Source organism: Pantoea sp. ARC270 (assembly GCF_003236725.1).
GTDB lineage: Bacteria > Pseudomonadota > Gammaproteobacteria > Enterobacterales > Enterobacteriaceae > Pantoea > Pantoea anthophila.
Genome location: NZ_PUGA01000017.1, coordinates 1 through 56,365 on the forward strand (window position 1 = coordinate 1; position 56,365 = coordinate 56,365).

Consider the following 56,365-nt stretch of genomic DNA (forward strand, 5'->3'; position numbering starts at 1 on the left):
GTGCAGTACAGTCCCACTCTGGAATGGGATCTTTCCATCACGCTGACCGGAAACATTTCCCGCTTTGCTTATTCGCTGCCAGAATAAGAAAGAACACATCCACATGGGAGATAACACGATGAAAGTCGGTTTTTTGGCAATGATGATGGCGGGCCTGCTGGTCAGCGGGCTGGCAAATGCGGCGGAGAAGACCCCGCAGCAGGAGAAAATGACGATCTGTAACCAGCATGCCAAATCACAGGATCTCAAGGGAGATGCGCGCAAATCCTTTATGAGTGAATGCCTGAAAAAAGAGAGCAAGCTGTCACAGATGTCTCCGCAGCAGATGAAAATGAAAAGCTGCAATGGCGAAGCTGGCGATAAAAAGCTGGCGGGTGATGCACGTAAAACCTTTATGAGCCAGTGCCTGAAAAAAAGCTGATGTTTCTCCCGGCCACGCAGGTGGCCGTTTCCCTTCCGGCCTGCGTTTAAATTCCCTGCTGTAACAGCCCGTTACGCTTCTGACAAACATTCCGCGTCAGGCTTTTAATTTCCTTTGCCACACTTACTGTTTGTGGGGATTTGCGCTGCGCAGGGTCTGACGGCGCGGCGCCCAACCGGAACAGTCAAAGGAGCCACGTTGTGAACTATCAATTTACCGTCGATCTGAAAGACCTGCCGCAGCGTCAGCCGGTTAAAAAAACGCTGGGTGAGGTGGAAGTGTTACTGATCCGCGAGGGGGAGAGCGTTCGTGCTTACCAGGCGAAATGCCCGCATGCTGGCGCGCCGCTGGAGCAGGGCGCGATCTGTGGCGACCGGCTGGTCTGCCCGTGGCACAAAGCCGCATTTAATCTGGCCGACGGCAAAATGTGTGAACCGCTGGCGCTGGCCGATCTCAAACAGTATCCGCTGCGGATTGAAGAGGGGCGTGTGCTGGTCAATCCTGAGGCGATGTCGCCCGCCGCGCCCATTGGCAGCGGTGCAGACGCACCGGTTTTCGTGGTGCTGGGTGGCGGCGCGGCGGGAAGTGCTGCGCTGTGGCGGTTACGACATGAGGGCTATAAAGGGCGTCTGGTGCTGGTGGAGCGGGAAGCGGACGCACCCTACGACCGCACTGCACTGACCAAATTTGTGCCATCAGGCAAGATGGATATCAGCGAGGTACCGCAGCTGCTGAAAGCGGATGTGATGGATCACGTCGAGCGCATTCAGGCCAGTGTGAGCCGCCTTGACGCTCAGCAGCAACGGCTGATCTTTGAAGATGGTGAAAGCCTCGCCTTCGACAAACTCCTGATCGCCAGTGGCGCGGCACCTGTACGTCCCGATATACCCGGCAGTGATCTGGAGGGGGTGCATCTGCTGCGCAGCAAAGCCCAGACCGACCAGCTGCTTCAGGCGGTAGATGCCAGCCATAAAATTGTGATCATCGGCAACAGCTTTATCGGCACCGAACTGGCGTCGGCGCTGCGTAACCGTGACATTGATGTGACGGTGATTGCCCGCCAGACGCTGCCCTTTGCGAAACAGTTTGGCGACCAGATTGGCCGCTATTTCTATCAGCTGCATCAGAAAAATGGCGTGAAATGGGAGCAGGGCGAAATTGAATCCCTGCAGGGCGATCAGCAGGTGAGCAGTGTGCAGCTTAAAGGGGGGCGGCAGTTGCCCGCTACCGTCGTCCTGTTTGCCACCGGCGTGAAACCGGCCACCGACTTTATCCACGATCTGCCGCTGGCAGAAGATGGCAGCCTGCAGGCCGATGCAGAGCTGAAGGTCGCTGAGAACATCTGGGTTGCGGGTGACATCGCGACGTATCCGTCGGCGCAGGGGCCGCTGCGCATCGAGCACTATCGTGTTGCGCATCAGCAGGGACAGACCGTCGCCAGAAATATGCTGGACCAGCACGTCGCCTTTGAACGTGTGCCCTTTTTCTGGACGACCCAGTATGGCTCCCGTTATGAGTATCTGGGCCACGCCAGAGAGTGGGATAATTTCCAGCTGCTCGGCTCGCTGGAGGAGAAAAAGTTTATCGCGTGTTATGGACAGCAGGGTGAACTGACGGCGATCTGCTCGTGCGGGATGTATACGCTGACCGCTGAGCTGGTAGAACGGATGCAGCAACCCATGACGTTTGCCGACGCCGTGGCGTACTGCAAGGCAGCGATGGAGTAAAACGAACGCAGGGCGGGCCGACGGGCCGCCCTGCTCGTCGTGGCTTGCTAGCTGCGGCTCAGTTTCTCTGACTTCGCCATGCACTGCTGCATCGCTTCAATCACCGCCGAACGCATCCCTTTCTCTTCCAGCACCTTCACCGCTTCAATGGTGGTGCCGCCGGGAGAGCAGACCATATCTTTGAGCTCCGCCGGATGTTTGCCGGTAGTCAGCACCATCTGCGCCGCCCCTTTCACCGTCTGCGCGGCAAACTGATAGGCCTGCGCGCGCGGCATGCCGCCAGAGACGGCCGCATCCGCCATCGCCTCGATAAACATGAACACGTAGGCCGGGGCGGACCCGCTGACGCCCACGACCGAGTGAATCAGATACTCATCCACCACCGCCGCCTTGCCGAAGCTCTCAAAAATCGCGACCACTTCGTCGGTTTCTGCGGACTCCACCAGCGCATTAGGCGTGACCGAGGTCATGCCTTCACTCACCAGCGAGGGGGTATTAGGCATCGCCCGGACAATTTTGCGGTCATAACCCAGCACCGAAGAGAGTGAATCAAGCGTCACACCCGCCGCGATCGACACCACCAGCGCCTCTTTCTTCAGGCTGCCAGCCAGCTCTTTTAACACTTTCAGGATGACATTGGGTTTGACTGCGCCAAACAGAATGTCCACCTCGCGCGCCAGCGCGTCAGCACTCTCTGCGGCGTTAATGCCATACTGCTCTGCCAGCGCCTGGTTGGTGTCTGCTTTGCGGTCATAAACGAAAATATCAGACGGGGCGATTTTGCCACTGTTGACCAGTCCGCCGATAATGGCTTTCGCCATATTTCCCCCGCCGATAAACCCGATTTTCTTAGCCAGCATCGCCATCTCCTTAGGACATTATGCGTTTTCTTCCGGCTAGCTTACTTCAGTCAGCCCGAATAACAAGTCAGCCGCATGCAGCCTGGAAAGCGTGCCGCAAATTAAATTTGCCATTTAAAGGGAACCCGGCAAGATCGCAGACTTCTCTGACTGTAAGGAGTGATGATGTCTATCTGGGTCGATGCCGATGCCTGTCCGAATGTGATCAAAGAGGTGCTGTACCGCGCGGCCGATCGCACCGCCACCACGGTCACCTTTGTGGCAAACCAGTTTCTGCGTGTGCCGCCTTCGCCCTATCTGCGCACCCTGCAGGTGCCTGCCGGGTTTGATGTTGCGGACAATGAAATTGTTAAACGTGTTGAGCCAGGGGATCTGGTGATTACCGCCGATATTCCGCTGGCGGCCGAGGTGATTGAGAAGGGGGCGGCGGCGCTGAATCCGCGTGGCGAGCGCTACTCACCGGCGACAATACGGGAACGGCTGACGATGCGCGACTTTATGGATACCCTGCGGTCAAGCGGTGTGCAGACCGGCGGCCCCGCGGCAATGAGTCCGCGTGACCGCCAGCAGTTTGCAAATGAACTGGATAGCTGGCTCAGACAGCAGAAACGCTGACGTTAAACGAAGCTGTCGTCGTCGTAGTCATCGCCGCCAAAATCGTTGAGGTCGCCGTTGTCGGCAAAATTGTTATCCCAGCCGCTGTTCTGATCCAGGAAGGCGTTGTCATTACCCTCATTGAAGGTATTGAGGTTGTCATCGCCACCGTTAAAGGTGTTGAGATTATCGTTCACCTCCGGCAGCGGTGGCTCATTGATGATGTTCACAATCTCTTCCGGCTGTGAGTGGTGGAACATGCTGGTCAGCATATCGGCCATCACCACACCACCGGCGACACCCACCGCCGTCTGCAGTGCGCCGCCGAGGAAGCCAGTGCCGCGTGACGCCGGGGCTGGCGCATATTGCGGCTGAGCCGGTTGCTGAGGCGCACTGTTCCAGGGTGACGGTTGCTGCTGTTGCTGAGCAGGCTGCTGCTGACGTGAACCGCCGCCAAACAGTCCTGAGAGGAATCCGCCACTGCTCTGCGCGGGCTGCTGTTGCTGCTGCTGTGCCAGCTGACTTTCCAGCGCCGATACCCGCTCATTGAGTTTTTTCAGCGCCGCTTCCTGAATCAGGATCGCCTGCGCCATGTAGTAAGGTGCGCCAGGCTGCGCCTGCAGGTGCTGGTTAATCAGTTGTTCGGCAGCGGCATCACGTGCCGCGGTCTGGCTTTCGGCCTGTTTCAGGCGGGTGAACAGCCCTTCGATCAGTTGTTGTTCTTCGCGTTGCATGATGACTCTCCTGTGGCGATGGTGATCAGTATATGTGGGCGGTTGAGAGAAAAGTAAATCTGTGGCGGTAAGCAAATATTGCCAGACCCGTTTTGCCCCGCTTTTTCGCCATTTCTGCCGGGCAGCGGAGACCCTGATGCACAAATCGTGCATGCATTTCCCCTTGAAAAGATAAGACTTATCGCCATTCAGGGCAGTAAAGTGCGTAAAACCTGCCTGACAGGTGGAGGCCATAATAATTTCCAGTTATGATGCGTCGCATTAATCAGCTAACCATGCAGCCGCATCGCGCGGTCAGGCGGAGGAACGGCCCTGATGTCACTACCCATCTTTTTGATTGGCGCTCGCGGTTGCGGCAAAACCACAGTCGGCGTGGCGTTGTCGCAGGCGCTGGGCTACGCCTTCACCGACACCGATCACCATCTGCAACTCAGCACGCAGCGCAGCGTGGCCGAGATTGTGGCGGCAGAAGGGTGGGAGGGGTTCCGCGCCCGTGAAACCGAATCACTGCGGGCCGTGACGGCGCCGCGCACCGTGATAGCCACCGGCGGTGGCATGATTCTGGCCGAGGAGAACTGCCGCTTTATGCGGGAGCAGGGACAGGTGATCTGGCTTAGCGCCTCTCCGGAGGTGCTGGCAGAGCGGCTGCAAAGCGAACCAGAGGCGGCCCAGCGTCCGACCTTAACCGGCCGTCCGATTGCCGATGAGATGAGCGATGTCCTGCGCGAACGCGCGCATCTCTATCAGGCCGCCGCCCATCATCAGGTGAATGCCATGCAGTCCCCCGAGCGTGTGGTCGAGGAGATCCTGCTCTCCCTCTCCCTGGCGCGCGCCAGCTAACCCTCAGATTTTTCCCGCTTTGATCCCGCTTCAGTGGGTGTTGTCTATACTTACCTCATGACAGGCAGCGGCCTGTCCTGTGGAATGTTATTGAGAGAAGAGGGACACAGTATGCCGACCAGACCACCGTATCCACGTGAAGCGAAAGTTGTGCCTGTAGAAAAGGGTCCTGAGGGTAAAAAAGTCACGTCCTATGAGTTACGTGCTGACCACCCTAAACCAAATTCCTTAATCAGCGAGCACGAAACGGAAGAAGAAGCGCATGATGCCAAAGCGCGCTACGAAGACGTCGAAAAAGAGTAATTCGTTGCTGCTGGCAGGGACGCCAGCCTGTTCCATCCTGTCATAGCCGGCAACATCCTTTTCTGTCGCCCCTGCGCGATAAAGTTTCCCCTTTCCCCGACCGCATCCGGTCAATTAATACGCAAAATTTACGCAGATTTACTGCGACTGGCTTTTTGTCCGGGCGTCTGTTCTGCGCACTCCCGGCGTCGCCCTATAAAGCCTCGCTAATCAATTTTATCGCCGTATTTTCTCTGCTGCCGATCCTGCCGGTGTCAAAATTGTCGCTTGACCGATTCAGCGTCACGTTTTATTTTCGTCGGAACTGCAGAGGAACTTTGTTCCATATAGTGGAACCCGTGACATGACCACACTCGAAAATGCCGCCGCCGTACTCCGGTTATTTCAGCACAAGGGCGTGACGCAGGGGCATGTCGGTCTCTCCTTTAGTGAGGTGGTTGAGGCGCTGGGCCTGCCCAAAAGCACAGTATCGCGTCTGCTCGCCACGATGGAAAGTCAGGGGATGCTGGAGCGCGATGCCGACACGCGCGGTTATCATATTGGCCGCGTATTGTTAGCCGCCGCCGGGCACTATCTGTCCGCACCGCTGGTGGACAGCGTCTCAGCCGCGATGGTCAGGCTGGCCGCAAAAACGGGCTGCATGGGCTACGTGTCAAAGCTGGATGGCCGGGAAATATTAGTGATGCGCATGTTTCATGGCCGTCACTTTACCCAGATGGTCACCCCACCCGGCAGCCGGATGCCGGCTGACGCCACCTCAACCGGCAGGGTACTGCTGGCGCAGTTAAGCGATGACGAGGTGCTGGCGCGCTTTCGTGATCACTGGCAGGCTGGACCGGCAAACTCGCCGCAAAGCCCGGAGGCGCTTCTTGCCAGTCTGGCGGAAATCCGGCAGCAGGGCTGGTCACTGGCCCGGAATGAGTCTCTGCCTGGCATCAGTTCACTGTCAGTCATCGTGCACAACAAACATCATGGCGAAACGGCCGCGCTCTGCCTGTCGTTTCTGTCGCAGGAGTCGGAACCGGGATACCCGCCTGCGCTCCTTGACGCATTACGCGCAACGGCCACAGAGATGGCCGAAAAGTTTGGCGCGTAACGTCATCACGATTTTATCGGCGTAATACTTTCGCCACACCAGGGAAAACCAGGGCCTTCGGGCCTTTTTCTTTCAATCTGATCGCCATGCTTTACGCAGCAGCCTGGCTGCCTGTGTGCGTCCCTTTCGCGTGTTTGTGCACGGGTGACGTTCCTGGCTGGAGGGCAGCGCCTGCGCGCATCAGAACCGTAAAAAAGACAAGCGGCGTCAACCCGTCAGCAGGCGGGCAGACATTCTTCTATTTCTTCTGGACAAGGACTGGCGGGGACATATGGAACGGGTAAATCCGATCAGGCACGCTGGCGTGGCACTGGTTTTAATTTTGCTTTCTATCGCGGGTGCCATTATTGGTATCCAGCTGATCACCACCCTTGGCGTAACGCCTAACACGTCGATTATTGGTGCGCTGTTTGCCATGCTGCTGGCGCGTATTCCGCTGCAGGCTTTCCGCCGCTATCGTTCGATTGAAATCCAGAATCTGGCGCAGACCGCTATCTCCTCAGCCACCTTCGGGGCAGCCAACAGCCTGCTGATGCCGATTGCGGTGCCCTGGGCGCTGGGAGAGCCACAGCTGGTCCTGCCACTCTTCTGTGGCGTCAGTGCCGCAATGCTGCTTGATGCCTGGCTGCTCTATCGTCTGTTTGATACCCGCGTCTTTCCGGCCAGCAATGCCTGGCCTCCGGGCGTGGCGGCGGCTGAAGCGATCAAAGCAGGGGATAAAGGGGGACGCCAGGCCTGGCTGCTGGTGGCGGGTATTGTCGGTGGCGTTGTCGGCGCGATGCTGAAGATCCCGATGTCCGCCTTTGGCACCGCGTTTATCGGCAATATCTGGGCGCTGTCGATGCTCGGCATCGGTTTTCTGCTGCGGGCCTACGCGCAGCCGGTGGCCGGTATTGATATCAATGCACTCTACATTCCGCATGGCGTGATGGTCGGTGCCGGCCTGGTGGCGCTGATTCAGGTCATGATGGTGATCCGCAGTCGCAAAAATGATGCGCAGGGGGTGAGCCGCAACGGCAATGAGGTACAGCGGGCACTGGGCTTCGGCAGCGTGGGCTACATCGTGATTTCGGCGCTGCTGGCGCTGGCGGGCGGCCTGTGGAGTGAGATGGGCATCGCGATGCTGCTGCTGTTTGTCCTCTACGCCGCCTTTGCTGCCTTTGCCCATGAACTGATTGTCGGGATTGCCGCGATGCACTCCGGCTGGTTCCCGGCCTTTGCCGTGGCGCTGATTACGCTGATTATCGGCATCCTGCTCGGCTTTCCGCCGCTGGCGCTCTGTCTGCTGTGCGGCTTTACCGCCGCCACCGGGCCGGCGTTCGCCGATATGGGCTATGACCTGAAGGCGGGCTTTATCCTGCGCGGCAACGGTGCCGACCTGCAACAGGAGCTGTGGGGACGGCGCATTCAGTTGATCGCCGCCATGATCGCCTTTGTGGTGTCGATTCCGCTGGTCTGGTACGCCCACACCCTGTTCTTTACCGATAACCTGCTGCCGCCGGTGGCGCGGGTCTATGCCAAAACTATTCAGGCGGGCGCGGAGCCGGGTATTGCCGGAAACCTGCTGCTGTGGGCAATTCCTGGCGCGATGATTCAGCTGATCGGCGGACCGAAACGGCAGCTGGGCGTGCTGCTGGCCACCGGTCTGTTAATCAATAACGCGATGGCGGGCTGGGCTGTGATGGTCGGGATTGCCCTGCGCATCGTCATTATTCGCGTCTGGGGCGAGCGGGGCCGGTCGCCTATGGAAGTCATGGCGGCAGGGTTTATTGCCGGTGATGCCCTCTACAGCTTCTTCCATTCGCTGTTTGCCAGCAGCAGCAAGAAATAAAAGGATTAACGATGAGTTTGCAGCAGACCCTGACGGTTTTTGAATTACTGGACAGCGCCCACATCGACGGGCAGCAGGTGGTGGATCTGTTTGCGCCCTGGCCGGAGATCACGGCCCGTTTCAACCGGGTGACGGGTCCCAAAGGCCGGACCGACTTTGTGCGCATCGATATCCCGGGCGTGCAGGGCAAAGCCGCGGGAGGCCGTGCGCCAACGCTGGGCATTATTGGCCGGCTTGGCGGCATCGGTGCCCGCCCTGGCCGGATCGGGATGGTCTCCGATGCCGATGGCGCCGTCGCGGCGATCGCCTGTGCGCTGAAGCTGGCGCAGATGCAGGGTAAAGGCGACAGGCTGACGGGGGATGTGATCATCACCACCCATATCTGTCCCGATGCGCCCACACGGCCGCATCTGCCGGTCGATTTCATGGATTCACCGATTGATGATGTCACGATGAATGACAATGAGGTGGTGGCGGGGGTGGATGCGATTCTGTCGATCGACACCACCAAAGGCAATCGCATCATCAACCACAAAGGTTTTGCCCTGTCGCCGACGGTAAAAGAGGGCTACATCCTGCGGGTGTCGGAGGATCTGCTGCGCATCATGGAGATGACCAGCGGTCGTCCGGCGGTGACCTTCCCGATCACGACTCAGGATATTACGCCGTACGGTAACGGGATTTATCATCTCAACAGTATTCTGCAGCCTTCCACCGCCACCGATGTCCCGGTTGTGGGCGTGGCGATCACGGCAGAGTCGGTGGTGCCGGGCTGCGGAACCGGGGCCAGTCATGAAGTGGACATTGCGGCCGCCGCGAAGTTTGCCATTGAGGTCGCCAAGGAGTTTGGTCGTGAAACCTGTCACTTCTACGACGCCGACGAATATGCGCGGCTGATCGCGCTCTATGGCAGCCTGGCGCATCTGCGTCACCGGAACCACTAAGATGACGGCCTCCCTGGTGACGCTGACCATCGGTCAGTCGCCGCGCAGCGACATACTGCCGCTGCTGCGTCAGCATCTGCCGGATGCGCAGACCGATCACGCCGGACTGCTGGATGGGCTGAGCCGCACCGAGATCCAGGCGCAGTTTGCGCCGGAGGCAGGCGATGCGGTGCTGGTGTCACGGCTGCAAAACGGCGAACAGGTGCGGCTGGCGGCGTCGAAGGTCGAGCAGGGATTGCAGCGCAAAATCAGTGCGCTGGAACGGGCGGGCTATCAGACCATCCTGCTGCTCTGCACCGGTGAATTCAGCCAGCTTCGCACCCGACAGGCGCTTCTGCTGGAGCCGGACCGTATTATCCCGCCGCTGATCGGCGCCATGGTGCAGCAGCAGCAGATCGGGATCGTGGTGCCGGTTACGGAGCAGATTGTCGAGCAGGCGGGTAAGTGGCAGCATCTGCCCATCCCCCCCTGTTATGCGGTTGCCAGCCCCTATGAGGGCGATCAGGCGACCTTCACCAGTGCAGCGCGCACGCTGCAAGCGCAGGGGGCGGCGCTGGTGGTGATGGACTGTATGGGGTATCACCAGCAGCATCGGGCTGCGTTACAGCAGCAGCTGGGCGTGCCGGTTCTCCTCTCTAATGAGCTGGTGGCCCGGCTGGCGGCCGCGCTGCTTCCCTGACGAAGGCGATCACAAACGCCTGTGATTTCGCGTGACAGATCAGCGGGTTCCCTTCTACACTGCCAGACACACAACATGTGCTCTGGAGACTATTATGCTCAACGTAAGTGAGTATTTTGACGGAAAAGTTAAATCTATCGGTTTTGACAGTGCGAGCACCGGCCGTGCCAGCGTGGGCGTGATGGCTGAAGGTGAATACACATTCGGTACCGGTCAGCCGGAAGAGATGACCGTGGTCAGCGGCTCGCTGAAGGTGTTACTGCCGGGTGAGACGGAGTGGAAATGGTTTGAAGCGGGTTCGGTGTTTAACGTGCCGGGTCACAGCGAATTTCATCTGCAGGTGGGCGAGCCGAGCTCCTATCTCTGCCGTTACCTGAAAGATTAAAAAAGGGCCGCTTAGCGGCCCTTTTTTTATGGTCAGGCAACCCCTGTCAGCATGGGGCTGCCTGCCGATGATTAACGCTGGGCTTCGCCGCCGAGCGCTTCCACCAGGTTGCTGGTCAGCGCGGCCAGTTCGCTGGTCATCAGAATAAAGTCAGCATCAAAACGCTGGGCAAAATCTTCGCGGTCGATATCGTCGTTCTGGTCGCGCAGCGTGTCGCTGAACTTCAGACGTTTCACTGAACCATCATCGGCCAGCACAAACTGAATACGCTCCTGCCAGTCGAGCGCCAGTTTGGTCACCAGCTTGCCCGCTTCAATGTGGTTCGCGATCTCATCGCACACCAGATCCTGCTTTTTACAACGGATGACGCCGCCATCTTCCAGCAGCGCTTTCAGCTCCGCTTCATCCATCAGTGCAAAACCGGCCGGCAGATCGCCTGAGCGCACCCATTCGGTCAGCGTCAGCTCAATCGGGCTTTCCAGCGTCAGGGGCACTACCGGCAGTGAACCCAGACTTTTACGCAGCAGCGCCAGCGTATCTTCCGCTTTCTTAGCGCTGGCACAGTCCACCATAATCAGATTGTTAACCGTGTCGATCCAGAGGTAAGTCTGGCTGAAACGGCTGAAGGCGCGCGGCAGCAGGCTGTGCAGCACTTCATCCTTCAGCGAATCTTTTTCAGTCTTCTTCAGCTTGCGGCTCTGCTCAGATTCCAGCTTGTCGATTTTGGCTTCCAGCGCCTGTTTCACCACCGGTGCGGGCAGAATTTTCTCTTCTTTACGGGCGCAAATCACGATCTGGCCGTTGTTCTCGTGGGTCAGCGCATCACTGCGGTTGCCCATCGGCGAGACCCAGCCGGTTTTGCTTAAATCCTGACTGCCACACGGCGAAAACGTGAAGGCGTCGAGCTGTTTTTCCATCTCATCTGCGGACAGCGGAATGTCACGATTCAGACGATAAACCATCATATTTTTAAACCACAACATCGGGATTCCTTACCGTGGCGCGATCGGGCGCACAAGTCTGCTAGAGTCAGCGCGCATGATAGCGAAACATCGGAGTGGTTTCATTGCCTTTCCGGCTGGCGGCTTCTACTGTATCTCTCATCTGAACGAATAATGAGGAATAAACCGTGCGCATAGGTATCGATCTGGGTGGCACCAAGACAGAAGTGATTGCATTGTCAGATGAAGGGCAGGCGCTGTTCCGCCACCGGGTAAATACCCCTCGTGATGACTATCCGGCGACGGTACAGGCGATTGTCGATCTGGTGACCCTGGCTGAAGAGAAAACCGGCCAGAGCGGCACGGTCGGGATCGGTATTCCTGGCTCACTGTCGCCTTACAGCAGGCGGGTGAAGAATGCTAACTCCACCTGGCTCAACGGCCAGCCGCTGGATAAAGATCTGGCACAGGCGCTGAACCGCGAAGTGCGTATCGCCAACGACGCCAACTGTCTGGCGGTGTCGGAAGCGATCGACGGCGCCGGGGCCGGACAGGCGCTGGTGTTTGCGGTGATCATCGGCACCGGCTCGGGAGCGGGCGTGGCGATCAACGGTGAATCACGCATTGGCGGCAACGGCAATGCCGGTGAGTGGGGGCACAATCCACTGCCCTGGATGGATGAGGATGAGCTGCGCTACCGCCAGGAAGTGCCCTGCTACTGCGGCCAGCAGGGCTGCATTGAGACGTTTGTCTCTGGCACCGGCTTTGGTATCGACTATCAGCGGCTGAGCGGCGTGCATCGCAAAGGGGCGGAGATCGTCTCGCTGCTGGCGCAGCAGGATCCGATCGCCGAACTGGCGATGAGCCGTTATGAGCAGCGGCTGGCAAAATCGCTGGCGCAGGTGGTGAATCTGATCGATCCCGATGTGATCGTGCTGGGCGGCGGGATGAGCAACGTGGATCGCCTCTATCAGACCGTGCCGCTGCTGATGAAGAAGTGGGTGTTTGGCGGCGAGTGTGAAACGCCGGTGCTGAAAGCGCAGCATGGCGACTCCAGCGGCGTGCGCGGTGCGGCGTGGCTCTGGCCGCTGCAGAGCTGATGCGGCATGCCGGTGAGAGCTGGCTCTGTCATGCGCTTGCCGGACCGCGGCGGCTCAGCCCCTGAAGTACCAGGCGCTGAGCCGTTGATCCGTCAGCGTTGTTGTGCCAGTTTACTCGCCCACCAGCATACTGTCCTGCGGGGCGCGTCCGCGCTGCGCTTTGGTCGCAAGGAAATAGAGATAGCCCACCACCATAATGGCGACAAACAGCGCGCCAATCACCGGGTTGAACCACAGCATGGCCAGCAGGCAGATGACTGACAGCAGCAGGGCGATGCCCGGCACAATCGGATAGCCCGGCGCACGGAAACTGCGTGCCATCTCTGGCGCGCTGCGGCGCAGCCGGAAGAGGCTGAGCATGCTCATGATGTACATCACGATGGCACCAAACACCGCCATGGTGATCATCGCCGCCGTGAGTGTCATCCCCTGCAGATTGACCACGCCATCGCTGTAGATGGCCGCAATGCCCAGCACGCCGCCGGTAATGATGGCGCGATGCGGGGTCTGAAAACGCGAAAGTTTTGCCAGGGCAGGAGGCAGATAACCCGCGCGGGCCAGCGCAAAGAACTGCCGTGAGTAGCCGAGAATAATGCCGTGGAAGCTGGCAATCAGGCCAAACAGGCCGATCCAGACCAGCATGTGCATCCAGTTTGAGTGCTCCCCGACGATCATTTTCATCGCCTGCGGCAGCGGATCGTTAATGTCAGCCAGTTTGCGCCAGTCGCCCGCACCGCCCGCCATCAGCATCACGCCAATCGCCAGCACCACCAGCGTCAGAATGCCGCTGATGTAGGCGCGGGGAATGGTCCGCGTGGGATCTTTTGCCTCTTCCGCCGCCATTGCCGCGCCTTCAATGGCAAGGAAAAACCAGATGGCAAAAGGGATCGCGGCGAAAATGCCGGAGAAGGCAGGCAGTCCGAAGCTGTCGCTGCCCGCCCAGCCGTGTGCGGCGAAGTTCGCCAGACTGAAACCGGGAGAGACCACGCCCATAAACACCAGCAGTTCGATCACCGCCAGCACCGTCACCACCAGTTCGAACATCGCGGCCAGTTTTACGCCGAGGATATTCAGCGTCATAAACAGCAGGTAGGCGCCGACGGCGGCGGTTTTCGGGTTAAGGTCGGGATATTGCACGTTGAGATAGGCCCCAATCGCCATGGCAATCGCCGGTGGCGCAAAGACAAACTCAATCAGCGTCGCCAGACCGGCAATCAGCCCGCCGGTTTCGCCAAAGGCTCGGCGACTGTAGGCAAACGGCCCGCCCGCATGGGGGATCGCGGTGGTCAGTTCGGTGAAGCTGAAGATAAAACAGGTGTAGAGCGTGGCGATCAGCGCGGTGGTGACCAGGAATCCCAGCGTGCCCGCCACCGCCCAGCCATAACTCCAGCCAAAATATTCGCCTGAGATCACCAGGCCAACCGCAATCCCCCACAGATGCAGGGTGCCCAGCGTGGGCTTGAGTCTGTTTGTCATAACTGCCATCCCCGTCGTTGTTGGTCTTATGCGGCGTTACACCGCCATTACGCTACAGTAGAAGGATGATGCCGCTGCCTTGCGCGCCACGACTTGACGCCAGCGCAGTGACTTCTGTTCTCCAGAGTCAACTCACACGCAACAACCGGGCCAGTTGCACGCTGCGGTCAACTTTGTCTCCTCTGAAGTCAAGCAGCACACACGCTGGCCACGCATGCTGAAATGACGCAAGTGACCAGGAGCCGGACTGATGAGCGCGAAACAATATGACAACCTGACTGATTCCCAACTCACCCTGATGGCGCAGCAGGCGCTGGCCTGTTATCCCGATCCGCTGCAGGGGCAGCTCAGCCTGCTGTGCCGATCGGAGAACGCCACGTTTCTGCTCAGGGCGGCCGGGCAGCGTTATGCGCTGCGGCTGCATCGTGGCGATTACCATCAGAAAGCGGATATCGTCAGTGAACTGCAGTGGCTCGATGCGCTGCGTGAAACCGGCATCATGGTGCCGGAAGCGGTGCCGGATAAAGAGGGTGAACAGGTGCTGACGCTGCGGCTGCCGGATGGCAGCGAGCGTTATGTGGTGCTGTTTCACTGGATCGAGGGCGAGATGCCGACCACCGACGTCGATCCCCGCGCCTTTCAGCAGCTGGGGCAGATCACCGCCCGGCTGCACCAGCAGAGTAAGCAGTGGCAAAAGCCAGCGGGCTTTCAGCGCATTATCTGGGACCACCACACCATGACCAGCGCGGAGAGTCACTGGGGACGCTGGCAGGATGCGCCAAACCTCAACCCTGCCGATCACGGCGTGGTCGAACAGGCGATTGCGCAGGTGGGCGCGGCGATGGCGCAGTTCGGGAAGGGATCGGATCGTTACGGCCTGATCCACGCCGATCTTCGCCTGACCAACCTGCTGCTGCACAAAGGGGAAACGCGGGTGATCGACTTTGATGACTGCGGGCTGGGCTGGTATCTGCACGATCTGGCGGCGGCGATCAGTTTTGTTGAGCACCATCCGCGCGCCCCGGAGTGGATCGATCACTGGATCCGCGGTTATGAGCAGGTGGCGCACATCAGCGATGCGGAGATGGCTATGCTGCCTGCGCTGCTGGTTCAGCGTCGTATTCAGCTCACCGCGTGGGTCGGTTCGCATGCCGAAACGGAAATGGCGCGCAGTCTGGGACCCGAGTGGGCGAGCCATTCAGTGCGTCTCTGCCGCCGTTATCTGGAGGGGGAGCGACTGCCGGTGGGGGTCTGATGCACCAGCGACGGGCGTCGCTGCGCCGCCACAGTGCCCGACAGCCGGGTGGCGCAGCGGAAGAGGCGGCCGGGATGAGGGATGCGGTTGCGCCCGTGCCGCGTGCGGCTGGCTCCGGGAAACTGGTATGGAAATTGCTGTCAGTAACAGGGGTGATCCACCTTTCTACTCACAGAGGCGACCATGAATCCGACACTGATCAAGCCCGATGCGTTTGCTGCCTGCTCGGCAGCCGCAGAAGCTGGCAATCACGGCGTACTGGCTGCGGCAGCGACTGGCCTGAGCGACTTTATTCATACTCAGGGCGGCGATGCGGACCGCATCTTTGGTATCAGCGGCATCGATCCGGAGCGCCTTGCCAGCCCGACGCTGAGCCTCGGGCTGGTTAACTACTGTCGGGTACTGGAAGAGGCGGCCCGACACTCCGGTTCTGATAACTTCGGTTTGCACTACGGCAGGCAGTTTAAACCGCAGTCATTAGGCCTGATTGGCTACATCGGTCTCTGTTCCACCACGCTGGAACAGGCGCTGCACAATGTGGTCAACGCGTTTCCCTGGCATCAGCACGACACGCTGACGCGTCTGGTGGATAAGGGAGAGTGCTGGCGGCTCGACTATCAGGTGCGCCACGGGGCGATTCTGTCGCGCCGTCAGGATGCGGAGCTGACGCTGGGCATGTTTATGAATCTGATCCGCCACGTGGCGGGCAAACACTGGGCGCCGCGCGAAGTGCACTTTGAACATCCGCGCCCCGGCCAGTGGCACGATCACTGCAAAGTCTTTGATGCGCCGGTCTGGTTCGATCAGCCCTTCAATTCACTGGTGATCCCGAAGCGCGATCTGCTGCGCGCCATGCCGGAGAGCGATCCGATCCTGCTGACGGTGATGCAGGATGCGATCCGGCGGCTTAATCGTGGCACGTCGCAGCAGAGCATGATTGAGCAGGCGCGTTCGCAGGTCAATCTGTCGCTGATGCAGGGGGAGCCGGTGCTGGAAGAGGTGGCGGATAAGCTGGGGCTGTCGAGCTGGTCACTGCAGCGGCGGTTGCGCGAAGAGGGCAGCAGCTTTACCGCGCTGGTGGATCAGGTGCGCTGCGAAATGGCGACACACTACCTGCAACAGAAGCAGCTGCCGATTTCAGAAATGGCGCTGCTGCTGGGCTACTCGGAAGTCAGTGCTTTTTCGCGCGCGTTCCGTCGCTGGTTTGGTATCAGTCCGCGTCAGTGGCGTCAGGAGGGGCTGGCCAGCTAACCACGCGGCGCAAAGCCGAACCACGCGGGTTGTCCGGGCTCCGGCGGTGGCGGAAGGCCGCGGGTCTGCGCCACCAGCTGCCATGCGCGCAGGCAGAGCGCTTCATCACCCTGGGTCTGGGTCACCGCATAACGTCCACTCCGTTGCCACTCCATCCGTACCAGACATTGCTGGCCCGCATAACGGGCTGCATCCCGGAAGTCCCGGTTCAGCACCGGCTGCATTTGATGCGTCCAGTGACAGGATTTGCTGTCAGGATCTTTCTCCGGCTGACAGAGGTTTGCCACGCTATCCCGTTGCTTTATCACAGCTTGCTGGCAGGCGCTGAGCGAGATGGCAACAATCACACCCGGCAATATCCGCCTCATTATATTAATCAAATTCATTTAACTGGCCCATCTCCCCTTAAAGATCTTCCGGTCTGCTGCCGACAGTCTACAGACCGGCCTGCTGAATGCTATGGCATTCCTCCGACTGTCAGCAGAACCAGAATTTACCGCCCCGGTGCGGACGATCTCTCTTTCACGTTTTGGATGAGAAAGGCAGAACACAGGCCTTTGCGGCACTCTCCCGGTTGACGGCGGGCAGTGCCTTCCATGCCAGCAAACCCGCCTCGATTCTGGTGCTGCCTGCGGATAACGGCTCGCCGGATGTCAGCGCCGCGCATCGCTTAACCTCCCGGCTGACGCGCCCGTTATCCCTGGGGCAGCTCCAGCTGGCTGTAACCCAATCCGTTCATCTTGCGCACTTTAATCTGCACCGGGATGCGCTCCTTCATCGCCTCAACGTGGCTGATCACCCCGATGGTTTTGCCGCTGGCGTTGAGCGCATCCAGGGCATCCAGCGCGGTGTCGAGCGTCTGGGCATCCAGCGTGCCGAATCCTTCATCCAGAAACAGCGATTCGATGCGCGTTTTGTGGCTCACCAGATCGGATAACGCCAGGGCCAGCGCCAGACTGACTAGGAAGCTCTCCCCGCCCGACAGGGTGCGGGTATCGCGCGCGGCATCAGCCTGCCAGGTGTCAACCACATCCAGCTCCAGCTGATCCTGCGCCCGCCGCTGCAGCAGATAGCGGCCGTGTAGCCGGTCGAGCTGACGGTTAGCGAGCGCGACCAGATGATCCAGCGTTAGTCCCTGGGCGAAACGCCGGAATTTATCGCCGCTGGCGGAGCCGATCAGGTCGTTGAGCAGGCTCCACTGCGCCAGCGCCACCCCATCCTGTTCTATCTGTGTCATCAGACTCTGCTGCCGGGCACGCAGGCTGGCGTCGCTGTGCAGCTGCTGCTGAATCTGACCCTGCTGGCTGGCGTTGTCGCGCAGCGCCAGCCGTAACTGCTCCAGCTGCTGCGCCAGCGCCTCGGCAGATTCCGGCATCGCGTCGGGCTTTGCCTGCTGATGGGTGCTGAGCCGCTGACGCAGATCCGCCCGTCGCGCCTGCTGCTGCTGGTACTGCTGATCGAGCTGTTGCAGCTGCTGGCGCAGTTGCAGCGCACTCTGCTCATCCAGCAGCGCCGCGCGCAGGCTGGCTTCATCGGCAAATCCGGCGCGCTCCAGTGCCTGCTGCAGTGTGCTTTCCGCCTCTGCCAGTTTGCTGCTGAGGGTCTGACGCTGATTTTCCAGCCCCGCCAGCTCACCCTGCAGGCGACTGACCTCGGCCTGCGCCTGTTGCAGGGCGGTGAGCTGCTGTGCCAGCTGTTCATCGGCGTGCTGAACGCGGGCCTGCAGCTGCTGACGGGCGAGGGTGACCTCGCGATCGCCAAACAGCGCCAGACGCTGCTGACGCATTTCGCTGAGCTGCGCCTGGCTCTGCTGCTGCTGCTGCAGACGAGTCGTGAGCTGCTGCTGTTCCTGTTCAGCCTGCTGCTGCAGGGCAGTGAGCTGGGTTTCCCCTTTCAACAGCTGTGGCTGCAGGTTAGCGAGCAACTGCTCACTCTCCTGCCAGCGCTGCCAGCGCCGCTGTTGCTCCGCCAGCCACGCAGCGCGATCGGCGGCAGCGGGCAGGGCAAGATGGTGTGCGCTGAACTGCTGCTCCAGACGGCTCTGCAACTGCTCCCAGGCCTGCTGTTCCTGCTGCTGACGCTGTTGCAGCACATCCAGCGCCTGTAGCAGGCTGGTCAGGGACTGCTGCGCCAGCTGTTCGGCCTGCTGCTGCTGCTGCCAGGCCTGTAGCTGCTGAAGATGGTGATCTTTCGCAGCCTGAAGGGCCTGTTCAGCGGCTTCCTGAGCCTGTCGCTGCTGCTCAAGCTGACTTTCACGGTCGCTTTGCTGCTGCTGCCACGTGGCTAAGGCCTCGCGATCGGCAAGCGGGAAAGTAAGTGCCAGCTCACCGCTCAGAACCTGCCATTGCTGCTCAAGCTGCTCAAGCTGTTGCTGCATCCCGGCGATTTCCTCGCGCAGCGTCTGCTGCTGTACCGCAGACTGCTTCAGCTGTTCGTTTTTTGCCGTGCCCGCTTCGCGCAGTGCCTCGGTTTGTTGTTGCAGCGCAGCCCGGCGCTGCTGATTAGCACTGACTTCCAGTGTGCTGTAGGCCCCGACGGCGGGATGGGTGCAGGAGCCGCACAGCGGGCAGGGCTGATCGGCGGTGAGTCGGGCGCGGTAGTCGCTGAGATCGACAATCTGCTGCTCCAGCGCGCAGATTTTTTCCACATCATCCAGCTGCTGTTTTTCGCGTTTCCACGTCTCACGCAGCGTCTGCAATTCCGCTTCACTCTGCTGATGCGCTTTTTCCAGCGCGTGTAGCCTTTGCTGGCGCTGGTCCAGCTGCTGGTGCAGCGGCTGCCACTGCGTTGAGAGCAGCAGCAGTTGCTGACGCGCCGGACGGCTGCTCTGCAACTGGCTTAACGCCTGACGCAGTGCAGCAGGCGGATGCTGCTCCTGAAGCGAAGTTAGTGCTTGCTCCGCCTGCGACAGCGCCTGGCGGGCCTGTTGCTCCGCCTGCTGGCGCGACAGTGCCTGTCGGGCCAGCTGCTGCTGTTCCGCCTGCTGGGTGGCGATCTGCTGCTGCTGCTGATTGCGCTGTTGTGTCAGTCCCGCCAGCGTCGCTTCACGCTGTGCCAGCAGGGCAAAGTTCTCCTGCCACAGCGGCAGCGAAGCCCCCCAGTGCGCCAGATCGGTCAACTGCTCACGTAACTGATGCTGTTCTGCCATCGCCTGCTTCAGGCGGGTCACCTGACGGGTCTGCTCCGCCAGGGTTGCCTGGGTCTGCTCAAGATGCTGTTGCTGACGGGCGTTTTCCTGCTGCTGCTCCTCATTGTGCTGCTGCAGGGCGCTGATGCGCTGATCCAGCGGCAACACCTGTTCCATCAGCAGGGTCTCCTGCTGCTGCTGTTCCTGCTGTGCCTGCTGGCGGGCAAGCTGGGTGGCCGCATAGCGCTGCTGATGCTGCTGATGCTGGCTCTGCGCCTGCTGCTGCTGATCCGTCAGCTGCTGACAGCGATGCGAGACCTGCTGCTGCTCGGTACGCAGGGCGTCGCGCTGCTGCAGCGCGCCTCGCAGTTTTTCAGCCGGTTCGCTGCGTGCCAGCCGCTGGCGATCGGGCTCAGCGGCCTGTAAGGCCGCGCTGGCCTGCTGCACCGCCGCCTCCGCCTGCTCACTCTCCCGCTGCAGCTGCTGTACCTGTTGCTGCCACTGCTGTTGCTGCTGCGCCTGCTGATAGTGGCTGCTGAGCTGCTGTTCCGCCTGGGTCAGCCCGGTCAGCTGCTGTTGCAGCGCCTCGCGCGCTTCACTCTCCAGCAGGGTCATCGCGCCTGCCTGGCTGCGCAGCAGGTCCAGCTGGGTTTTCGCCTCTTTGTGGCGCTCATAAATGGCGGCTGAGATCAGGCCGTAGATTTCGGTGCCGGTCAGCTCTTCGAGAAGTTCGGCGCGTTCACTGGCTCTGGCATTGAGAAACGCGGCGAACTGGCCCTGAGAGAGCATCATCGAGCGGGTAAAGCGTTCAAAATCGAGCCCGGAGAGGGTTTCCGTCAGCTTCAGCTTGTCACCCACCTTATCGGCCACGATGGTGTTGTCGGCGCAGCGTGCCAGCTCAACGCGCGGGGCCTGCAGCTTGCCGTCGGCGGCACCGCGCGCGCGGTTCTGACTCCAGAAGGCGCGCCAGGCTTCACCCTTAATCTCAAACTCCACCTCAGCCAGACACTCCGCGCAGTCGCGGGTCATCAGCGGGTTCTGGCTCTGGGAGATCGCGCCCAGGCGCGGCGTCTGGTGGTAGAGCGCCAGGCAGATGGCATCCAGCAGGGTGGTTTTCCCGGCACCGGTGGCACCGGTAATGGCGAACAGGCCGTTGCTGGCAAAAGGTTCGGCGCGGAAATCGATAAACCATTCACCGCGCAGGGCATTCAGATTTTTAAAACGTAGCGTAAGGATCTTCATTGGGTCTCTTCCATGGCGGCCAGCGTCTGACGAAACAGGGTGGTCATCTGATCGATCTGCTCCGCCTCTAAGCCCTCATCCAGCGCCAGCCGGCGGGCGAAGACCTCTTCCACCTTCAGCTCGCTCAGGGTTTCATTGTCAAGCCGCGCCAGGCTCTGCTGCCGCTGTTCACGGCTGCGGCGCAACAGCAGCACCTCGACGGGCAGCATGGCGGTCAGCGTTTCCACCTGCCGTTGCAGATCGCTGAGGTACTCCTGGGTCGTGACTTCGATATCGAGCCAGATCGGTTTCTCCGGCTGCTGCCCGCTGAAGGCGTTTAACTGTTCAGCAATCTGCGCCAGCGATCCTTTCAGCGCCTGCATCGGCTGAGTCTGCGGCACCACCAGCGGGGTAACCGCCTGCAGGCCGCTGGCCGTCAGCTCCAGCAGGAAGACGCTTTTTTCACTGCTCAGCTCATCAAAACTCAGCGGGATTGGTGAGCCGCTGTAGCGGATATGCTCGCTGCCGGCGACGCGCTGCGCGCGATGAATATGGCCCAGCGCAATGTAGTCGGCGGCGGGAAAGGCACTGGCCGGGAAGGCGTCCAGCGTGCCGATATAGATGTCACGCACCGAATCGCTCTGGCTGACGCCGACGGTGGTGAGGTGACCGGTGGCGATCACCGGTAGCGCATGGCCCAGTGCCTGTGCTGCGGCGAAACGCTGCTGATAGTGGTGAGCGATCGCCTCCAGCAGCGAGGTCTGTTTGTCGCGTCCCGACTGACCCGCCCGGCTGCGCAGGATGTCGCGCGGACGCAGGTAGGGAATCGCACAGAGCAGCGCCCCCGGTTCACCCTGACGGGTGTTGAGCAGCAGCACATCATCGTCCTGCGGGGTGGCGATCACCCGGGTATTGAGACAGGCGAGCAGCTCGCGCGACTCATTCAGCGTCGCCACGGAGTCGTGGTTGCCCGCCAGCACAATCAGCTGACAGCCGCTGGGCTGCAGCGCCACCACAAAACGGTTGAACATTTCGCGCGCGTAGCTGGGCGGCGTGCCGGTATCAAACAGATCGCCCGCAATTATCAGCGCATCCACCTGATGCTGTTCAATCTGGATCAACAGCCAGTCGAGAAACGCCTGATGTTCGGCCGCCCGGCTTTTGTTGTAGAAGAACTGCCCCAGATGCCAGTCCGCAGTGTGAATAATGCGCATGATGAGTCCCTGCCGTTGTGATTCGCCCGGCGATTATACTGGCTCTGCGGCCAAAGCAAAAAAGAGTCGCTGCACTGTCATAATTGATTACCTATGTGGTTACAGGCAGGTTATGTTTTTCATAAAAGTGTCACAAATCTGACGCATAATGGCGCCGCGAATCTCAGTGACAGCCGTCATAATCAGCAGGAGAAATAATGGCTAAGCGCATTTTGGTTGTGGAGGATGAAGCCCCCATCCGTGAAATGTTGTGTTTTGTTCTGGAGCAGAACGACTATCAGCCAATCGAGGCGGAAGATTATGACAGCGCCGTGGCCAGGCTGATCGAACCCTGGCCCGATCTGATTCTGCTGGACTGGATGTTACCGGGCGGCAGCGGTATTCAGTTTATCAAACACCTGAAGCGTGAGGCGATGACGCGCGACATTCCGGTCATGATGCTCACCGCCCGTGGCGAAGAGGAAGATCGGGTGCGCGGGCTGGAAGTGGGCGCGGATGACTACATTACCAAGCCTTTTTCCCCCAAAGAGCTGATGGCGCGCATTAAAGCGGTGATGCGCCGTATTTCACCAATGGCGGTGGAAGAGGTGATCGAGATGCAGGGGCTGAGTCTGGACCCCTCGTCGCATCGCGTGATGTCCGAAACCACGCCGCTGGAGATGGGCCCGACCGAATATAAGCTGCTGCACTTCTTTATGACGCACCCGGAGCGCGTTTACAGCCGCGAACAGCTGCTGAACCACGTCTGGGGCACCAATGTGTATGTGGAAGATCGCACCGTTGATGTTCACATCCGCCGTTTACGTAAAGCGCTGGAGATCTCCGGCCACGATCGCATGGTACAAACCGTTCGCGGAACAGGGTATCGTTTCTCTGCCCGCTACTGAACGGAGCCTTTACCGTGCTGGAACGCCTCTCCTGGAAGAGATTACTGACAGAACTGCTGCTGGCCTGTCTGCCCGCGCTGCTGCCGGGCCTGCTGTTTGGCGGGCTGGCCTGGTGGCTGCTGCTGAGCGTGCTGCTGGTGCTGCTGTGGCATTTTCATAATCTGATGCGGCTGTCACACTGGCTGTGGCTCGACCGCACCATGACGCCCCCTGCCGGGCGTGCCAGCTGGGAGCCGCTCTTCTATGGGCTTTACCAGATGCAGCTGCGCAACCGGCGGCGGCGGCGCGAACTGGGCAATCTGATCAAGCGTTTCCGCAGCGGTGCCGAATCGCTGCCGGATGCGGTGATCCTCACCACCGAAGAGGGCACCATTTTCTGGTGCAACGGACTGGCGCAGCAGCACCTTGGCCTGCGCTGGCCGGAAGATAATGGCCAGAACATCCTCAACCTGCTGCGTTACCCCGAATTCTCCCGCTATCTTCGCCAGCGCGATTTTGATAAACCGTTGACGCTGGTGCTGAACAATAAACTGCACATGGAATTTCGCGTCATGCCCTACAGTGAAGGGCAGTGGCTGCTGGTGGCGCGCGATGTGACGCAGATGCATCAGCTGGAAGGGGCGCGCCGCAACTTCTTTGCCAATGTCAGCCATGAGCTGCGCACCCCGCTTACGGTGCTGCAGGGCTATCTGGAGATGATGAACGACTCGGTGATGAGCGAACCTTCGCGCAGCAAAGCGCTGCACACCATGTCGGAGCAGACGCGCCGCATGGACAGCCTGGTTAAGCAGCTGCTGACGCTGTCGCGCATCGAAGCGGCCCCGGCGATCGACCTGAAAGAGAAGGTCGATGTGCCGGTGATGCTGAAACTGCTGCAGCATGAAGCCGCGACGCTGAGCGGCGGCCGCCACGACATCCATTTCCACACCGATCCCCATCTGAAAGTGTTCGGCAACGATGAACAGCTGCGCAGCGCCATCTCCAATCTGGTTTACAACGCGGTGAACCACACGCCAGAGGGCACGCGGATCGATATCAGCTGGCTGCGCGGCAAACAGGGCGCGATTTTCCGGGTCTGTGACAACGGGCCGGGGATCGCGCCGGAACACATCCCGCGGCTGACCGAGCGCTTCTACCGGGTTGACAAGGCGCGCTCACGCGCCACCGGTGGCAGCGGGCTGGGGCTGGCGATTGTGAAACATGCCCTGAGCCACCACAACGCGCGGCTCGATATCACCAGCGTGCCGCATAAGGAGACCTGCTTTACCTTTACGCTGCCAGCAAGGTTGATTGTCAGCAGCGTGATGCAGGAGAATGCCGTTCATTAACCGCTGCCGGAACTCTGCCATGCGCCTGCTTCTTCTCTTCCTCATTACGCTGCTGCCGGGTCTGGCGCTGGCTCAGCCCGGCACGCTCGCCGGCAATCTCAGCAGTGTCGGGTCTGATACGCTGGGCTATCTGATGACCCTCTGGAGCGAGGATTTCAGCCGTCAGGCTCCGGGCGTCAACGTGCAGGTGCAGGCCTCCGGCTCCTCTACGGCCCCGACCGCGCTGGCGGCGGGGGCGGCGCAACTCGGCCCGATGAGCCGCCCGATGCAGGCGGATGAACGCCAGGCGTTTGAAGCGCGCTACGGCTACCCGCCGCTGGCGGTTCCGGTGGCCATGGATGCGCTGGTCGTCGTGGTCAACCAGCGTAATCCGCTGCAGCAGATTGCGCCCTCGCAGCTTGATGCCCTCTTTTCAGTGACCCGCCTGTGCGGTGCACACAGCGTGCCGCGGTTCTGGGGCGATCTTGGCTTAACCGGCGCTGAGTGGCGTAAACGGCCGATTCAGCGCTATGGCCGCAACTCCGCCTCCGGCACCTGGGGTTTCTTCAAGCAGCAGGCGCTCTGCAAGGGCGATTTTCGCCGCGACGTGGCGGAGTTTCCCGGCTCGGCTGCGGTGGTGCAGGCGGTAGCCGGTAACCCGCGCAGCATTGGCTACGCCAGTTTTGGCTTTCATCTCAGCGGCGTCAAAATGCTGGCGGTGATGAACGATCAGAGGCAGGCGATTGCCCCGGATGCGGAGGCTATCCGCAGTGGCCGCTATCCCTGGGCGCGTCCGCTCTATCTCTATGTCAATAAAGCGCCCGGTAAGCCGCTGCCGCCGCTGGTGGCCGCGTTTCTGCAGCAGGTGCTTTCTGCGCAGGGACAGCGTCGGGTTAGTGAGGCGGGCTACCTGCCGCTCTCTGACACGCAGATGGCGCAGGCACGTGCAGCCCTGCAGTAATCCTCTAAGTTGAATTTTTTTCATCATCGCTGAATTTTCTTCAGTTGCAGACTTAGGCCACTCATGTCACTCTGCATTCAGACATATAGCCATCCAGATGGCTATTTATATCAGAATGCAATTATTTCCTGCCGCAATGATTGGCAGGAGAGACAGGAGTGATCATGCAAAGAGAAACCGCCCCGTTCCGTGCCGATACCGTTGGCAGCTTCCTCCGTCCCGCTGCGATTAAACAGGCGCGCGAACAGTTTGCGGCCGGCGAGATTGATGCGGCAGCGCTGCGTCAGGTGGAAGATGAGGCCATCCGTGATGTGGTGGCTAAGCAGCGTGAGAACGGCCTGAAAGTCGTGACTGACGGTGAGTTTCGTCGCGGCTGGTGGCACTTCGATTTTTTCTACGGCCTGGACGGCGTCGAGAGCTATGAAGCGGAGCAGGGCATTCAGTTCAATGGCGTGCAGACCAAAGCGCACGGTGTGAAAGTGGTAAGTAAGCTCGGCTTTCCGGCCGATCACCCGATGCTGGACCATTTCCGCTTCCTGCAGAGCATTGCCGGTGATGCGGTGCCGAAGATGACCATTCCCAGCCCCAGCGTGCTGCACTTCCGTGGCGGTCGCAAAGTGATCGACGCGGAGGTCTATCCCGATCTGGCGGACTATTTCGACGATCTGGCGCAGACCTACAAACAGGCGATTCAGGCGTTTTACGCGGCGGGCTGTCGCTATCTGCAGCTGGATGACACCGTCTGGGCTTACCTCTGCTCGGAAGATCAGAAGCGGGATATCCGGGCGCGTGGTGACGATCCGGCGCAGCTGGCGCAGACCTATGCCCGGGTGCTGAACAAAGCGCTGGAGGATAAACCGGCCGATCTGACCGTGGGTCTGCATGTCTGTCGCGGTAATTTCCGCTCAACCTGGATCTCAGAGGGCGGTTACGGACCGGTCGCTGAAATCCTGTTCGGCAGCGTCAACGTAGATGCTTTCTTCCTGGAGTATGACAATGCCCGTTCCGGCGGCTTCGAGCCTCTGCGCTTTATCAAGCCCGGTCATCAGCAGGTGGTGCTGGGGCTGATCACCACGAAAGTGGGAGAGCTGGAAGATCCGGCGCAGGTGAAATCCCGGCTGGAAGAGGCGGCGCAGTTTGTGAGTCTGGAGCAGATCTGCCTCAGCCCGCAGTGCGGCTTTGCGTCGACCGAAGAGGGCAACAGCCTCAGCGAAGCTGAGCAGTGGCAGAAGATTCGACTGGTTGTCGATATCGCGAAACAGGTCTGGTAAGGCTGTAACGTTGTGCAGACAGGCGCGTAAAACGCGCCTTTTGTGTATCTGCCGGTGCGTTTATGCGGACATTTCCCACCGTCTGTCTGTTTTTCAGGCACATCATCTTGTGTGCCTGTGCCAAAAATCAACGCTATCCTCTGTCATTTGAAAAAATGGCGGGATAAGCTTCTGGTTTTCCGATCCCGTATTGCCTTTCTCCGCTATAAACGTTTTACTTAGCGCCGTTGTCGATCCATCCCTCTGTGAACAGAATAAAAGCAGCTCAAATCACCTGCACTTTTCCCTGCGACGAGCATAATGCGCTGAGACACTCAGTCAGGTCGCGGCTTATATGCAGCGAGGGGGACAACACAAACCCAACTTCCACCGCAACATCAGTGACAGGCCGTATGACACATCGTTTAACTTCGAAGGACATTCTCGCGCTGGGCTTTATGACATTCGCCCTGTTTGTTGGCGCGGGCAACATCATTTTCCCTCCTATGGTTGGTATTCAGTCTGGCGAACACGTCTGGACTGCCGCTATCGGATTTCTGCTTACCGCTGTGGGTCTGCCCGTGATGACCGTGATCGCGCTGGCCCGTGTCGGCGGTGGCGTGGATGCGCTCAGCAGCCCGATCGGCAAGGTGGCGGGCATCGTGCTGGCCACCGTCTGCTATCTGGCGGTCGGGCCTCTGTTTGCCACCCCGCGAACGGCGACGGTCTCGTTTGAGATGGGCATCGCCCCCCTGACCGGTGAAGGCGCGCTGCCGCTGTTTATCTACAGCCTGATCTACTTTGTGCTGGTGATTGGCGTGTCGCTCTATCCCGGCAAGCTGCTCGATACGGTAGGGCACTTCCTGGCACCCCTGAAAATCGTTGCGCTGACCATACTGGGCGTCGCCGCGCTGTTGTGGCCGGCAGGCGGGACGATCACCGCCACGGCTGATTATCAGCGAGCGGCCTTCTCCAGCGGTTTCGTCAACGGTTACCTGACCATGGATACCCTGGGCGCGCTGGTGTTTGGCATCGTGATTGTTAACGCCGCCCGTTCGCGTGGCGTGGACAATGCCGCACTGCTGACCCGCTATACCGTACTGGCAGGACTGATTGCCGGTCTGGGCCTGACGCTGGTCTACCTCTGCCTGTTTAAACTGGGGGCGGGCAGCGGCGCGCTGGTGGATCAAAACGCTAACGGCGCAGCGATTCTGCACGCCTATGTTCAGCACACCTTTGGCAACATGGGCAGCTTCTTCCTGGCCGCTCTGATCTTCGTCGCCTGCATGGTGACCGCGGTGGGCCTGACCTGTGCCTGTGCGGAATTTTTTGCGCAATACCTGCCGTTATCGTATAAAACGCTGGTGTTTATTCTGGGTCTGTTCTCTATGGTGGTGTCGAATCTCGGCCTGAGCCACCTGATTCAGATCTCCATCCCGGTACTGACGGCGATCTATCCGCCCTGTATCGTGCTGGTAGTGCTGAGTTTCACCCTCAACTGGTGGAACAAGAGCAGCCGGATTATCGCGCCTGCAATGCTGGTAAGCCTGCTGTTTGGCATTGTCGATGCGATTAAAACGACCGGGTTTAAAGATTTGCTGCCGGCTTTCAGCCAGCATCTGCCGCTGGCTGACCAGGGTCTCGCCTGGCTGCCGCCGTCGCTGGTGATGCTGTTGATTGCCGCTGTGGTTGATCGGGTGAAAGGGCCTGAACAGGTAACGGCTCACTCGTAACAGTCAGCACGGTTTTTTCTTTAACCACGGGCTTGCCCGTGGTTTTTTCATTTCACAGGTACAGGTTGTTATGCAAGAAACCAATAAGCTCAAACGCGGACTGAGCACGCGCCACATCCGCTTTATGGCGCTGGGATCGGCGATTGGCACCGGGCTCTTTTACGGTTCCGCTGACGCGATTAAAATGGCCGGGCCGAGCGTGCTGCTCGCCTATATCATCGGCGGGGCAGTGGCTTACATCATCATGCGCGCGCTGGGTGAGATGTCGGTCAATAATCCTCAGGCCAGCTCCTTCTCCCGTTACGCCCAGGACTATCTGGGGCCGATGGCCGGATACATCACCGGCTGGACCTACTGTTTTGAAATCCTGATTGTGGCGATTGCCGATGTGACGGCGTTTGGCATCTATATGGGCGTCTGGTTCCCGGAGGTGCCGCACTGGATCTGGGTGCTGAGCGTGGTGCTGATCATCGGGGCGGTTAACCTGATGAGCGTCAGGGTGTTTGGCGAGGTGGAGTTCTGGTTCTCCTTCTTCAAGGTCGCCACCATTATCGTGATGATTCTGGCCGGTTTCGGCATGATTATCTGGGGGATTGGCAACGGCGGCCAGCCAACCGGTATTCACAACCTCTGGACCAACGGCGGCTTCTTCGCTCACGGCGTGGTCGGCATGCTGCTGTCGCTGCAGATGGTGATGTTCGCCTACGGCGGCATCGAAATCATCGGCATCACCGCCGGGGAAGCGAAAGAGCCGGAGAAGTCGATTCCGCGCGCGATCAACTCGGTGCCATGGCGCATTCTGGTCTTTTATGTCGGCACGCTGTTTGTGATTATGTCGATCTACCCGTGGAACCAGGTGGGGACATCGGGCAGCCCGTTTGTGCTGACCTTCCAGCATCTGGGGATCGCCGCAGCCGCCTCGATTCTCAACTTCGTGGTGCTGACCGCGTCACTTTCCGCGATTAACAGCGATGTCTTTGGCGTGGGCCGTATGCTGCACGGCATGGCGCAGCAGGGACATGCGCCGAAGGTCTTCATGAAGGTTTCCGCACGCGGCATTCCGTGGGTGACGGTCGTGGTGATGATGTTCGCCATGCTGATCGCGGTCTATCTCAACTACCTGATGCCAGAGAAAGTCTTCCTGGTGATCGCCTCGCTGGCGACCTTTGCTACGGTGTGGGTCTGGATCATGATCCTGCTGTCGCAGATCGCGTTCCGTCGCAAAATTGGCAAAGAGGCGGCCGGTAAGCTACTGTTCGCCTTGCCGGGCGGTAGCTGGACCGCTGGCGTCGGCGTCGCCTTCCTCTGCTTTATTATCGGCCTGATTGGTTATTTCCCCGATACCCGCATTTCACTCTACGTAGGTATGGTGTGGATTGTGCTGCTGCTGCTGGGCTATAAGCTGGTGCGCAAGCCACGCTAATCTTCCGTTCTGCTCTCCCGATTCACGGGGGAGCAGAACCGGCTATCTCCCGCCTTCATTCTCTTTTCCTCCCGCCTTAATTTCTCAAAGGATGCGCAGTCAGCGCAGAATAAAAGTATTTCCCGGCAGACGGCGTCAGACAGGCCTGAATGGCCAGAGAAGGGGAGGGTAAAAGGAAATAAAAAACGGCGAAACCAGTCGCCGAAAGAATCTAAATATTACAGGAAAAAATGTATAAAGGGATGATTGACGGGGCTATCGTAAAACAAAACGCGGGGCGCTGAAAGCCAGCCGGAATTAATTAAGAAAAGGGCGGAATAGCGCTAATTAACAGGGGTTAACATTATTCAGACCGCGTTTTTGTTGCGGCCTGAATATGATTAGCCACAGACTCAGGGCAATATAACGGAAACCGGCAGCGTGGCGCTGTTGTCGATGTTTTTCTGCAGTTGTGTCAGCGTGGATTGATAAGGGCAGAGCAGGCCCACACTGGTATCCCTGCAGCCAGGCTGATGCCACGCCTGATGTAATAACGGGTGTTTTTCATCAACCGGTTGCAGCCGGCGGAGATCATCCAGGCTTTGCGCCTGAAAGTAGATTTGCAAAAAACGTTCCCCACTTTGCGTGTCGCGCCAGCGCTCCAGCACCAGGCTGCCGCCCGGCGGAATATTCCCGCGTGAATAGCCTGGCAACGCCCAGTCAAAGCCCATCAGCGTGCGCACCATGGCAATATTGGTGTCGTGCGCCACCAGAATTAACCAGCGGGTCGGCGACGTATCGGAGCCAATCGCCTGCAGCATTGTGCTGAGCAGGATCGAGCCACGCCGCTGGGCCAGATAAAGGATATCGTTACTGAGGTCGTAGTTTGCGGTCAGCAGTGGCAGCAGCGAGGTGATCTGCGCCGCCGAGGTGATGTGTCCCCAGGCGAGCTGATTAGACGGCAGATTTTCGCTGTAGCCCAGGCGCAGCGTCTCCACCATGCTGGCCATCGCGCTCAGCCCCTCAACGTAACTGCCGCCGTCGCGGGTCTGTCTGAACTGCCAGGGGCGATCGAAGAACGTGCAGCGGGACGCAGGCGGGCAGACCGCCGCTCTGAGCTGCTGAATTGCCGGTTGCAGCTGCTTTTGCCGCTGTGCCAGATCGCCTGCCTTCTGCTGCTTAGCCGCCAGCGCCCGGGCGGGATCGATGTGGGTGAGGGGCAGTTTGTCGCTCTGAAACAGGGGATCGACCTCGCCCGCGACGTGATGCACCGGCACGCCGCAGCCGGGAAAGGCGCCGTCAGTCAGTGCCGCCGCGGTGGCGCGGGTGCGCTGCAACGGACTGGCCCGCACGTAGACCTGCGCCGCATCGGGGCAGCCCGCCGCCAGCAGGCCGAGCTGGCGATAGTGTTCGCCCTGCCAGCGCCCCTTATTCACGACCGCGCTGTAGCCATGTCCGGTCAGCTCCCCATCGGCGGTGGTCCACACCGTCCAGGATTGCTCACTGGCCGCCTCAATCTCTTTGCGGTTTCCCGGCGTCGGTGGTCGGACGCCGTGGCGGCTCAGCTCGACCACCTTCTCCAGCTGATACTCAGCCGCCTGTGACGTCGTGCTCAGCAGACAGAGAGCGGTAAGAATAAGGGCGCACCGACGCAGCCGTAACCGGATCATCTACTCATCCAGAGCGGGATTACCCGTCAGCGCTTTAATCTGTGGATAGAGGGCCGCATTGGCCAACAGAACCGGATTACCGTTTTTCAGCCCATCGTTACGCAGGTAGTCGTTGGTGACGCCGCCCGCTTCGCGCATCAGGACAATGCCCGGCAGACTATCCCAGGGATGCATGTGCGCTTCGTAATAGCCAATCAGGCGTCCAGCAGCAGCCCAGGCGCTGGTCAGCGCGCCGGACCCCACCCGAATAAACATGCCACCCTGCTCAATCAGGCCGGTGATGAGGCGCGAGACGCTTTCGCCGCCGGTGCGGCTGGAGTTGCTGATACCCAGCAGCCCCTCGTTAAGCCGCTCTGCCGCATGGACCTGCAGGCGGCTTTCGTTAAGCCACGCCCCGTGGTTTTTGCGGGCATGAAACAGCTCCTGATGATTGGGGTCGCAGATCACGCCGATCACCGGTTCGCCCTCGCAGACCACCGCCAGCGACACGCACCAGTTAGGCAGGCCGTTGACGAAGCAGGCGGTGCCGTCGATGGGATCGATGACCCAGACAAAAGGGGCGCCCTGAACCTCGCCACCGCTCTCTTCGCCATAGACGGCATCGTCAGGAAAACGTTCAGCGATTAATGTTTTAAGCAGCGCTTCCACGTTGCGGTCAGCCTCGCTCACCACATCCTGTAAATCCCTTTTGTGTTCCACCACCAGTGTCTGACGCTGCTGATACCATGACAGGGCCCGGCTGCCCGCCGCACGGGCGATGTCGCAGGCGTAACGGTAACGCGCGTCAATTTCAGATTGCGAAGCGGATGACATCTTTTCCTCTTATGATTTTGTGCCATAACGAACGGAGGGCGCGCCTGAACAGGCGGTCTGGCTGTGCTGTTAACGTAACTATTGTTAAGAAAGGCTTCATTAAGCCGCAGTTAGCGGGCAATGGCAAGATGGCGCAGGGGCGGACGACGGGCTTTTTCAGCGGGCAGGCGCCTGCGCCCGCCCGGCGCGGCAGCAGAGGATCGGGTTTTACAGGGTGCGGCTGGTCGCCAGCGCCATTAAACGCGGATAAAAAACAAAAAACAGCGCTTCCAGCTGATCGTAGTGTTCAGTGAAATCCTGATAGGAGTCGCGCAGTGCCGCCAGACGCGGACGGCGGCTGGCCATGCCGTGGAGAACCCGCTCCAGCCGCGCGGGCTGGGCATAATGCTCAAACCAGCGCTCGCGCCACATCACTGCGTTAAGTTCCTGAAAATCGACCGGCGTCTCCGCGAGGTGCGGCACGATTTCGCGCTCGGCGGCGGCAGAAAACTGCGCCAGCGTCTGGCCGGGCATGAACTGCTGCCAGTGACGGGCCAGAAAATGGTCCCAGATGACGTCCAGCGTAATCGGGGCCACGCGATAGGTTTCAGCACGGAACAGCTGACGGGCGCTGCGCACTTCCGGCAGCGTGTCGGTCATGACGTCAAGACGCCGGTGCATGAGGATGCCGTCTGCGACAGGCGCAGACCAGTGCTGGTGCGGGTTACCCCGCACAAAGTCAGCCATTAGATTGCCGAGCAGGGAGCTGTCGGCCAGCTGAGCCAGATGGAGATGAGCAAGAAAGTTCATGCCGCATTATAGGCTGAACTGCCTTTGCGCAGCCAGCTGTTCAGAATTGGTCGATTTTCCGCTAAACTGTGCCGCCTGTTTTTGCCTGAGAAAGAACACTTCAATGCGTGTCGCCGATTTTGCTTTTGAATTGCCCGAATCCCTGATTGCTCACTATCCCCAGGCGCAGCGCAGCGGCTGCCGTCTGCTGTCGCTCGACGGTCCCAGCGGCGCACTGACGCACGGGGTCTTTACCGACGTGCTGGATAAGCTGAATCCAGGCGATCTGCTGGTGTTCAACAATACCCGTGTGATCCCGGCGCGCGTCTTTGGCCGCAAAGCCAGCGGCGGCAAAATCGAGATGCTGGTCGAGCGGATGCTCGACGACAAGCGTGTGCTGGCACATGTGCGCGCCTCAAAAGCGCCGAAGCCGGGTGCAGCGCTGCTGCTGGGCGAAGATGAGAGCGTGAAAGCGACCATGGTGGCTCGCCACGATGCGCTGTTTGAGATTGAATTTGATGATGAGCGCGCGGTACTCGATATCCTGAACAGCGTGGGCCATATGCCTCTGCCGCCCTATATCGATCGGCCGGACGAAGAGGCCGACCGCGAGCTTTATCAGACCGTCTACAGCGCCCGTCCGGGCGCCGTCGCGGCACCCACAGCCGGTCTGCATTTTGATGAGCCGCTGTTGCAGGCGCTGAAAGAGAAGGGCATTGAGATGGCGTTTGTGACGCTGCATGTCGGGGCGGGAACCTTCCAGCCGGTGCGTGTCGAAACCATCGAAGAGCATCACATGCACGCGGAATATGCCGAAGTACCGCAGGAGGTGGTTGATGCGGTGCTGGCCTGCAAGGCGCGCGGCAATAAGGTGGTTGCGGTGGGCACCACCTCCGTCCGGTCGCTGGAGAGCGCAGCCAAAGCGAGCCAGGATGCCCTGATCGCGCCATTCTTCGACGATACCCAGATTTTTATCTATCCGGGCTATGAGTATCAGGTGATCGACGCGCTCATCACCAACTTCCATCTGCCTGAATCGACCCTGATTATGCTGGTCTCGGCCTTCGCCGGGTATCAGCACACCATGGCCGCGTACCGCGCAGCCGTGGCTGAGCAATATCGTTTCTTCAGTTATGGCGACGCGATGTTTATCAGCAAAAATCCGCAGGCGCCGCTGGAAAAAGTGGGCGACTGATTTATCAACCGATAGCCGGAATCGTGCTCTGCGTGACAGAAGGCTATCTGCATCGGACTGTTTCTCCGATGGAGGCTTTGTGAAATTTGAACTTGATACCACAGACGGGCGCGCACGCCGTGGCCGTCTGATTTTTGATCGCGGCGTGGTGGAAACCCCGGCGTTTATGCCCGTTGGCACCTATGGCACCGTCAAAGGCATGACGCCGGAAGAGGTACAGGATACCGGCGCGCAGATCATTCTGGGGAATACCTTCCATCTCTGGCTGCGTCCGGGTCAGGAGATCATGAAACTGCACGGCGATCTGCATGACTTTATGCAGTGGAAAGGGCCGATTCTGACCGACTCCGGTGGCTTCCAGGTCTTCAGCCTGGGCGACATCCGTAAAATCACCGAAGCGGGCGTGCATTTCCGTAACCCGATCAACGGCGATCCGATCTTCCTCGATCCGGAAAAATCGATGGAGATTCAGTATGACCTCGGTTCCGACATCGTGATGATTTTCGATGAGTGTACGCCTTATCCGGCGGACTGGGACTACGCCAAACGCTCAATGGAGATGTCGCTGCGCTGGGCACGACGCAGCCGTGACCGTTTTGACAGCCTCGGCAACAAAAATGCACTGTTTGGCATTATCCAGGGCTCGGTTTACGAAGATTTACGAGATGTCTCGGTTAAAGGTCTGGTAGAGATTGGCTTTGATGGGTACGCTGTGGGCGGCCTGGCGGTGGGTGAACCTAAGCAGGACATGCACCGTATTCTTGAGCACGTCTGTCCGCAGCTTCCGCAGGATAAACCCCGTTATCTGATGGGCGTTGGCAAACCTGAAGATCTGGTTGAGGGCGTCCGTCGCGGCGTCGATATGTTCGACTGCGTGATGCCAACCCGTAATGCGCGCAATGGTCATCTGTTTGTGACCGAGGGCGTGGTGAAGATCCGCAACGCCCGCTACAAAGATGACACCGCGCCACTGGATGCGGAGTGTGACTGTTACACCTGTCGCAATTATAGCCGGGCCTACTTGTATCATCTCGACCGTTGTAACGAAATACTGGGCGCGCGTCTGAATACTATCCACAATTTGCGCTACTACCAGCGTCTGATGGCTGGTTTACGCCAGGCTATCGAAGAGGGTAGATTAGAGCGCTTTGTAACTGAGTTTTACCAACGGACGGGTAAAGAAGTTCCGCCTTTAACGTCTGACAATTCATCAATGAGGGAAATTTAATGAGCTTATTCATTTCTGACGCCGTGGCCGCAGCAGGCGCACCGTCTCAGGGAAGTCCGTATTCTCTGGTGATCATGCTGGTGGTGTTTGGTCTGATTTTCTATTTCATGATCCTGCGTCCGCAGCAGAAACGTGCGAAAGAGCACAAGAAGCTGATGGATTCCATCTCAAAGGGCGATGAAGTGTTAACCAGCGGTGGCCTGGTGGGTCGCGTCACAAAAGTCTCAGACACGGGCTACGTCGCTATCGCGCTGAATGACACCAACGAAGTGGTCATTAAACGTGATTTCGTTGCCGCCGTGCTGCCTAAAGGCACCATTAAGGCGCTGTAATTCTTTCTTCCCTAAGGGAACTGCCGTGTTAAACCGTTATCCTTTGTGGAAGTATGTGATGCTGGTCGTCGTGATTATCGTCGGCCTGCTCTATGCGCTTCCCAACCTCTATGGTGAGGATCCGGCCGTTCAAATCACTGGTGCGCGCGGAAGCGCCGCCAGTGAGCAGACGCTGGATCAGATTCAGTCCGCATTAAAACAGGACAATATCCAGAGCAAATCTGTTGCGCTGGAAAATGGAGCGATTACCGCGCGCTTCGCCAATACGGATGTGCAGTTACGCGCCCGTGAAGCGATCATGAAAGCGCTGGGTGAAGACTACGTCGTGGCGCTGAACCTCGCGCCTGCCACGCCCCGCTGGCTGACCATGCTGTCAGCAGAACCGATGAAACTCGGTCTCGACCTGCGTGGCGGCGTGCACTTCCTGATGGAAGTGGACATGGACACCGCACTCAGCAAACTGCAGGAGCAGAATGCTGATACGCTGCGTAGCGACCTGCGCGCCAAAAATATCCCCTATACCAACGTCAATAAAATCGCGAACTACGGCGTGGAAATTCGTTTCCGTGACGCCGCCAGCCGCGATGCGGCGATTTCCTGGCTCTCTTCCCGTCATCAGGATCTGGTGATCAACAGCAGCGGCAGCGATGCGCTGCGTGCCACCATGAGCGATGCTCGTCTCAGCGAAGCGCGTGAATATGCGGTTCAGCAGAACATCACGATTCTGCGTAACCGTGTGAATCAGCTGGGCGTGGCGGAACCGCTGGTTCAGCGTCAGGGTTCCGATCGCATCGTGGTGGAACTGCCAGGGATTCAGGACACGGCGCGCGCCAAAGAGATTCTGGGTGCGACCGCAACCCTGGAATTCCGTCTGGTGAACACCACCGTGGATCCGAGCGCAGCCGCCAGTGGCCGGGTGCCGGGTGACTCCGAAGTCAAAAAGATGCGTGACGGCCAGCCGGTCGTACTCTACAAGCGGGTGATTCTGACCGGTGACCACATCACCGACTCGACCTCCAGCATGGATGAGTACAACCAGCCACAGGTGAACATTTCACTGGATGGCGCAGGCGGAAACATCATGTCGAACTTCACCAAGGACAACATCGGTAAACCGATGGCGACCCTGTTTGTGGAGTACAAAGACAGCGGTAAAAAAGATGCCAATGGCCGTTCCATTCTGGTGAAGCAGGAAGAGGTGATTAACGTCGCCAATATCCAGTCTCGCCTGGGGAACAGCTTCCGCATTACCGGTATCAACAATCCGAACGAAGCGCGTCAGCTGTCGCTGCTGCTGCGTGCCGGTGCGTTGATTGCGCCAATCCAGATCGTGGAAGAGCGCACTATCGGACCGACCATGGGTCAGCAGAACATTACTCAGGGTCTGGAAGCCTGCCTCTGGGGTCTGCTCGCGTCGATCCTGTTCATGGTGGTGTTCTACAAGAAGTTTGGTCTGATTGCGACCAGTGCACTGCTGGTAAACCTGGTGCTGATTGTCGGCATCATGTCCCTGCTGCCGGGCGCGACCCTGACCATGCCGGGTATTGCCGGTATCGTGTTAACCCTGGCGGTGGCAGTTGATGCCAACGTACTGATTAACGAACGTATTAAAGAAGAGCTGCGCAACGGGCGCTCGGTTCAGCAGGCAATCCATGAGGGCTACAAAGGCGCCTTCTCCAGTATTGTCGATGCGAACGTGACCACCCTGATCAAAGTGATCATTCTTTACGCGGTCGGCACCGGTTCGATCAAAGGCTTTGCGATTACCACCGCTATCGGTATCGCGACCTCAATGTTCACCGCGATTATCGGTACCCGTGCCATTGTTAACCTGGTTTACGGTGGCAAACGCATCAACAAGCTGTCTATCTGAGGAGTGCGTTGTGGCACAGGAATATAACATTGAGCAGTTAAACCACGGGCGTAAAGTCGTCGACTTTATGCGCTGGGATACGCTGGCCTTCATCATTTCGGGACTGCTGATCGTCGCTGCGATTGCGATCGTGGGCGTGCGCGGTTTTAACTGGGGCCTCGATTTCACCGGCGGTACCGTGATTGAGATTGCGCTGGAAAAACCTGCCGACCTCGACACGCTGCGCAGCGATCTGGTGAAAGCGGGCTTTGACGAGCCGCTGGTGCAGAACTTTGGCAGCAGCCGTGACGTCATGGTGCGTATGGCACCGGTTACCGGCCCGGCAGGCACCGAAATAGGCAATAAAGTGGTGTCGGTGATTAACCAGACCACCCAGCAGAACGCGACCGTTAAGCGCATTGAGTTCGTAGGCCCGAGCGTGGGCAGCGACCTGGCGCAGGCGGGGGCGATGGCGCTGTTGTCTGCACTGATTGCGATTCTGATCTATATCGGTTTCCGCTTTGAGTGGCGTCTGGCACTGGGCACCGTGCTGGCGCTGGCGCATGACGTCATCATCACCTGCGGTCTGCTGGCGCTGTTCCGTATTGAAATCGACCTGACGATTGTTGCCTCACTGATGTCAGTAATTGGCTACTCGCTTAACGATAAAATCGTGGTCTCTGACCGTATTCGTGAAAACTTCCGCAAGATCCGTCGCGGCAGCGCTTACGATATTACCAACGTGTCTCTGACCCAGACCTTAAGCCGTACGCTGATTACCTCGCTGACCACACTGGCGATGATCCTCATCCTCTTCATCTTTGGTGGTGCGCTGCTGAAAGGCTTCTCACTGACCATGCTGATTGGTGTGACGATCGGTACGATTTCATCCATTTATGTCTCTTCGGCGCTGGCGCTGAAGCTGGGCATGAAGCGTGAACATATGCTGGTGCAGAAGGTTGAGAAAGAGGGCGCAGATCAGCCTTCTATCCTGCCGTAATCGCATGACAGAAATGAAAACGGGCAGCCCTGGGGCTGCCCGTTTTTTTTGCGCCGGCCGTCAGGGTAATGCCGGTGCAGCAGGTGGGGTCTGGGTCGGCACGTTACCGGTCACGTTATGCACGCGGACGTAGCCAATCTGCTCCGGTGTCAGACCGCTGAGTCGCAGCGGAACGGTTACTGAATGCTGCGGCAGCAGGGAGGCAGGCACGGTGATGGTCTGACTCAGCGTGTCATTGCCGAGCGGTTTGCCGCTGGCGGGATCGAGTTCACCCCAGATCACCGTGGCGTTCAGCGCAGGCAACGGCTGTTCATCCATCGAACGCACCGTGAGGGTTGCCCGCGAGCCGCTCGCTTCAGCCGTGACGGGCGACAGCGTCAGTCGCAGCGTACCGAGCCGGGTCTGCAACGCCACGGGCGTATTGGCCTGTGGCAGCAGCCATGCTCCCTGCTGCGACTGGCTGTTCAGCTGTCCCTGAATCTCCAGCGCACTGGCTTGCGAGGTCAGGTGCTGCATCTGCTGATTAAGCTGATTCACTTCCTGATGCAGCTCTCTGACCTGCGGTGTGCTGGCGGTGCTGCTGCATCCGCTCAGCGTCACCAGAGAGAGCGCCACCGGAAACCAAACCATCCTGTTCATAAGTTATCCTTGTCCGTTATTTCGGGATGCGTAACACCTGACCCGGGTAGATCTTATCAGGGTGTGACAGCATCGGTTTGTTCGCTTCGAAAATCTTATTGTACTCATTGGCGTTGCCGTAGACCTGTTTCGAGATAGCGCTCAGCGTATCGCCTTTTTTCACCGTGTAGAGTTCGGACTCCGCTGCGCTGTCGGTGACGGTAACCTTGTCTTCCACTTTGGTGATGCCCGCGACGTTGCCCGCTGCGATCAGAATCTTCTCTTTCAGCTCCTGAGAGAGGCCATCGCCGGTCACCGTGACGGTATCGCCATTCACTTTGACATCAACCTTGTCGCTGTCGGGTAATCCGAGTTTGTTGATGTGCTCCTGCAGCTTTTTATTCTGGTCATCACCGCCATGCACGGCATCCCACAATTTTTCACCCGCTTCTTTCACAAAGTTAAACAGACCCATACAACCTCCAGTGTGTTAGTGGAAAATTTCAATTGCAGCCCTTAAAGCGTAGTCCCTTTTGCTGCAGACGAAATTTAGCATCGTTTATCCTGAGAGGTGAATCCTCTGAAAGGCACGAAGAGATTTTGTTGATTCGCAGTTCGCGCTACACTGTCTGACCCATCACTCTCGCGTCAGGAAACGTCATGCATTGCCCATTCTGCTCCGCTGTGGACACCAAAGTGATTGATTCTCGTCTGGTTAGTGAAGGCTCTTCGGTGCGCCGCCGCCGCCAGTGTCTGATGTGCCATGAGCGCTTTACCACCTTTGAGGTGGCAGAACTGGTGATGCCTCGCGTGGTGAAAAGCAATGACGTGCGCGAACCCTTCAATGAAGACAAAATGGCCAGCGGGATGATGAAGGCGCTGGAAAAGCGTCCGGTCAGCGCCGACGCGGTGGAAAGCGCCGTGAACCATATCAAAACCCAGCTGCGTGCCACGGGTGAACGGGAGATCCCCAGTAAGCTGATTGGCAACCTGGTGATGGATGAGCTGAAAAAACTCGATAAGGTGGCCTACATCCGCTTCGCCTCGGTTTACCGCAGCTTTGAAGATATCCGGGATTTTGGCGAAGAGATCGCCCGGTTACAGGATTAAAGTATGGATGAACGCTATATGGCGCGCGCGCTGGAGCTGGCGCGACGCGGCCGTTTTACCACCATGCCCAACCCCAACGTCGGCTGCGTTATCGTACGCGATGGTGAGGTCGTGGGGGAGGGGTGGCACCAGCGCGCCGGAGAACCCCATGCGGAAGTCCACGCGCTGCGTATGGCAGGCGAAAAAGCGCGCGGTGCTACCGCCTATGTGACGCTGGAGCCGTGCAGTCATCATGGCCGTACGCCTCCCTGCTGTGATGCCCTGATCGCCGCCGGTGTGAAGCGGGTCGTGGCCGCGATGCAGGACCCGAATCCGCAGGTCGCCGGTCGCGGGCTGCACCGCCTGCAGCAGGCGGGCATTGAGGTCAGCCACGGTCTGATGATGCCGGAAGCGGAGGCACTCAATCGCGGCTTCCTCAAGCGGATGCGCACCGGGTTTCCCTGGATTCAGCTTAAACTGGGCGCGTCGCTGGATGGCCGGACCGCCATGGCCAGCGGCGAAAGTCAGTGGATTACCTCTGCGGCTGCGCGTCGTGATGTGCAGCGTCTGCGGGCGCAAAGTGCGGCTATCCTGAGCAGCAGCGCAACCGTGCTGGCGGACGATCCCTCCCTGACGGTGCGCTGGTCCGAACTCAGTGCGGACACCCAGGCGCTGCTGGATGAGCAGCAGCTGCGTCAGCCGGTGCGGGTGATTATCGACAGCCAGAATCGCGTTACGTCCGGGCATCGCCTGATTACGCAGCCGGGAGAAACCTGGCTGATGCGCCATCAGCCGGATCAGCAGAGCTGGCCCGCAGGCGTGACGCAAATTGCCGTTCCGCAGCGCGAGCATCAGCTGGATCTGGTGGCGATGATGATGCTGCTGGGCCAGCGCCAGATCAACAGCGTCTGGGTTGAAGCGGGTGCAACGCTGGCGGGTGCGCTGCTGCAGGCGGGACTGGCCGATGAGCTGATCGTCTACGTGGCACCTAAGCTGTTAGGTGATGAAGGCCGCGGCCTGTGTCACCTGCCCGGACTCAGTCAGCTGGCTGATGCGCCTGCCTTTCGTTTCAGCGATGTCCGTCAGGTCGGAGACGATTTACGCCTGACCCTGACGCCGCAATAACACGGGCGGAAAAGCGAGAGCACGCCGCCGAAGAGTATGATAGAATCCGCCCCCCTGCGCGGGGCTAAATAAACCCCTGAAAGGATAAGTATGAAAGTTATCGAAGCTGCTGTTGCAACGCCTGAGGCCAGTGTTGCCATCGTTATCGCGCGTTTTAACAACTTCATTAATGACAGCCTGCTGGAGGGTGCAATTGATGCCCTGAAACGCATCGGCCAGGTCAAAGATGACAATATCACCGTAGTCTGGGTTCCCGGCGCCTACGAACTGCCTCTGGCAGCTCGCGCGCTGGCTAACGCCGGCAAATATGATGCGATTATCGCCCTCGGCACCGTGATTCGTGGTGGCACAGCCCACTTCGAATATGTGGCGGGTGAAGCCAGCTCCGGTATCGCCAGCGTCGCCATTAACAGCGACATTCCTGTCGCGTTTGGCGTGCTGACAACCGAAAGCATCGAGCAGGCCATTGAACGTGCCGGTACCAAAGCCGGTAACAAAGGTGCGGAAGCCGCACTGACCGCGCTCGAAATGATCAACGTATTGAAAGCCATTAAAGCCTGATTTTTGTAAGGGGAATTTTGTGAAACCTGCTGCTCGTCGTCGCGCCCGTGAGTGCGCTGTTCAGGCGCTTTACTCCTGGCAGTTGTCGAATAACGACATTGCCGATGTGGAATACCAGTTTCTGGCGGAACAGGACGTCAAAGACGTCGACATTACCTATTTCCGCGAACTGCTGTCCGGTGTGGCGACCAACAGTGCGTATCTGGATGGACTGATGAAGCCCTACCTGTCGCGTCAGCTTGAAGAGCTGGGCCAGGTAGAAAAAGCGATCCTGCGCATCTCACTGTATGAGCTGAGCAAACGTGATGATGTGCCCTATAAAGTGGCCATCAACGAAGGGATTGAGCTGGCGAAAGTCTTCGGCGCTGAAGACAGTCATAAATTTGTTAACGGCGTGCTGGATAAAGCCGGTCCACAGATTCGACCCCATCGCAAATAAACAAAAAGGCCGGCTTGCCGGCCTTTTTTCATAGAGGGTTAAGCGGAACGTAATTATGTCTTGTGGTGAATTTGAACTCATCGCACGCTACTTCAACCGCAGAACACGCAGCCGCCGTGATGTCGAACTCGGCATCGGTGACGATTGTGCGTTACTGAGCGTGCCGGAAAAACAGACGCTGGCGATCAGCACCGATACCCTGGTTGCCGGTGTGCACTTTTTACGGGATATCCATCCCGCCGATCTTGGCTACAAAGCCCTGGCTGTTAATCTCAGCGACCTCGCCGCTATGGGCGCCGATCCCGCGTGGCTGACGCTGGCCCTGACGCTGCCGCAGGTCGATGAGAGCTGGCTGTCGGCGTTCAGTGAGAGCCTGTTTGAGCTGCTGGAGTATTACGATATGCAGCTGGTGGGCGGTGACACCACGCGCGGCCCGCTGAGCCTGACGCTGGCGATTCACGGTCTGGTGCCGCAGGGCCGGGCCCTGAAACGCTCCGGCGCGAAGCCGGGTGACTGGATCTACGTGACCGGCACGCTGGGTGACAGCGCGGCGGGGCTGGCGCTGCTGCAGCATCACTGCCGCATCAGCGATCCGGCGGTGCATGAGGCGCTGATCAAACGCCATCTGCGCCCCATGCCGCGCATTCTGCAGGGACAGGCCCTGCGTGCGCTGGCCTCCTCTGCGGTAGACCTCTCTGATGGCCTGATTTCCGATCTCGGTCACGTGCTGAAAGCCAGCGGCTGTGGCGCACGGCTTAATCTTGATGCTCTGCCGCTTTCTGGCGCGCTGCGTGACCATTTCGACCCTGAGCAGGTTCTGCGCTGGGCGCTGAGTGGGGGAGAGGATTATGAGCTCTGCTTCACCGTGCCGGAGGTGAATCGCGGCGCGCTGGATGTGGCGCTGGGTCATCTGGGCGTGCCCTACACCTGCATCGGTCAGATAGCACCGGAGTCGGAAGGCTTAACGCTGCTGGATAATGGCAAGCCCGCCACTTTCCGCCATAAAGGATTTGATCACTTTGATACGAAATAACGATGTGGCCAAAGGCCGCCTGCGGATGAGCAATCCCTGGCATCTGCTGGCGACCGGTTTTGGCAGCGGGTTAAGCCCGGTGGTGCCTGGCACCATGGGATCGCTGGCGGCGATCCCGTTCTGGTGGCTGATGACGTTTCTGCCGCAGGACCTCTATTCGCTGGTCGTGCTGGTCGGCATCTGCGTCGGCGTTTACCTCTGTCATCGCACCGCCAAAGATATGGGCGTTCACGATCATGGCAGTATTGTCTGGGATGAGTTTATCGGCATGTGGATTACGCTGATGGCGATTCCGGTCAACAGCTGGCAGTGGGTGCTCGGGGGATTTGTACTGTTTCGTATTCTGGATATGTGGAAACCCTGGCCGATTCGCTGGTTTGACCGCAACGTGCACGGTGGCATGGGCATTATGGTCGATGACATCATTGCCGGGGTCATTTCGGCTGCCATGCTGTATGGCATCGGAGTCTGGCTGGCGGGCTGATCCGCTCACCCGCGATAAGATGACGCCCGGCAAGGGCGTCATATTACAACGTTACTCGAATCCCACCGCCTGATGCGGCTGATAGACCTCTTCCAGCAGGGTAATCTCGTCGTCACTCAGTGTGACATCCACCGCCTTCACCAGATCCGCAAACTGCTCAGCACGCGACGCGCCAATGATTGGCGCCGTGACGGCAGGTTTGCTCAGCAGCCAGGCCAGGGCGACCTGTGCCCGCGTCACGCCTTTACTCTCCGCCACCTGCGCCAGACGCTGCGCAATGGCGGCATCATTCTCTTCGGTGGTGGCATAGAGCTTCGCCATGACCTGATCAGAGGTGGAGCGAGCGGTGTTTTCACCCCAGGGGCGGGTCAGCTTACCGCGCGCCAGCGGGCTCCAGGGCAGCACGGCGATCTGCTCTTTCTGACAGAGCGGATGCATTTCACGCTCCTCTTCACGCTGAATCAGGTTGTACTGATCCTGCATGCTGACAAAGCGATGCCAGCCCTGTTGCACCTGCATCTGCAACGCCTGTGCAAACTGGCTGGCGTGCATGGATGAGGCCCCGATGTAGCGCGCTTTGCCCGACTGTACGACATCATGCAGCGCTTCCAGCGTCTCTTCCAGCGGCGTCTCGTAATCCCAGCGGTGAATCTGCAGCAGATCGACATACTCCATGCCGAGGCGCTGCAGGCTGTCATCAATGGATTGCAGGATATTTTTGCGCGACAGACCCTGTGAGAGGTTGCTCAGGGGGAAATAGACTTTGGTGGCGACCACAATCTCTTCACGGCGCGCAAAATCTTTCAGCGCCCGTCCCAGGATCTCTTCACTGCTGCCGTCTGAATAGCTGTTGGCCGTGTCGAAGAAGTTGATCCCTGCGTTCAGCGCCTGCTGGATCAGCGGACGGCTGCTCGCTTCAGGCAGCGTCCAGGCGTGGTTGCCGCGCGTCGGCTCGCCATAGGTCATGCAGCCCAGACAGAGGCGCGAAACCTGAAGGTCGGTAGTTCCCAGTTGAATCAGTTTCATGGTGGAGGCTCCTGCGAAAGTGCAAAGGTTTCAGCATAGCAGGGCGTTGCGCTCCCCGGAGGGAGCGCAGAGAGGAGAGGTTACTGCGCCAGCCAGCGGGTGATCTGCTGCTGGATACCTTCGGCGTCCAGCAGGTAGTCATGGCGCACTTCTTCCTGTGTGCCCTGCGGGATAAATTCATCGGGCAGACCGATATTGAGAACCGGCACAGCCAGACGTTTCGCCATGACGAACTCATTGACGCCGCTGCCTGCACCGCCCTTGATTGCGCCTTCTTCCAGCGTAATCAGTGACGTGTGGGTGGCGGCCAGTTCGGCAATCAGCGCCTCATCCAGCGGCTTCACAAAGCGCATATCGACCAGGGTCGCATTCAGCGCTTCCGCCGCAGCGGCCGCTTCCGGCAGCAGCGTACCGAAGTTCAGAATCGCCAGTTCTTCACCCTGACGTTTCACCACGCCTTTGCCCAGCGGCAGGCTCTGTAGCGGTGCCAGTGGGGTGCCAACGCCGGTGCCGCGCGGATAACGCACGGCGCTCGGCCCGTCCTGATAGTGATAGCCGGTGTAGAGCATCTGACGGCACTCATTTTCGTCGCTGGGGGTCATGATCACCATCTCCGGCACACAGCGCAGATAGGCGAGATCAAATGCGCCCTGGTGAGTCTGACCGTCCGCGCCAACAATACCACCGCGATCGATAGCAAACAGGACCGGCAGTTTCTGGATAGCGACGTCATGGATCAGCTGATCGTAGGCGCGCTGCAGGAAGGTGGAATAGATGGCCACAATCGGCTTATAACCGCCAATCGCCATACCGGCGGCGAAGGTCACCGCGTGCTGCTCGGCGATCGCCACATCAAAATATTGCTGCGGGAACTCACGTGAGAAGGCCACCATGCCGGAGCCTTCACGCATCGCCGGGGTAATCGCCATCAGCTTCGGATCGTCGGCGGCCATTTCGCACAGCCAGTTGCCGAAGATTTTAGAGTAGCTCGGCAGACCTTCGGCACTTTTCGGCAGTTCGCCAATGGCCGGATCGAATTTAGGGACGGCGTGCCAGGCAATCGGATCTTCCTCTGCCGGGGCGTAGCCTTTCCCTTTCTTCGTCATGATATGCAGGAACTGCGGCCCTTTCAGGTTGCGCATGTTACTCAGCGTATTGACCAGCGTCAGGACATCGTGGCCATCAACCGGACCGATGTAGTTGAAGCCTAACTCTTCAAACAGCGTTCCCGGCACCACCATGCCTTTGAGGTGCTCTTCCGTGCGCTTAACCAGCTCTTTAATCGGGGGCAGGTTAGTCAGCACGCGCTTACTGCCTTCACGCAGTCGCGCGTAGGTTTTACCTGACAGGATCTGCGCCAGACGGTTATTCAGCGCGCCGACGTTTTCGGAGATCGACATCTCATTGTCATTGAGGATCACCAGCATGTCCGGTTTGATATCACCGGCATGGTTCATCGCTTCAAACGCCATGCCTGCGGTGATAGCCCCATCGCCGATAATACAGGCGGTGCGACGACCCTGACCTTCGCGTTCTGCCGCCGCTGCCATGCCCAGACCGGCACTGATGGAGGTCGACGAGTGACCGACGCTCAGCACGTCATATTCACTTTCGCCGCGCCACGGGAACGGATGCACGCCGTTTTTCTGACGGATGGTGCCGATGCGATCGCGGCGACCGGTCAGAATTTTATGCGGATAAGCCTGATGACCCACATCCCACACCAGATGGTCAAAAGGAGTGTTGTAGACATAATGCAGCGCGACAGTCAGTTCGACAACGCCCAGACCCGATGCAAAATGGCCGCTGGAGCGGCTCACGCTGTCTAACAGATACTGACGCAGTTCATCACACAGTGCAGGCAGCTTCTCTTTCGGCAGGGCACGCAGCTCCTGAACCGTGTTTGCCAGCGCCAGTGTCGGGTATTTAGCAATATCAAAACTCATCAGAGACTCATTATGGAAGTTATTTGTCGCGTTCAATTATGAAGCTCGCCAGCGCCTGCAGTGCTGTGGTGTTATAGGAGTGCGCAGCGAGCAATTCCAGAGCATCAAGGGCTTCCTGATACAAATCCCGCGCTTTGGCACGGGCATTTTCTAAGCCTAACAGTGAAGGATAGGTGCTTTTGCCCAGTTGCTGATCGGCACCCTGACGTTTTCCGATAACGGCGGTGTCACCCACCACGTCCAGGATGTCGTCCTGCACCTGAAACGCGAGACCGATAGCCTCAGCATAGCGGTCGAGCAGCGGCAGGGCTTCACGGCCCGCATCGCCTGCGGTAAAAGCACCTAAGCGGACGGCTGAGCGGATCAGCGCGCCCGTTTTGTGGCGATGGATCTGCTCCAGCTGATCGAGATCCACCGATTTACCCTCTGCCGCCAGATCAAGCGCCTGACCGCCGCACATGCCGGCCACGCCGCTGGCGTTTGCCAGTTCAGAGATCATCCGCAGCCGGTACTCCGCGCTGACACCCGGCATGGCTGCGTCAGTCAGAATTGAGAAGGCCAGCGTCTGCAGGGCATCCCCTGCCAGTATCGCCGTATCTTCGCCATATTTAATGTGACAGGTCGGCTGCCCGCGACGCAGTGCATCGTCATCCATCGCAGGGAGATCGTCATGAATCAGAGAGTACGCATGAATGCATTCAACCGCGGCGGCGGGCGCATCCAGACTCACCGGGTCGGCGCGGAGCATCTCACCGGTCGCGTAGACCAGAAAAGGGCGCAGGCGTTTACCGCCCAATAATGCCCCATAATGCATGGCATTAACCAGAGGAGAACTCTGAAAAGGAAGTGGCGCTATAAAACGCGTCAGCGCGGCGTTGACCTGCTGCTGATACGCGTCGAGTAATCGGACAAAATCCATTAGTCATTTTCCGGCGTGAAAGCAGTGAGGTCGGCGTTTTTATCATCGCTCAGCAGAATACGGACACGCTGTTCAGCCTGCTGCAGCGTCTGCTGGCCTGTCCGCGCCAGCTGCACGCCGCGCTCAAACTCGTTCAGGGCTTCTTCCAGCGGCAGTTCACCACTTTCCAGACGGCTGACAATCTGCTCCAGCTGCTGCAATGACGTTTCAAAGCTGGCTGGCTGTTCGGCTTTTTTCGGCATATTTCGTGTCGACTCACGGTTGGGACATTATCTCGCAATCGGTCATGGTAGCTGAGACCCTATGATTAGCAAAATAATCAATGCGGCAGCTGATGAAGAAGCAGTCACCTGACAAAGGTGATATACTCCCGCGCCTCGGATGCGGTTGCGCCTTGCAGCCCGCAATTTTGTGATTTTACCAGCTAAGTGCTGCCTCTTTTAGCACTTATTTGCCCAACGAAGCTGTGTCGCCATGAAGTTTATCATCAAGTTATTTCCTGAAATCACCATCAAGAGTCAGTCGGTGCGTTTGCGCTTTATCAAGATTCTTGCCAGCAATATCCGTAACGTCCTGAAAACTGTCAGCGACGACATCGCCGTTGTGCGTTACTGGGATCACATTGAAGTGCGCTCAAAAAACGACGCGCTGCGGGACATTATTCCCGATGAGCTGACGCGCATTCCGGGGATTCATCACGTTTTAGCGGTTGAAGATCGCGAGTACACCGATATTCATCACATCTTCGAACAGACCTTAGCGCAGTATCGCGACAGCCTCGAAGGGAAGAGCTTCTGCGTTCGGGTTAAACGTCGTGGTAAGCATAGCTTCAGTTCGCAGGATGTGGAGCGCTATGTGGGCGGCGGGCTGAACCAGCACATCGAAAGCGCCCGTGTGCAGCTTAAAAACCCGGAGGTAACGGTTAATCTCGAAGTGGACGAGAATCAGCTGACGCTGGTGACCGCACGCTATGAGGGGCTGGGCGGTTTCCCAATCGGCACACAGGAAGATGTGCTGTCGCTGATTTCCGGTGGCTTTGACTCCGGCGTCTCCAGCTACATGCTGCTGCGTCGCGGCAGCCGCGTACACTACTGCTTCTTTAATCTTGGCGGCGCCGCCCATGAGATTGGCGTCCGTCAGGTCGCGCACTATCTCTGGAACCGCTTTGGCCGTTCGCACCGGGTGCGCTTTGTGGCGATCAATTTTGAGCCGGTCGTCGGTGAGATCCTGGAAAAAGTGGATGACGGTCAGATGGGCGTGGTGCTGAAGCGCATGATGGTGCGTGCCGCTTCCCGCGTGGCTGAACGTTACGGCGTACAGGCGCTGGTCACCGGTGAAGCGGTCGGGCAGGTGTCGAGCCAGACGCTGACCAACCTGCGTCTGATTGATAACGCCTCCGATACGCTGATTCTGCGTCCGCTGATCTCTCACGACAAAGAGCACATCATCAAAGTCGCCCGGGAGATCGGTACCGAAGATTTTGCCAGCACCATGCCGGAATATTGTGGGGTGATTTCCAAAAGCCCGACAGTGAAGGCGGTGAAAGCGAAGATCGAGGCAGAAGAGCAGAATTTCGACTTTACGATTCTGGATCGCGTGGTGGAAGAGGCGACCAATGTCGATATCCGCACCATCGCTGAGCAGACAGAAGAGGAGGTGGTGGAAGTTGAAACCGTCGCGCTGCTGAGTGAAAACGACGTGGTGCTGGATATCCGCGCCATCGACGAGCAGGAAGAGAATCCGCTTGAGCTGAAGGCCACGGAGGTGAAATCACTGCCGTTCTACAAACTCAGCACGCAGTTTGGCGATCTCGATCAGAACCGCACCTGGCTGCTTTACTGCGATCGCGGCGTGATGAGCCGTCTGCAGGCCCTCTATCTGCATGAGCAGGGCTTTAAGAACGTGAAAGTCTACCGCCCGTAGTGCTGGCTTACGGTCAGTCAGACCCTGTCGGGGTCTGACTGATGAGCCTGATCACGCCTGATAGTCATAAATGCCGGGTGCCAGCACCAGTTGTGCGGCAACGTCGCGCGCCATTTCTTTTCCCACCAGCAGATCGATCAGCTTCAGCGCAAAATCCATGGCCGTGCCGGGTGCCTGGCTGGTGAGCAGTTTTACCCGCGGATCCCAGACGACGCGGCGCTCCATCCATTTCTCCGCCGGAATGGTCTCTTTTAAGCCGGGAAAGCCGGTCATGTTTCCGACAGGGAACAGATCGTGGGGAACCAGCACCGTACCTGCCGCCGCGCAAATCGCCGCAACGATTTTATCACTGAGATGAAACTGACGCACCGTTTCGACCAGCAGCGGGCTGTCACGGAAGGTCTCCGCGCCTTTGAGGCCACCGGGCAGGACGATGGCGGCGAAATCGTTGTCGGCGACCTCGACCAACGGTGCGTCAGCCAGCAGGCGGACACCGCGTGAGCAGACGATCTCCCGGCTGCCATCGCTTTCGACGCTGGCGGTGACGACGTTCAGCCCGGCACGAACCAGCAGGTCGATGGTGGTGACGGCTTCGGTCTCTTCACTGCCATGTGCCAGGCAAACCAGCACCGATGCGTTCGCGGTCATAATGGGACTCCTTGCGTTTTACAATGTCATACAGACGGGTGTTCTCCGACAGCACCAGGCCGTGCGTCCGGGCGCGGCGCAGTAAAAAGCCGCTGATGTAGTCGATTTCGGTGAGCCGCTGCGCGCGGATATCCTGCAGCATGGAAGAGGTGTTCGCCGCCGTGCTTTCAATCACGTCGAAGATAATATCCTGCAGGCTTTCGCTGGCTACGTTCTGACCTTCACGCTCCATGACCCAGCTGATCTCTTCGCATAACTGCGCAATCTGTTCCGGATACGCACGCAGCGCGCCGTTCTGGCACTCATATTCCACGCTGAGCGGGTTGATCACGCAGTTCACCGCCAGCTTGCGCCAGCAGGCCGCACGGATGTTGTCATGCCAGGCGACATCGGGCAGGGCATGGTGCAGGATGTCGGCCAGATCGCTGTAAGCAGCGCTTTTGCGGTTACCGGGGCCGATGTGGGTGATGCCGCTGGCGATGTGTTTGATGACGGTGCCATCACGCATCGCGGCGTGCGTCGTGACGCCGCGCAGTAGCGGCTGAGTTAACCCTTTAAGCTCCTCCAGCGTGCCCATGCCATTATGCAGCAGCAGCACCGGGCAGTTTTCCGGCAGAACGCTTTCCAGATTTTTCACGGCGGGTGACACCTGGGGCGCTTTGAGCGTAACCAGCAGCAGCTGGCTTTCCGCCAGAAACAGCGGATCGTTAGCGATGAAGGTGCGGTTGGCTATGTTGCCTTCCGGGTCGACGACATTGGCCGAGCAATAGGGCTGCGGCACCCGCAACCATCCCTGCACCTCGTGTCCCTGACGGGCGAGCGCTGTCAGCCAGACCTGACCAAGAGCACCGCACCCTAACACGGTAATTTTCATACTGCCTCCCGCTGGCGGGCTATCCATTTATTATTTACTGTCACACCATGAGTATAGCGTCGTGCACAGCCTGATTTTATTTAGCACCGTAAGACGCGTATTATGCATGTCACTTTAGCGTCAGGAGAAGAAGAGATGCCATCTTTCGATATCGTTTCAGAAGTCGATCTGCAGGAAATTCGCAATGCGGTGGAGAATGCCAACCGTGAGGTGTCTACCCGCTTCGATTTCCGCAACGTGAGCGCCGAGTTTGAGCTCAACGAAAAGAATGAAACCATTAAAATCACCAGCGAGTCTGATTTCCAGGTTAAACAGCTGGTCGATATTTTGCGTGAGAAGTTACTGAAGCGCGGGATTGAAGGCGGTGCCTTAGAGGTGCCGGAAGAGATTGAGCACAGCGGTAAAAGCTGGGCGGTCGATGCCAAACTGAAGAAGGGCATTGAGAGCGACGTAGCGAAGAAGCTGGTGAAGCTTATCAAAGACAGTAAGCTGAAAGTGCAGACCCAGATTCAGGGTGAAGCGTTACGAGTGACCGGCAAAGCGCGCGATGATCTGCAGAGCGCAATGGCGATTGTGCGCGGCAGCAATCTGGGGCAGCCGTTCCAGTTTAAAAACTTCCGCGATTAAGCGGGGCAGGCTGTGTTTTTGGCCTGAAGGCAGTGATGAAAAACCCGGCTCAGGCCGGGTTTTTTGTTATCTGGCAGGAGCAGCGCTGCATCGATCCAAATTTTGAGCCGTCTAAATGAAGGCGTGGTTTGTGACGTTAGTGGCCTCGTGCGCTGGCTTGCATCTCTTTGAACAAGTAAAGCGTATGGAGCGGGGTGTGAGCTGTAGGGCGTCTGTGCGATCGCGCGCTTGCTCAGGGAGCCTGTGCCTTACGCAAAGACGCAACAGCGCCATCCATGGCGGGCTCAGCGCGGGCCATCCATGGCCCGCGATGCTTTGCTACAGGCACAGGCATCCATCGCTTTGAATTTCTGAGTTGTCTGTAAGAAGACTTGTGCCGGGTTTAAGATTAAGCACAAAATCAAATTCGGGGGGATTCAGCAGCAACGTAGAAGCTTAAGGGGCGCAGGGAACAGGGGCAGAAGAGGAAAGCGTCCCGCGCCAGGACGGCGCGGGCCGAGCATGCCATGGATGGCGGCTTTTGCGACTTTCCGATCTGACCCTGTTCCCTGAGCCAGCTCGATCCTGAAGCGAAACGAGCGGAAGTCGTCGTGAAAATTTTCTTAAACTAGCAACTGCCCAGCAACGCTTCCAGCTCAGGGCGGCTGGTCACTTTACTGTCGATTTTGATGTAGGCACTTTTCTCTTCCGGCACAATAAACACGGAGTTCACCCCTTTCTGCGCTTTCAGGCGCTGCTCCAGATTCGGCAAAGCCAGTGCCGCGTCACTCAGCACAATGCGCAGGCTGCTCACATAAGGGGGTTCCTGCATCGTCATACTGACAAACAGCCAGGCCGCAGCCACCATTGCGCCGACCATGAACACGGTCTGTGCATCGAAATGACCAAACACCCAGCCGCCCATGCTGCCGCCAACGGCTACGCCAAGGAACTGGCTGGTGGAGTAAATGCCCATCGCCGTTCCTTTGTAACCGGCAGGCGACTCTTTACTGATCAGCGAAGGGAGAATGGCTTCCATCAGATTGAAAGCGAAGAAGAAGAGCTGAACCCCAACGACCAGCGTCCAGAAATGCCCTTCCGCACCCCACAGCACGATCTCGGCAATAACGATCATCCCGACGCAGCCCACAAAGACGCGCTTCATGCGACGCTTCACTTCGGCATAAATGATGAACGGCACCACGCCCGCAAAGGCAATCAGCATGGTCGAGAGATAGACTTTCCAGTGTTCCGGGGCCGGGAAACCCGCCTGCTCAAACTGCCCCGGCAAGGCGACAAAGCTCGACATCAGCAGGATATGCAGACAGAAAATACCGATATTCAGCTTCACCAGGCGCGGATTCGCCAGCACCTTGCGAAAGCTGCCTTTGACCATGCCCGATTCACGATTCAGCACATGATGCGGGGTGGATGGCACCACCAGCAGCGTGATGACGATACCCAGCGAGGCCAGGATCGCAATCATCCAGAACAGCGCCTGCAGCCCTAACGCGTGCGTAACGACCGGACCGACGACCATCGCAATTGCGAAGGTGACACCAAAACTGATGCCGATAAAGGCCATCGCTTTGGTGCGGTTCTGCTCTCGCGTCAAATCGGAGAGCAGCGCCATCACGGCAGCGGCAATTGCGCCGGAGCCCTGCAGCGCACGGCCCAGAATAATGCCCCAGATAGAGTCCGTGCAGGCAGCAATAACGCTACCCAGAACAAACAGCAGCAGTCCGCCCACGATCAACGGCTTTCGCCCGATGCGATCGGAAAGCAGACCAAAAGGAATCTGAAAAATCGCCTGGGCCAGGCCATAGATACCAATCGCCAGGCCGATCAGCGTTTCACTCGCGCCCTGTAATGCCATGCCATAAGTGGTCAGTACCGGCAGGACCATAAACATTCCCAGCATGCGTAGGGAAAAGACCGTACCGAGGCCCCATGTGGCACGCAGCTCCACCGGAGTCATTTTATTATCGTTCATTCCAACCTCTGTTAATGTGCTGCATTTATTCTAGGGGGCGGGGCAGGGCGGGTAAAACAATAGTTTTTAAGCAGTCGTAACAAAAAGAAAGGGCGCGAAAATCGCGCCCTTTTCATGCTCTTACGGTGTCCGTTACCAGACGTAAGTCAGCAGGTCCTTCGAGGCCGGAGCCATCGAATCTACCGACATCATCACGCTCAGCGCGGTAATCGTCACGATAGAGAAGACAAACAGTTTACGCGCCCAGACACGATCGTCAGCGGTTTTATAACCGGATAACGCCATGCCCAGCCACCAGACGCTGACCGCAGCGGCCACCACCAGATATTTGTAGCCGGCATAGCCACCCAGCGTCAGCATCAGCGTGGCAATCATAAACGCCAGGATATAGAGCGTAATATGATTTTTTGCTACGGAGATCCCTTTCACCACCGGCAGTACCGGGATGTTCGCCGCCTGGTAATCTTTAAAGCGGAAGATGGCAATCGCGTACGAATGCGGCATCTGCCACAGGCTGAAGATCGCCAGCAGGATTAAGGCACCGGCATCAAACTCATTGGATACCGCACAGTAGCCGATAACCGGCGGTGCAGCACCCGACAGACTGCCAATCAGCGTACCGTAAACGGAATGACGCTTCATGTAGAGACTGTAGATGCCCACGTAAACCACGAAGCCCATCACCCCCAGCCACATGGCCAGCGGATTTGCACCGAAGTAGAGCAACGCAAAGCCAGCAATACCCAGCACAGTGGCATAAACCAGGCTTACTTTCGCGGAGATAAGGCCTTTTACCAGCACCCGATTCCTGGTTCTCTCCATCTTGATGTCGATGTCGCGGTCGATCACGTTGTTGAAAACACAACCCGATGCAACCACCAGTGACACGCCCACCAGGGTGATGAGAAACAGGGCGTAATCCGTGTTGCCTTTAGAGGCCAGCAGGAATCCGCCGATCACAGAAATTAAATTCCCGAAAATAATTCCTGGTTTTGTAACTTGCAGGTATTGCTTAAACATTACGCGTGACTCTTTAGTGAGGCATCATGTTGTAGTTGAGGTTCCACATGATCCACAGTGAGCCTACTACGACAATCAGGATGATGATGGCCGAGAAAACAATGGCTACCATGTTCCAGCCACCCTCAGATTTGCTGTCTAAGTGCAGGAAGTAAACCAGGTGAACCAGCACCTGGATAACCGCACAGACCAGAACAACACCGAGGATAGTACCGTGAGATGCACTGCCATCCATGACCATCCAGAACGGGATCGCCGTCAGGATGATAGAGAGGATGAAGCCGATCATGTAGGACTTCACGCTACCGTGTGAAGCGCCATGTTCGTTAACAGAATGACTCATTACATGGCTCCCATCAGGTAAACAACGGTGAAGACGCAAATCCAGACCACGTCCAGGAAGTGCCAGAACAGGCTCAGACACATGATACGGGTGCGGTTAGTCGCGTTCAGGCCACGTTTGGAAATCTGGAACATCAGCACCAGCATCCAGATCAGACCCGAGGTCACGTGCAGACCGTGGGTACCGACCAGCGTAAAGAAGCCAGACAGGAAGCCACTGCGATCCGGACCAAAGCCTTCCGCAATCAGGTGATGGAATTCATAGATTTCCATGCCGATGAAGCCCAGACCAAACAGGAAGGTCAGCGCCAGCCAGCCGATAACGGCACCTTTTTGCTCCTTGTTCATGGAGATAACAGCCATGCCATACGTGATGGAGCTCAGCAGCAGCAGGGCGGTTTCTACCAGAACAAACGGCAGCTCAAAGATATCTTTACCTGCCGGGCCACCGGCAGTGTTGTTGACCATGACGGCATAGGTCGCAAACAGGGTTGCGAAGATAATGCAGTCACTCATCAGGTAGATCCAGAAGCCAAAGACTTTATTGGCTCCTGCATCGTGATGCCCATGCTCCGCATGGGCGTCGTGGTGATGTTTAATCAGAGTTTCAGTTGACATTATTTCAGACCTGCTTTGCTGATTTCGTCAAAGTGCTGGTTTTCAATCTTCTGAACTTCAGCAACCGGAACGTAGTAATCCACGTCTTCGTCGAAGCTCTTCACGATCCAGGTAACGATCATGCCGAGGAATGAAAGACCTGCCAGCCACCAGATATGCCAGATCAGCGCGAAGCCCATTACCGTCGCGAACGCACAGATAACCAGTGCAGCACCGCTGTTTTTCGGCATATGAATCTCTTCATACGACTCCGGCTGCTTGTACGCTTCGCCTTTCTCTTTCATTTCCCAGAAAGCGTCACGCTCATGCACATGCGGGATCACAGCAAAGTTATAGAACGGTGGTGGTGAAGAGGTTGCCCACTCCAGCGTACGACCGCCCCACGGGTCACCGGTCAGATCACGGTTCTGGTCACGGTCACGGACCGAAACGTAGAACATGGTCAGCTGACACAGGATACCCATTGCAATCAGACCTGCACCGACCGCAGCGACCACCAGCAGAGGGTGGAACTGTGGATCGATATCCTGGCTCAGACGACGGGTCATACCCATGAAGCCCAGCGCGTACAGCGGCATAAAGGCAACGAAGAAGCCGATGATCCAGAACCAGAAGGCGCGTTTGCCCCAGGTTTCGTTCAGGGTAAAGCCAAAGGCTTTCGGGAACCAGTAGGTCACGCCCGCCATACAACCGAAGACAACACC

Annotated in this window: 55 protein-coding genes and 1 pseudogene (1 of these 56 cut by a window edge); 33 read left to right on the forward strand and 23 right to left on the reverse strand. The window is 58.5% G+C overall.

Annotated elements, in window-relative coordinates:
* Positions 1-118: 118 nt before the first annotated feature.
* Entirely contained in the window at positions 119-421 is a 303-nt protein-coding gene (locus tag CKF42_RS09875) for a PsiF family protein (RefSeq protein ID WP_033736600.1), read from the forward strand.
* Between the two features lie 200 nt (positions 422-621).
* Positions 622-2,148 (forward strand): FAD-dependent oxidoreductase, encoded by a 1,527-nt coding sequence (locus tag CKF42_RS09880; protein ID WP_111208094.1) that lies wholly within the window; start codon positions 622-624, stop codon positions 2,146-2,148.
* 47 nt (positions 2,149-2,195) lie between these two features.
* Here the strand turns inward: CKF42_RS09880 and proC are convergent, their stop codons facing one another.
* On the reverse strand, positions 2,196-3,008 hold the full coding sequence (proC, locus tag CKF42_RS09885; protein WP_046101330.1) for a pyrroline-5-carboxylate reductase: 813 nt from the start codon (positions 3,006-3,008) through the stop codon (positions 2,196-2,198).
* Between the two features lie 165 nt (positions 3,009-3,173).
* Here proC and CKF42_RS09890 point away from each other — a divergent pair, with 165 nt between their 5' ends.
* Positions 3,174-3,623 (forward strand): YaiI/YqxD family protein, encoded by a 450-nt coding sequence (locus CKF42_RS09890; RefSeq protein WP_009091816.1) that lies wholly within the window; start codon positions 3,174-3,176, stop codon positions 3,621-3,623.
* Between the two features lie 2 nt (positions 3,624-3,625).
* Here the strand turns inward: CKF42_RS09890 and CKF42_RS09895 are convergent, their stop codons facing one another.
* Positions 3,626-4,336: a DUF2076 domain-containing protein gene (locus CKF42_RS09895; RefSeq protein WP_009091814.1), complete on the reverse strand. Its 711-nt coding sequence runs from the start codon at positions 4,334-4,336 to the stop codon at positions 3,626-3,628.
* A gap of 315 nt (positions 4,337-4,651) precedes the next feature.
* On the opposite strand from CKF42_RS09895, the gene aroL reads away from it, so the two are divergent.
* The 7 genes from aroL to ppnP all read left to right on the forward strand — a co-directional run bounded on the left by aroL (position 4,652) and on the right by ppnP (position 10,414).
* On the forward strand, positions 4,652-5,176 hold the full coding sequence (aroL, locus tag CKF42_RS09900) for a shikimate kinase AroL (protein ID WP_046101332.1): 525 nt from the start codon (positions 4,652-4,654) through the stop codon (positions 5,174-5,176).
* Positions 5,177-5,287: 111 nt separating this feature from the next.
* Positions 5,288-5,479 carry a YaiA family protein gene (locus CKF42_RS09905; protein WP_009091809.1) on the forward strand — a complete coding sequence of 64 codons (192 nt, stop codon included), beginning with the start codon at positions 5,288-5,290 and terminating at the stop codon, positions 5,477-5,479.
* A 343-nt stretch (positions 5,480-5,822) separates the two neighbouring features.
* Complete coding sequence (locus tag CKF42_RS09910) at positions 5,823-6,575, forward strand: IclR family transcriptional regulator (protein ID WP_111208095.1); 753 nt, start codon at positions 5,823-5,825, stop codon at positions 6,573-6,575.
* A 271-nt stretch (positions 6,576-6,846) separates the two neighbouring features.
* On the forward strand, positions 6,847-8,406 hold the full coding sequence (locus CKF42_RS09915) for an OPT/YSL family transporter (protein WP_058956379.1): 1,560 nt from the start codon (positions 6,847-6,849) through the stop codon (positions 8,404-8,406).
* A gap of 11 nt (positions 8,407-8,417) precedes the next feature.
* Entirely contained in the window at positions 8,418-9,350 is a 933-nt protein-coding gene (locus tag CKF42_RS09920; RefSeq protein WP_009091804.1) for a DUF1177 domain-containing protein, read from the forward strand.
* 1 nt (position 9,351) lies between these two features.
* Positions 9,352-10,029, forward strand: coding sequence for an AroM family protein (locus CKF42_RS09925; protein ID WP_111208096.1), 678 nt, complete (start codon positions 9,352-9,354; stop codon positions 10,027-10,029).
* Positions 10,030-10,123: 94 nt separating this feature from the next.
* On the forward strand, positions 10,124-10,414 hold the full coding sequence (gene ppnP / locus CKF42_RS09930) for a pyrimidine/purine nucleoside phosphorylase (RefSeq protein ID WP_009091800.1): 291 nt from the start codon (positions 10,124-10,126) through the stop codon (positions 10,412-10,414).
* Positions 10,415-10,485: 71 nt separating this feature from the next.
* Here the strand turns inward: ppnP and rdgC are convergent, their stop codons facing one another.
* Positions 10,486-11,397 (reverse strand): recombination-associated protein RdgC, encoded by a 912-nt coding sequence (gene rdgC, locus CKF42_RS09935; protein WP_009091797.1) that lies wholly within the window; start codon positions 11,395-11,397, stop codon positions 10,486-10,488.
* Between the two features lie 146 nt (positions 11,398-11,543).
* On the opposite strand from rdgC, the gene mak reads away from it, so the two are divergent.
* Entirely contained in the window at positions 11,544-12,455 is a 912-nt protein-coding gene (gene mak, locus CKF42_RS09940; protein WP_111208097.1) for a fructokinase, read from the forward strand.
* A 111-nt stretch (positions 12,456-12,566) separates the two neighbouring features.
* Here mak and eat read toward each other — a convergent pair whose 3' ends face one another.
* A complete protein-coding gene (eat, locus tag CKF42_RS09945) occupies positions 12,567-13,931 on the reverse strand; it encodes an ethanolamine permease (RefSeq protein WP_111208098.1) in 1,365 nt (454 codons plus the stop codon).
* A 250-nt stretch (positions 13,932-14,181) separates the two neighbouring features.
* Here eat and CKF42_RS09950 point away from each other — a divergent pair, with 250 nt between their 5' ends.
* Together CKF42_RS09950 and CKF42_RS09955 are read left to right on the forward strand one after the other, a co-directional pair.
* Positions 14,182-15,186, forward strand: coding sequence for a phosphotransferase enzyme family protein (locus CKF42_RS09950; protein ID WP_009091791.1), 1,005 nt, complete (start codon positions 14,182-14,184; stop codon positions 15,184-15,186).
* A 183-nt stretch (positions 15,187-15,369) separates the two neighbouring features.
* The gene (locus tag CKF42_RS09955) at positions 15,370-16,437 is read left to right on the forward strand and encodes an AraC family transcriptional regulator (protein WP_046101340.1); all 1,068 of its coding nucleotides are present in this window, start codon (positions 15,370-15,372) and stop codon (positions 16,435-16,437) included.
* Here CKF42_RS09955 and CKF42_RS09960 read toward each other — a convergent pair.
* A complete protein-coding gene (locus CKF42_RS09960; protein ID WP_233501035.1) occupies positions 16,434-16,745 on the reverse strand; it encodes a cell envelope integrity TolA C-terminal domain-containing protein in 312 nt (103 codons plus the stop codon). The genes CKF42_RS09955 and CKF42_RS09960 overlap by 4 nt on opposite strands.
* Positions 16,746-17,023: 278 nt before the next feature.
* Here CKF42_RS09960 and CKF42_RS21330 point away from each other — a divergent pair.
* Positions 17,024-17,137: pseudogene (locus CKF42_RS21330) on the forward strand (GNA1162 family protein); the annotation flags it as partial.
* Here the strand turns inward: CKF42_RS21330 and CKF42_RS09970 are convergent.
* Positions 17,132-20,806, reverse strand: a complete 3,675-nt coding sequence (locus tag CKF42_RS09970; RefSeq protein ID WP_111208100.1) for an SbcC/MukB-like Walker B domain-containing protein — start codon at positions 20,804-20,806, stop codon at positions 17,132-17,134. The pseudogene CKF42_RS21330 and the gene CKF42_RS09970 overlap by 6 nt on opposite strands.
* Positions 20,803-21,999 carry an exonuclease subunit SbcD gene (gene sbcD / locus CKF42_RS09975; protein ID WP_111208101.1) on the reverse strand — a complete coding sequence of 399 codons (1,197 nt, stop codon included), beginning with the start codon at positions 21,997-21,999 and terminating at the stop codon, positions 20,803-20,805. The genes CKF42_RS09970 and sbcD overlap by 4 nt, the downstream gene beginning before the upstream one ends.
* Before the next feature lie 197 nt (positions 22,000-22,196).
* Between sbcD and phoB the strand changes: the two genes are divergently transcribed.
* The 6 genes from phoB to proY all read left to right on the forward strand — a co-directional run bounded on the left by phoB (position 22,197) and on the right by proY (position 29,560).
* Complete coding sequence (gene phoB, locus CKF42_RS09980; protein ID WP_009091780.1) at positions 22,197-22,886, forward strand: phosphate response regulator transcription factor PhoB; 690 nt, start codon at positions 22,197-22,199, stop codon at positions 22,884-22,886.
* Between the two features lie 14 nt (positions 22,887-22,900).
* Positions 22,901-24,214: a phosphate regulon sensor histidine kinase PhoR gene (phoR, locus tag CKF42_RS09985; protein WP_009091779.1), complete on the forward strand. Its 1,314-nt coding sequence runs from the start codon at positions 22,901-22,903 to the stop codon at positions 24,212-24,214.
* A 19-nt stretch (positions 24,215-24,233) separates the two neighbouring features.
* Positions 24,234-25,154 (forward strand): PstS family phosphate ABC transporter substrate-binding protein, encoded by a 921-nt coding sequence (locus tag CKF42_RS09990; protein ID WP_111208111.1) that lies wholly within the window; start codon positions 24,234-24,236, stop codon positions 25,152-25,154.
* Between the two features lie 164 nt (positions 25,155-25,318).
* Entirely contained in the window at positions 25,319-26,425 is a 1,107-nt protein-coding gene (locus CKF42_RS09995; protein ID WP_046101345.1) for a cobalamin-independent methionine synthase II family protein, read from the forward strand.
* Positions 26,426-26,817: 392 nt separating this feature from the next.
* Complete coding sequence (gene brnQ / locus CKF42_RS10000; protein WP_009091772.1) at positions 26,818-28,137, forward strand: branched-chain amino acid transporter carrier protein BrnQ; 1,320 nt, start codon at positions 26,818-26,820, stop codon at positions 28,135-28,137.
* 70 nt (positions 28,138-28,207) lie between these two features.
* Entirely contained in the window at positions 28,208-29,560 is a 1,353-nt protein-coding gene (gene proY / locus CKF42_RS10005; protein WP_009091770.1) for a proline-specific permease ProY, read from the forward strand.
* Positions 29,561-29,952: 392 nt separating this feature from the next.
* Here proY and CKF42_RS10010 read toward each other — a convergent pair whose 3' ends face one another.
* The 3 genes from CKF42_RS10010 to CKF42_RS10020 all read right to left on the reverse strand — a co-directional run bounded on the left by CKF42_RS10010 (position 29,953) and on the right by CKF42_RS10020 (position 32,811).
* A complete protein-coding gene (locus CKF42_RS10010; protein ID WP_111208102.1) occupies positions 29,953-31,209 on the reverse strand; it encodes a histidine-type phosphatase in 1,257 nt (418 codons plus the stop codon).
* Positions 31,210-32,022 carry an inositol monophosphatase gene (locus tag CKF42_RS10015; RefSeq protein ID WP_046101347.1) on the reverse strand — a complete coding sequence of 271 codons (813 nt, stop codon included), beginning with the start codon at positions 32,020-32,022 and terminating at the stop codon, positions 31,210-31,212. It abuts the gene before it with no gap.
* Between the two features lie 207 nt (positions 32,023-32,229).
* On the reverse strand, positions 32,230-32,811 hold the full coding sequence (locus tag CKF42_RS10020) for an ACP phosphodiesterase (RefSeq protein ID WP_111208103.1): 582 nt from the start codon (positions 32,809-32,811) through the stop codon (positions 32,230-32,232).
* Positions 32,812-32,914: 103 nt separating this feature from the next.
* Here CKF42_RS10020 and queA point away from each other — a divergent pair, with 103 nt between their 5' ends.
* The 5 genes from queA (at position 32,915) to secF (ending at position 38,397) form a co-directional block, all read left to right on the forward strand.
* On the forward strand, positions 32,915-33,985 hold the full coding sequence (gene queA, locus CKF42_RS10025; protein ID WP_009091763.1) for a tRNA preQ1(34) S-adenosylmethionine ribosyltransferase-isomerase QueA: 1,071 nt from the start codon (positions 32,915-32,917) through the stop codon (positions 33,983-33,985).
* 79 nt (positions 33,986-34,064) lie between these two features.
* Positions 34,065-35,213: a tRNA guanosine(34) transglycosylase Tgt gene (tgt, locus tag CKF42_RS10030; protein ID WP_009091761.1), complete on the forward strand. Its 1,149-nt coding sequence runs from the start codon at positions 34,065-34,067 to the stop codon at positions 35,211-35,213.
* Entirely contained in the window at positions 35,213-35,545 is a 333-nt protein-coding gene (gene yajC / locus CKF42_RS10035) for a preprotein translocase subunit YajC (protein WP_009091760.1), read from the forward strand. The genes tgt and yajC overlap by 1 nt, the downstream gene beginning before the upstream one ends.
* Positions 35,546-35,570: 25 nt before the next feature.
* Complete coding sequence (secD, locus tag CKF42_RS10040) at positions 35,571-37,418, forward strand: protein translocase subunit SecD (RefSeq protein ID WP_009091758.1); 1,848 nt, start codon at positions 35,571-35,573, stop codon at positions 37,416-37,418.
* Between the two features lie 10 nt (positions 37,419-37,428).
* Positions 37,429-38,397, forward strand: coding sequence for a protein translocase subunit SecF (gene secF / locus CKF42_RS10045; protein ID WP_009091756.1), 969 nt, complete (start codon positions 37,429-37,431; stop codon positions 38,395-38,397).
* Between the two features lie 60 nt (positions 38,398-38,457).
* Here secF and CKF42_RS10050 read toward each other — a convergent pair whose 3' ends face one another.
* Together CKF42_RS10050 and lysM are read right to left on the reverse strand one after the other, a co-directional pair.
* On the reverse strand, positions 38,458-39,036 hold the full coding sequence (locus tag CKF42_RS10050) for a DUF3251 domain-containing protein (protein ID WP_111208104.1): 579 nt from the start codon (positions 39,034-39,036) through the stop codon (positions 38,458-38,460).
* A 16-nt stretch (positions 39,037-39,052) separates the two neighbouring features.
* Positions 39,053-39,490, reverse strand: coding sequence for a peptidoglycan-binding protein LysM (gene lysM, locus CKF42_RS10055; RefSeq protein WP_009091752.1), 438 nt, complete (start codon positions 39,488-39,490; stop codon positions 39,053-39,055).
* Positions 39,491-39,675: 185 nt separating this feature from the next.
* Between lysM and nrdR the strand changes: the two genes are divergently transcribed.
* The 6 genes from nrdR to pgpA all read left to right on the forward strand — a co-directional run bounded on the left by nrdR (position 39,676) and on the right by pgpA (position 43,746).
* Positions 39,676-40,125, forward strand: coding sequence for a transcriptional regulator NrdR (gene nrdR, locus CKF42_RS10060; RefSeq protein ID WP_009091750.1), 450 nt, complete (start codon positions 39,676-39,678; stop codon positions 40,123-40,125).
* Between the two features lie 3 nt (positions 40,126-40,128).
* Complete coding sequence (gene ribD / locus CKF42_RS10065; protein WP_058956372.1) at positions 40,129-41,229, forward strand: bifunctional diaminohydroxyphosphoribosylaminopyrimidine deaminase/5-amino-6-(5-phosphoribosylamino)uracil reductase RibD; 1,101 nt, start codon at positions 40,129-40,131, stop codon at positions 41,227-41,229.
* 90 nt (positions 41,230-41,319) lie between these two features.
* Complete coding sequence (gene ribE / locus CKF42_RS10070) at positions 41,320-41,790, forward strand: 6,7-dimethyl-8-ribityllumazine synthase (RefSeq protein ID WP_009091746.1); 471 nt, start codon at positions 41,320-41,322, stop codon at positions 41,788-41,790.
* Positions 41,791-41,809: 19 nt separating this feature from the next.
* Positions 41,810-42,229 (forward strand): transcription antitermination factor NusB, encoded by a 420-nt coding sequence (gene nusB, locus CKF42_RS10075; RefSeq protein ID WP_009091744.1) that lies wholly within the window; start codon positions 41,810-41,812, stop codon positions 42,227-42,229.
* Between the two features lie 55 nt (positions 42,230-42,284).
* Positions 42,285-43,262 carry a thiamine-phosphate kinase gene (thiL, locus tag CKF42_RS10080; protein ID WP_046101351.1) on the forward strand — a complete coding sequence of 326 codons (978 nt, stop codon included), beginning with the start codon at positions 42,285-42,287 and terminating at the stop codon, positions 43,260-43,262.
* Complete coding sequence (gene pgpA / locus CKF42_RS10085; protein ID WP_111208105.1) at positions 43,207-43,746, forward strand: phosphatidylglycerophosphatase A; 540 nt, start codon at positions 43,207-43,209, stop codon at positions 43,744-43,746. Before thiL ends, pgpA begins: the two co-directional genes overlap by 56 nt.
* Before the next feature lie 51 nt (positions 43,747-43,797).
* Here the strand turns inward: pgpA and CKF42_RS10090 are convergent, their stop codons facing one another.
* The 4 genes from CKF42_RS10090 to xseB form a co-directional block, all read right to left on the reverse strand.
* The gene (locus CKF42_RS10090; protein WP_111208106.1) at positions 43,798-44,772 is read right to left on the reverse strand and encodes an aldo/keto reductase; all 975 of its coding nucleotides are present in this window, start codon (positions 44,770-44,772) and stop codon (positions 43,798-43,800) included.
* An 80-nt stretch (positions 44,773-44,852) separates the two neighbouring features.
* Positions 44,853-46,718, reverse strand: a complete 1,866-nt coding sequence (gene dxs / locus CKF42_RS10095; protein WP_046101353.1) for a 1-deoxy-D-xylulose-5-phosphate synthase — start codon at positions 46,716-46,718, stop codon at positions 44,853-44,855.
* A 19-nt stretch (positions 46,719-46,737) separates the two neighbouring features.
* Positions 46,738-47,637 carry a (2E,6E)-farnesyl diphosphate synthase gene (gene ispA / locus CKF42_RS10100; RefSeq protein WP_111208107.1) on the reverse strand — a complete coding sequence of 300 codons (900 nt, stop codon included), beginning with the start codon at positions 47,635-47,637 and terminating at the stop codon, positions 46,738-46,740.
* Positions 47,637-47,879: an exodeoxyribonuclease VII small subunit gene (gene xseB / locus CKF42_RS10105; RefSeq protein ID WP_111208108.1), complete on the reverse strand. Its 243-nt coding sequence runs from the start codon at positions 47,877-47,879 to the stop codon at positions 47,637-47,639. The genes ispA and xseB overlap by 1 nt, the downstream gene beginning before the upstream one ends.
* A 232-nt stretch (positions 47,880-48,111) precedes the next feature.
* On the opposite strand from xseB, the gene thiI reads away from it, so the two are divergent.
* Complete coding sequence (gene thiI, locus CKF42_RS10110; protein WP_009091733.1) at positions 48,112-49,560, forward strand: tRNA uracil 4-sulfurtransferase ThiI; 1,449 nt, start codon at positions 48,112-48,114, stop codon at positions 49,558-49,560.
* 51 nt (positions 49,561-49,611) lie between these two features.
* Here the strand turns inward: thiI and yajL are convergent, their stop codons facing one another.
* On the reverse strand, positions 49,612-50,208 hold the full coding sequence (gene yajL / locus CKF42_RS10115) for a protein deglycase YajL (RefSeq protein WP_009091730.1): 597 nt from the start codon (positions 50,206-50,208) through the stop codon (positions 49,612-49,614).
* Positions 50,162-51,082 carry a 2-dehydropantoate 2-reductase gene (panE, locus tag CKF42_RS10120; protein WP_009091728.1) on the reverse strand — a complete coding sequence of 307 codons (921 nt, stop codon included), beginning with the start codon at positions 51,080-51,082 and terminating at the stop codon, positions 50,162-50,164. The genes yajL and panE overlap by 47 nt, the downstream gene beginning before the upstream one ends.
* Before the next feature lie 135 nt (positions 51,083-51,217).
* Here panE and CKF42_RS10125 point away from each other — a divergent pair, with 135 nt between their 5' ends.
* A complete protein-coding gene (locus tag CKF42_RS10125) occupies positions 51,218-51,709 on the forward strand; it encodes a YajQ family cyclic di-GMP-binding protein (protein WP_009091726.1) in 492 nt (163 codons plus the stop codon).
* A gap of 607 nt (positions 51,710-52,316) precedes the next feature.
* Here the strand turns inward: CKF42_RS10125 and CKF42_RS10130 are convergent.
* The 5 genes from CKF42_RS10130 to cyoB form a co-directional block, all read right to left on the reverse strand.
* Positions 52,317-53,681 carry an MFS transporter gene (locus CKF42_RS10130; protein ID WP_009091724.1) on the reverse strand — a complete coding sequence of 455 codons (1,365 nt, stop codon included), beginning with the start codon at positions 53,679-53,681 and terminating at the stop codon, positions 52,317-52,319.
* Between the two features lie 132 nt (positions 53,682-53,813).
* Positions 53,814-54,701: a heme o synthase gene (gene cyoE, locus CKF42_RS10135; RefSeq protein ID WP_111208109.1), complete on the reverse strand. Its 888-nt coding sequence runs from the start codon at positions 54,699-54,701 to the stop codon at positions 53,814-53,816.
* Between the two features lie 13 nt (positions 54,702-54,714).
* On the reverse strand, positions 54,715-55,044 hold the full coding sequence (locus CKF42_RS10140; protein ID WP_008924889.1) for a cytochrome o ubiquinol oxidase subunit IV: 330 nt from the start codon (positions 55,042-55,044) through the stop codon (positions 54,715-54,717).
* Complete coding sequence (locus CKF42_RS10145) at positions 55,044-55,661, reverse strand: cytochrome o ubiquinol oxidase subunit III (protein ID WP_009091720.1); 618 nt, start codon at positions 55,659-55,661, stop codon at positions 55,044-55,046. The genes CKF42_RS10140 and CKF42_RS10145 overlap by 1 nt, the downstream gene beginning before the upstream one ends.
* Positions 55,661-56,365, reverse strand: the 3' portion of a protein-coding gene (gene cyoB, locus CKF42_RS10150) for a cytochrome o ubiquinol oxidase subunit I (RefSeq protein ID WP_009091717.1). It continues 1,278 nt past the right edge of the window; 705 of the gene's 1,983 nt are visible here — the last part of the coding sequence; its start codon lies beyond the right edge, outside the window; the stop codon is at positions 55,661-55,663. Before cyoB ends, CKF42_RS10145 begins: the two co-directional genes overlap by 1 nt.

What these genes read in the sequence shown, in the direction of transcription:
- CKF42_RS09875 (WP_033736600.1), top strand. Translation starts at nt 119, where the DNA reads ATGAAAGTCGGTTTTTTGGCAATGATGATGGCGGGCCTGCTGGTCAGC.
- proC (WP_046101330.1), bottom strand. Translation starts at nt 3,008, where the DNA reads ATGCTGGCTAAGAAAATCGGGTTTATCGGCGGGGGAAATATGGCGAAA.
- CKF42_RS09890 (WP_009091816.1), top strand. Translation starts at nt 3,174, where the DNA reads ATGTCTATCTGGGTCGATGCCGATGCCTGTCCGAATGTGATCAAAGAG.
- CKF42_RS09895 (WP_009091814.1), bottom strand. Translation starts at nt 4,336, where the DNA reads ATGCAACGCGAAGAACAACAACTGATCGAAGGGCTGTTCACCCGCCTG.
- aroL (WP_046101332.1), top strand. Translation starts at nt 4,652, where the DNA reads ATGTCACTACCCATCTTTTTGATTGGCGCTCGCGGTTGCGGCAAAACC.
- CKF42_RS09905 (WP_009091809.1), top strand. Translation starts at nt 5,288, where the DNA reads ATGCCGACCAGACCACCGTATCCACGTGAAGCGAAAGTTGTGCCTGTA.
- CKF42_RS09910 (WP_111208095.1), top strand. Translation starts at nt 5,823, where the DNA reads ATGACCACACTCGAAAATGCCGCCGCCGTACTCCGGTTATTTCAGCAC.
- CKF42_RS09915 (WP_058956379.1), top strand. Translation starts at nt 6,847, where the DNA reads ATGGAACGGGTAAATCCGATCAGGCACGCTGGCGTGGCACTGGTTTTA.
- CKF42_RS09920 (WP_009091804.1), top strand. Translation starts at nt 8,418, where the DNA reads ATGAGTTTGCAGCAGACCCTGACGGTTTTTGAATTACTGGACAGCGCC.
- CKF42_RS09925 (WP_111208096.1), top strand. Translation starts at nt 9,352, where the DNA reads ATGACGGCCTCCCTGGTGACGCTGACCATCGGTCAGTCGCCGCGCAGC.
- ppnP (WP_009091800.1), top strand. Translation starts at nt 10,124, where the DNA reads ATGCTCAACGTAAGTGAGTATTTTGACGGAAAAGTTAAATCTATCGGT.
- rdgC (WP_009091797.1), bottom strand. Translation starts at nt 11,397, where the DNA reads ATGTTGTGGTTTAAAAATATGATGGTTTATCGTCTGAATCGTGACATT.
- eat (WP_111208098.1), bottom strand. Translation starts at nt 13,931, where the DNA reads ATGACAAACAGACTCAAGCCCACGCTGGGCACCCTGCATCTGTGGGGG.
- CKF42_RS09950 (WP_009091791.1), top strand. Translation starts at nt 14,182, where the DNA reads ATGAGCGCGAAACAATATGACAACCTGACTGATTCCCAACTCACCCTG.
- CKF42_RS09955 (WP_046101340.1), top strand. Translation starts at nt 15,370, where the DNA reads ATGAATCCGACACTGATCAAGCCCGATGCGTTTGCTGCCTGCTCGGCA.
- CKF42_RS09970 (WP_111208100.1), bottom strand. Translation starts at nt 20,806, where the DNA reads ATGAAGATCCTTACGCTACGTTTTAAAAATCTGAATGCCCTGCGCGGT.
- sbcD (WP_111208101.1), bottom strand. Translation starts at nt 21,999, where the DNA reads ATGCGCATTATTCACACTGCGGACTGGCATCTGGGGCAGTTCTTCTAC.
- phoB (WP_009091780.1), top strand. Translation starts at nt 22,197, where the DNA reads ATGGCTAAGCGCATTTTGGTTGTGGAGGATGAAGCCCCCATCCGTGAA.
- CKF42_RS09990 (WP_111208111.1), top strand. Translation starts at nt 24,234, where the DNA reads ATGCGCCTGCTTCTTCTCTTCCTCATTACGCTGCTGCCGGGTCTGGCG.
- CKF42_RS09995 (WP_046101345.1), top strand. Translation starts at nt 25,319, where the DNA reads ATGCAAAGAGAAACCGCCCCGTTCCGTGCCGATACCGTTGGCAGCTTC.
- brnQ (WP_009091772.1), top strand. Translation starts at nt 26,818, where the DNA reads ATGACACATCGTTTAACTTCGAAGGACATTCTCGCGCTGGGCTTTATG.
- proY (WP_009091770.1), top strand. Translation starts at nt 28,208, where the DNA reads ATGCAAGAAACCAATAAGCTCAAACGCGGACTGAGCACGCGCCACATC.
- CKF42_RS10010 (WP_111208102.1), bottom strand. Translation starts at nt 31,209, where the DNA reads ATGATCCGGTTACGGCTGCGTCGGTGCGCCCTTATTCTTACCGCTCTC.
- CKF42_RS10015 (WP_046101347.1), bottom strand. Translation starts at nt 32,022, where the DNA reads ATGTCATCCGCTTCGCAATCTGAAATTGACGCGCGTTACCGTTACGCC.
- CKF42_RS10020 (WP_111208103.1), bottom strand. Translation starts at nt 32,811, where the DNA reads ATGAACTTTCTTGCTCATCTCCATCTGGCTCAGCTGGCCGACAGCTCC.
- queA (WP_009091763.1), top strand. Translation starts at nt 32,915, where the DNA reads ATGCGTGTCGCCGATTTTGCTTTTGAATTGCCCGAATCCCTGATTGCT.
- yajC (WP_009091760.1), top strand. Translation starts at nt 35,213, where the DNA reads ATGAGCTTATTCATTTCTGACGCCGTGGCCGCAGCAGGCGCACCGTCT.
- CKF42_RS10050 (WP_111208104.1), bottom strand. Translation starts at nt 39,036, where the DNA reads ATGAACAGGATGGTTTGGTTTCCGGTGGCGCTCTCTCTGGTGACGCTG.
- lysM (WP_009091752.1), bottom strand. Translation starts at nt 39,490, where the DNA reads ATGGGTCTGTTTAACTTTGTGAAAGAAGCGGGTGAAAAATTGTGGGAT.
- nrdR (WP_009091750.1), top strand. Translation starts at nt 39,676, where the DNA reads ATGCATTGCCCATTCTGCTCCGCTGTGGACACCAAAGTGATTGATTCT.
- ribD (WP_058956372.1), top strand. Translation starts at nt 40,129, where the DNA reads ATGGATGAACGCTATATGGCGCGCGCGCTGGAGCTGGCGCGACGCGGC.
- ribE (WP_009091746.1), top strand. Translation starts at nt 41,320, where the DNA reads ATGAAAGTTATCGAAGCTGCTGTTGCAACGCCTGAGGCCAGTGTTGCC.
- thiL (WP_046101351.1), top strand. Translation starts at nt 42,285, where the DNA reads ATGTCTTGTGGTGAATTTGAACTCATCGCACGCTACTTCAACCGCAGA.
- pgpA (WP_111208105.1), top strand. Translation starts at nt 43,207, where the DNA reads ATGGCAAGCCCGCCACTTTCCGCCATAAAGGATTTGATCACTTTGATA.
- CKF42_RS10090 (WP_111208106.1), bottom strand. Translation starts at nt 44,772, where the DNA reads ATGAAACTGATTCAACTGGGAACTACCGACCTTCAGGTTTCGCGCCTC.
- dxs (WP_046101353.1), bottom strand. Translation starts at nt 46,718, where the DNA reads ATGAGTTTTGATATTGCTAAATACCCGACACTGGCGCTGGCAAACACG.
- ispA (WP_111208107.1), bottom strand. Translation starts at nt 47,637, where the DNA reads ATGGATTTTGTCCGATTACTCGACGCGTATCAGCAGCAGGTCAACGCC.
- xseB (WP_111208108.1), bottom strand. Translation starts at nt 47,879, where the DNA reads ATGCCGAAAAAAGCCGAACAGCCAGCCAGCTTTGAAACGTCATTGCAG.
- thiI (WP_009091733.1), top strand. Translation starts at nt 48,112, where the DNA reads ATGAAGTTTATCATCAAGTTATTTCCTGAAATCACCATCAAGAGTCAG.
- yajL (WP_009091730.1), bottom strand. Translation starts at nt 50,208, where the DNA reads ATGACCGCGAACGCATCGGTGCTGGTTTGCCTGGCACATGGCAGTGAA.
- panE (WP_009091728.1), bottom strand. Translation starts at nt 51,082, where the DNA reads ATGAAAATTACCGTGTTAGGGTGCGGTGCTCTTGGTCAGGTCTGGCTG.
- CKF42_RS10125 (WP_009091726.1), top strand. Translation starts at nt 51,218, where the DNA reads ATGCCATCTTTCGATATCGTTTCAGAAGTCGATCTGCAGGAAATTCGC.
- CKF42_RS10130 (WP_009091724.1), bottom strand. Translation starts at nt 53,681, where the DNA reads ATGAACGATAATAAAATGACTCCGGTGGAGCTGCGTGCCACATGGGGC.
- cyoE (WP_111208109.1), bottom strand. Translation starts at nt 54,701, where the DNA reads ATGTTTAAGCAATACCTGCAAGTTACAAAACCAGGAATTATTTTCGGG.
- CKF42_RS10140 (WP_008924889.1), bottom strand. Translation starts at nt 55,044, where the DNA reads ATGAGTCATTCTGTTAACGAACATGGCGCTTCACACGGTAGCGTGAAG.
- CKF42_RS10145 (WP_009091720.1), bottom strand. Translation starts at nt 55,661, where the DNA reads ATGTCAACTGAAACTCTGATTAAACATCACCACGACGCCCATGCGGAG.